General features: G+C 71.9%; 45 protein-coding genes, 2 rRNA genes and 1 other RNA gene (1 of these 48 cut by a window edge). 19 read left to right on the top strand and 29 right to left on the bottom strand.

All coding sequences use genetic code 11. The annotated features are described in order from the left end of the window. The 3 genes from ACF1G2_RS05845 to ACF1G2_RS05835 all read right to left on the bottom strand — a co-directional run. Positions 1-564, bottom strand: the 5' portion of a protein-coding gene (locus ACF1G2_RS05845) for an anti-sigma factor family protein (protein ID WP_391797084.1). It extends 306 nt beyond the left edge of the window; 564 of the gene's 870 nt are visible here — the first part of the coding sequence; the start codon lies at positions 562-564; its stop codon lies beyond the left edge, outside the window. Next, positions 561-1,148 carry a sigma-70 family RNA polymerase sigma factor gene (locus ACF1G2_RS05840; RefSeq protein ID WP_352187529.1) on the bottom strand — a complete coding sequence of 196 codons (588 nt, stop codon included), beginning with the start codon at positions 1,146-1,148 and terminating at the stop codon, positions 561-563. Before ACF1G2_RS05840 ends, ACF1G2_RS05845 begins: the two co-directional genes overlap by 4 nt. A 95-nt stretch (positions 1,149-1,243) precedes the next feature. After that, positions 1,244-1,795 carry a CGNR zinc finger domain-containing protein gene (locus ACF1G2_RS05835; RefSeq protein ID WP_391797083.1) on the bottom strand — a complete coding sequence of 184 codons (552 nt, stop codon included), beginning with the start codon at positions 1,793-1,795 and terminating at the stop codon, positions 1,244-1,246. A 208-nt stretch (positions 1,796-2,003) separates the two neighbouring features. On the opposite strand from ACF1G2_RS05835, the gene ACF1G2_RS05830 reads away from it, so the two are divergent. After that, positions 2,004-2,486 carry a DUF1772 domain-containing protein gene (locus ACF1G2_RS05830; protein ID WP_391797082.1) on the top strand — a complete coding sequence of 161 codons (483 nt, stop codon included), beginning with the start codon at positions 2,004-2,006 and terminating at the stop codon, positions 2,484-2,486. 27 nt (positions 2,487-2,513) lie between these two features. Here ACF1G2_RS05830 and ACF1G2_RS05825 read toward each other — a convergent pair whose 3' ends face one another. From ACF1G2_RS05825 to ACF1G2_RS05815, 3 genes are all read right to left on the bottom strand, one after another. Then, a complete protein-coding gene (locus tag ACF1G2_RS05825; protein ID WP_391797081.1) occupies positions 2,514-3,650 on the bottom strand; it encodes a uroporphyrinogen-III synthase in 1,137 nt (378 codons plus the stop codon). 75 nt (positions 3,651-3,725) lie between these two features. After that, positions 3,726-5,090 (bottom strand): nitrate/nitrite transporter, encoded by a 1,365-nt coding sequence (locus tag ACF1G2_RS05820; protein ID WP_391797080.1) that lies wholly within the window; start codon positions 5,088-5,090, stop codon positions 3,726-3,728. 119 nt (positions 5,091-5,209) lie between these two features. Next, positions 5,210-6,214 carry a LysR family transcriptional regulator gene (locus ACF1G2_RS05815; protein ID WP_391797079.1) on the bottom strand — a complete coding sequence of 335 codons (1,005 nt, stop codon included), beginning with the start codon at positions 6,212-6,214 and terminating at the stop codon, positions 5,210-5,212. Positions 6,215-6,296: 82 nt separating this feature from the next. Here ACF1G2_RS05815 and ACF1G2_RS05810 point away from each other — a divergent pair, with 82 nt between their 5' ends. Then, a complete protein-coding gene (locus tag ACF1G2_RS05810; RefSeq protein ID WP_391797078.1) occupies positions 6,297-7,643 on the top strand; it encodes an MFS transporter in 1,347 nt (448 codons plus the stop codon). A gap of 29 nt (positions 7,644-7,672) precedes the next feature. Here ACF1G2_RS05810 and ssrA read toward each other — a convergent pair. The 5 genes from ssrA to ftsE form a co-directional block, all read right to left on the bottom strand. Continuing rightward, positions 7,673-8,065: a transfer-messenger RNA gene (ssrA, locus tag ACF1G2_RS05805) on the bottom strand. Positions 8,066-8,190: 125 nt separating this feature from the next. Continuing rightward, positions 8,191-8,730 (bottom strand): SsrA-binding protein SmpB, encoded by a 540-nt coding sequence (gene smpB, locus ACF1G2_RS05800; protein WP_361862755.1) that lies wholly within the window; start codon positions 8,728-8,730, stop codon positions 8,191-8,193. A gap of 18 nt (positions 8,731-8,748) precedes the next feature. Next, on the bottom strand, positions 8,749-9,945 hold the full coding sequence (locus tag ACF1G2_RS05795) for a S41 family peptidase (protein WP_391797077.1): 1,197 nt from the start codon (positions 9,943-9,945) through the stop codon (positions 8,749-8,751). Positions 9,946-10,023: 78 nt separating this feature from the next. After that, entirely contained in the window at positions 10,024-10,941 is a 918-nt protein-coding gene (ftsX, locus tag ACF1G2_RS05790) for a permease-like cell division protein FtsX (RefSeq protein ID WP_385851749.1), read from the bottom strand. A gap of 21 nt (positions 10,942-10,962) precedes the next feature. Continuing rightward, positions 10,963-11,652, bottom strand: coding sequence for a cell division ATP-binding protein FtsE (gene ftsE, locus ACF1G2_RS05785; RefSeq protein WP_215071052.1), 690 nt, complete (start codon positions 11,650-11,652; stop codon positions 10,963-10,965). A 247-nt stretch (positions 11,653-11,899) separates the two neighbouring features. Here ftsE and ACF1G2_RS05780 point away from each other — a divergent pair, with 247 nt between their 5' ends. Further along, positions 11,900-12,085 carry a hypothetical protein gene (locus tag ACF1G2_RS05780; protein ID WP_391797076.1) on the top strand — a complete coding sequence of 62 codons (186 nt, stop codon included), beginning with the start codon at positions 11,900-11,902 and terminating at the stop codon, positions 12,083-12,085. Positions 12,086-12,188: 103 nt separating this feature from the next. Here the strand turns inward: ACF1G2_RS05780 and ACF1G2_RS05775 are convergent, their stop codons facing one another. The 4 genes from ACF1G2_RS05775 to ACF1G2_RS05760 form a co-directional block, all read right to left on the bottom strand. Continuing rightward, positions 12,189-12,875 (bottom strand): LPXTG cell wall anchor domain-containing protein, encoded by a 687-nt coding sequence (locus tag ACF1G2_RS05775; RefSeq protein ID WP_391797075.1) that lies wholly within the window; start codon positions 12,873-12,875, stop codon positions 12,189-12,191. Positions 12,876-13,366: 491 nt separating this feature from the next. Continuing rightward, positions 13,367-14,473, bottom strand: coding sequence for a peptide chain release factor 2 (prfB, locus tag ACF1G2_RS05770; protein ID WP_391797074.1), 1,107 nt, complete (start codon positions 14,471-14,473; stop codon positions 13,367-13,369). Positions 14,474-14,577: 104 nt separating this feature from the next. Next, positions 14,578-15,816: a serine/threonine-protein kinase gene (locus tag ACF1G2_RS05765; RefSeq protein WP_391797073.1), complete on the bottom strand. Its 1,239-nt coding sequence runs from the start codon at positions 15,814-15,816 to the stop codon at positions 14,578-14,580. Between the two features lie 107 nt (positions 15,817-15,923). Then, on the bottom strand, positions 15,924-17,618 hold the full coding sequence (locus tag ACF1G2_RS05760) for a serine/threonine-protein kinase (protein ID WP_391797072.1): 1,695 nt from the start codon (positions 17,616-17,618) through the stop codon (positions 15,924-15,926). A 432-nt stretch (positions 17,619-18,050) separates the two neighbouring features. On the opposite strand from ACF1G2_RS05760, the gene ACF1G2_RS05755 reads away from it, so the two are divergent. The 4 genes from ACF1G2_RS05755 to ACF1G2_RS05740 all read left to right on the top strand — a co-directional run bounded on the left by ACF1G2_RS05755 (position 18,051) and on the right by ACF1G2_RS05740 (position 25,545). Further along, positions 18,051-21,599 carry an FHA domain-containing protein gene (locus ACF1G2_RS05755; protein ID WP_391797071.1) on the top strand — a complete coding sequence of 1,183 codons (3,549 nt, stop codon included), beginning with the start codon at positions 18,051-18,053 and terminating at the stop codon, positions 21,597-21,599. Between the two features lie 124 nt (positions 21,600-21,723). Continuing rightward, positions 21,724-23,097 carry an ABC transporter substrate-binding protein gene (locus ACF1G2_RS05750; RefSeq protein ID WP_391797070.1) on the top strand — a complete coding sequence of 458 codons (1,374 nt, stop codon included), beginning with the start codon at positions 21,724-21,726 and terminating at the stop codon, positions 23,095-23,097. Between the two features lie 4 nt (positions 23,098-23,101). Beyond that, the gene (locus ACF1G2_RS05745) at positions 23,102-24,442 is read left to right on the top strand and encodes a carbohydrate ABC transporter permease (protein WP_391797069.1); all 1,341 of its coding nucleotides are present in this window, start codon (positions 23,102-23,104) and stop codon (positions 24,440-24,442) included. Positions 24,443-24,741: 299 nt separating this feature from the next. Then, positions 24,742-25,545, top strand: a complete 804-nt coding sequence (locus ACF1G2_RS05740; protein WP_391797565.1) for a carbohydrate ABC transporter permease — start codon at positions 24,742-24,744, stop codon at positions 25,543-25,545. 126 nt (positions 25,546-25,671) lie between these two features. Here the strand turns inward: ACF1G2_RS05740 and ACF1G2_RS05735 are convergent, their stop codons facing one another. Then, entirely contained in the window at positions 25,672-26,277 is a 606-nt protein-coding gene (locus ACF1G2_RS05735) for a TetR/AcrR family transcriptional regulator (protein ID WP_385851742.1), read from the bottom strand. A gap of 143 nt (positions 26,278-26,420) precedes the next feature. Here ACF1G2_RS05735 and ACF1G2_RS05730 point away from each other — a divergent pair, with 143 nt between their 5' ends. The 3 genes from ACF1G2_RS05730 to ACF1G2_RS05720 all read left to right on the top strand — a co-directional run bounded on the left by ACF1G2_RS05730 (position 26,421) and on the right by ACF1G2_RS05720 (position 29,666). Further along, a complete protein-coding gene (locus ACF1G2_RS05730; RefSeq protein WP_391797068.1) occupies positions 26,421-27,329 on the top strand; it encodes an ABC transporter permease in 909 nt (302 codons plus the stop codon). Positions 27,330-27,471: 142 nt separating this feature from the next. Then, positions 27,472-28,194 carry an ABC transporter ATP-binding protein gene (locus tag ACF1G2_RS05725; RefSeq protein ID WP_391797564.1) on the top strand — a complete coding sequence of 241 codons (723 nt, stop codon included), beginning with the start codon at positions 27,472-27,474 and terminating at the stop codon, positions 28,192-28,194. Positions 28,195-28,238: 44 nt separating this feature from the next. Then, positions 28,239-29,666: a glycosyltransferase family 87 protein gene (locus tag ACF1G2_RS05720; protein WP_391797067.1), complete on the top strand. Its 1,428-nt coding sequence runs from the start codon at positions 28,239-28,241 to the stop codon at positions 29,664-29,666. A gap of 58 nt (positions 29,667-29,724) precedes the next feature. Here the strand turns inward: ACF1G2_RS05720 and ACF1G2_RS05715 are convergent, their stop codons facing one another. Further along, positions 29,725-34,680 carry an NAD-glutamate dehydrogenase gene (locus ACF1G2_RS05715; RefSeq protein ID WP_391797066.1) on the bottom strand — a complete coding sequence of 1,652 codons (4,956 nt, stop codon included), beginning with the start codon at positions 34,678-34,680 and terminating at the stop codon, positions 29,725-29,727. Between the two features lie 384 nt (positions 34,681-35,064). Here ACF1G2_RS05715 and ACF1G2_RS05710 point away from each other — a divergent pair, with 384 nt between their 5' ends. Beyond that, positions 35,065-35,619: a DJ-1/PfpI family protein gene (locus ACF1G2_RS05710; RefSeq protein ID WP_361768246.1), complete on the top strand. Its 555-nt coding sequence runs from the start codon at positions 35,065-35,067 to the stop codon at positions 35,617-35,619. Between the two features lie 338 nt (positions 35,620-35,957). Here ACF1G2_RS05710 and ACF1G2_RS05705 read toward each other — a convergent pair whose 3' ends face one another. Both ACF1G2_RS05705 and ACF1G2_RS05700 read right to left on the bottom strand, forming a co-directional pair. Further along, on the bottom strand, positions 35,958-36,617 hold the full coding sequence (locus tag ACF1G2_RS05705; RefSeq protein WP_391797065.1) for an HAD family hydrolase: 660 nt from the start codon (positions 36,615-36,617) through the stop codon (positions 35,958-35,960). Positions 36,618-36,718: 101 nt separating this feature from the next. Continuing rightward, entirely contained in the window at positions 36,719-37,225 is a 507-nt protein-coding gene (locus tag ACF1G2_RS05700) for a DUF6912 family protein (RefSeq protein WP_391797064.1), read from the bottom strand. Positions 37,226-37,543: 318 nt separating this feature from the next. Between ACF1G2_RS05700 and ACF1G2_RS05695 the strand changes: the two genes are divergently transcribed. Beyond that, entirely contained in the window at positions 37,544-38,026 is a 483-nt protein-coding gene (locus ACF1G2_RS05695; protein WP_391797563.1) for an Rv3235 family protein, read from the top strand. Between the two features lie 69 nt (positions 38,027-38,095). Here ACF1G2_RS05695 and secA read toward each other — a convergent pair whose 3' ends face one another. Further along, positions 38,096-40,903 (bottom strand): preprotein translocase subunit SecA, encoded by a 2,808-nt coding sequence (gene secA, locus ACF1G2_RS05690; protein ID WP_391797063.1) that lies wholly within the window; start codon positions 40,901-40,903, stop codon positions 38,096-38,098. 315 nt (positions 40,904-41,218) lie between these two features. Here secA and ACF1G2_RS05685 point away from each other — a divergent pair, with 315 nt between their 5' ends. Together ACF1G2_RS05685 and ACF1G2_RS05680 are read left to right on the top strand one after the other, a co-directional pair. Next, the gene (locus ACF1G2_RS05685) at positions 41,219-41,800 is read left to right on the top strand and encodes a GNAT family N-acetyltransferase (RefSeq protein ID WP_391797062.1); all 582 of its coding nucleotides are present in this window, start codon (positions 41,219-41,221) and stop codon (positions 41,798-41,800) included. A 94-nt stretch (positions 41,801-41,894) separates the two neighbouring features. After that, entirely contained in the window at positions 41,895-43,058 is a 1,164-nt protein-coding gene (locus ACF1G2_RS05680) for a winged helix-turn-helix domain-containing protein (RefSeq protein ID WP_391797061.1), read from the top strand. Here the strand turns inward: ACF1G2_RS05680 and ACF1G2_RS05675 are convergent. The 6 genes from ACF1G2_RS05675 to mtrA all read right to left on the bottom strand — a co-directional run bounded on the left by ACF1G2_RS05675 (position 43,051) and on the right by mtrA (position 50,506). Next, positions 43,051-43,806 (bottom strand): response regulator transcription factor, encoded by a 756-nt coding sequence (locus ACF1G2_RS05675; protein WP_352187387.1) that lies wholly within the window; start codon positions 43,804-43,806, stop codon positions 43,051-43,053. The genes ACF1G2_RS05680 and ACF1G2_RS05675 overlap by 8 nt on opposite strands. A gap of 208 nt (positions 43,807-44,014) precedes the next feature. Further along, positions 44,015-44,695, bottom strand: a complete 681-nt coding sequence (gene hpf / locus ACF1G2_RS05670; RefSeq protein ID WP_352187385.1) for a ribosome hibernation-promoting factor, HPF/YfiA family — start codon at positions 44,693-44,695, stop codon at positions 44,015-44,017. 294 nt (positions 44,696-44,989) lie between these two features. Beyond that, complete coding sequence (locus tag ACF1G2_RS05665) at positions 44,990-45,781, bottom strand: ComF family protein (protein ID WP_391797060.1); 792 nt, start codon at positions 45,779-45,781, stop codon at positions 44,990-44,992. 124 nt (positions 45,782-45,905) lie between these two features. Further along, positions 45,906-47,678: an LpqB family beta-propeller domain-containing protein gene (locus ACF1G2_RS05660; protein WP_391797562.1), complete on the bottom strand. Its 1,773-nt coding sequence runs from the start codon at positions 47,676-47,678 to the stop codon at positions 45,906-45,908. Between the two features lie 127 nt (positions 47,679-47,805). After that, positions 47,806-49,827 carry an MtrAB system histidine kinase MtrB gene (gene mtrB, locus ACF1G2_RS05655; RefSeq protein ID WP_391797059.1) on the bottom strand — a complete coding sequence of 674 codons (2,022 nt, stop codon included), beginning with the start codon at positions 49,825-49,827 and terminating at the stop codon, positions 47,806-47,808. Between the two features lies 1 nt (position 49,828). After that, positions 49,829-50,506, bottom strand: a complete 678-nt coding sequence (gene mtrA / locus ACF1G2_RS05650; protein WP_009333493.1) for a two-component system response regulator MtrA — start codon at positions 50,504-50,506, stop codon at positions 49,829-49,831. Between the two features lie 443 nt (positions 50,507-50,949). Here mtrA and ACF1G2_RS05645 point away from each other — a divergent pair, with 443 nt between their 5' ends. The 5 genes from ACF1G2_RS05645 to ACF1G2_RS05625 are packed head-to-tail and all read left to right on the top strand — an operon-like array spanning position 50,950 to position 56,378. Continuing rightward, the gene (locus ACF1G2_RS05645) at positions 50,950-52,182 is read left to right on the top strand and encodes a hypothetical protein (RefSeq protein WP_391797058.1); all 1,233 of its coding nucleotides are present in this window, start codon (positions 50,950-50,952) and stop codon (positions 52,180-52,182) included. Positions 52,183-52,186: 4 nt separating this feature from the next. Beyond that, on the top strand, positions 52,187-52,879 hold the full coding sequence (locus ACF1G2_RS05640; protein ID WP_391797057.1) for a DUF4129 domain-containing protein: 693 nt from the start codon (positions 52,187-52,189) through the stop codon (positions 52,877-52,879). Then, entirely contained in the window at positions 52,876-54,075 is a 1,200-nt protein-coding gene (locus tag ACF1G2_RS05635) for a DUF4350 domain-containing protein (RefSeq protein WP_391797056.1), read from the top strand. Before ACF1G2_RS05640 ends, ACF1G2_RS05635 begins: the two co-directional genes overlap by 4 nt. Continuing rightward, complete coding sequence (locus ACF1G2_RS05630; protein ID WP_391797055.1) at positions 54,072-55,055, top strand: AAA family ATPase; 984 nt, start codon at positions 54,072-54,074, stop codon at positions 55,053-55,055. The genes ACF1G2_RS05635 and ACF1G2_RS05630 overlap by 4 nt, the downstream gene beginning before the upstream one ends. Positions 55,056-55,067: 12 nt before the next feature. Next, on the top strand, positions 55,068-56,378 hold the full coding sequence (locus ACF1G2_RS05625) for a DUF58 domain-containing protein (RefSeq protein ID WP_391797054.1): 1,311 nt from the start codon (positions 55,068-55,070) through the stop codon (positions 56,376-56,378). Positions 56,379-56,411: 33 nt separating this feature from the next. Here ACF1G2_RS05625 and ACF1G2_RS05620 read toward each other — a convergent pair whose 3' ends face one another. From ACF1G2_RS05620 to ACF1G2_RS05610, 3 genes are all read right to left on the bottom strand, one after another. Continuing rightward, on the bottom strand, positions 56,412-56,912 hold the full coding sequence (locus ACF1G2_RS05620; protein ID WP_391797053.1) for a hypothetical protein: 501 nt from the start codon (positions 56,910-56,912) through the stop codon (positions 56,412-56,414). A gap of 197 nt (positions 56,913-57,109) precedes the next feature. Further along, a 5S ribosomal RNA gene (rrf, locus tag ACF1G2_RS05615) occupies positions 57,110-57,226 on the bottom strand. 86 nt (positions 57,227-57,312) lie between these two features. Further along, a 23S ribosomal RNA gene (locus ACF1G2_RS05610) occupies positions 57,313-57,406 on the bottom strand; the annotation flags it as partial.

The raw sequence follows: 57,406 nt of genomic DNA, 5'->3' as shown, positions 1-57,406 counted from the left end.
CGGGTCGGTGGCCTGGATCTTCTCGTCCATGTGGTGGAAGAAGGCGTCCTCGGCCGGGCTGGTCGGGTGCGGTTCGACGGCTCTGTTCTCCCGCTCGCCGCCGGAGGTGGCGACGACAGCGACGGCGGGGCCGCCGATGACGAGCACGGCGGCGGCCGCGACGAGGTAGAAGGAGCGGCGGCGCCGGTTCGCGCGCTTGGCACCGACCTCGTCGATGAGCCGGTCGAGCAGTTCGGGTCCGGGCTGGGCGCCGACGGCGTGGAGTGCGACGGGGGCGCCCTGGGCGCGGCGGGGGCCGGGCGGGGCGGGCGGCCGGGGCGCGAAGTCGTCGAAGGCCTTGTCGGCGTACGGATCGACCGACGTCGGGCCGAAGGCGGCCGGTGCGCTGCCCGCGTCCGCCAGCATGGCGAGCATCGGCTCCATGCCGGCGAACTCCTCCACGTGCGCGGCGCAGAGCTCGCAACCCGCCAGGTGCGCCTCGAAGGCGGCGGCGTCGGCATCGTCCAGGATGCCGAGTACGTACGCACCCGCGGCGTCGTGCGGCGGTGTCATGCCGCTGCTCATGCCGAAACCCCCCTCTCCTCCAGCGCGATTTTCATGGAACGAAGTGCGTAGAACACTCGGGAACGCACGGTCCCGGCAGGTATGCCGAGTGTCTCGGCCGCCTCATTGACCGTACGCCCCTTGAAGTAGGTCTCGACCAACACTTCCCGGTGGGCGGGCGTCAAATCGTCGAGAGCGTCAGAGAGCGTCATCAGCCACAGCGCCTTGTCGATCTCGTCCTCCGCGGGCAGGACCTCGAGCGGTGACGGATCGACCTCCTGAGGCCGGGCCTGCCGGCTTCGGTGGCCGTCGATGACGATGCGCCGGGCAACCGTCACCAGCCAAGGTCTGACGGAGCCGGTAGCCCGGTTGAGCTGGCCGGCGTTCTTCCAGGCACGGATGAGCGTCTCCTGCACGACGTCCTCGGCACGCTGGCGGTCGCCGGCGACGAGGCGAAGTACGTAGGCGAGCAGGGGCCCGGCATGTTCGCGGTAGAGAGCACGCATCAACTCCTCGTCAGGGACGTCGGGTCGGTGGCGTGACACCTCGCTGCGATGCCGGGCCCGATGCGGACGTTCATCGGCCACGGCCGCATCCTTGCGCACCACGAACCTCCCGGTCGAGACCCTGTCTGTCGTGGAGAGGTACGGAGCGCGGGCGGGTTCGACTCAACGCCGCGCGAACTTTTTCACGGGTTTCTTCAGACGGTGGCCTTCGCCCGCCGGGCTGCCCGATGCCGGGCAACGCGCTCCCGGTTTCCGCACGCCTCGCTGGAGCACCAGCGGCGGCGGCGTCCGCGCGAGGTGTCGAGGTAGCAGCGACGGCAGTCGTCGCTCTCGCAACGGCGCAGCAGCGCGCGGGCGTTCGGGTCCGTGAGCAGGTCGACGGCGTCGCGGGCGACGGCGGCGAGCAGCGCGCGGCAGTCGGGTTCGACGCTCAAGGCCCGTACGAGCCCGCCGGTCTCGGTGCGCACGGCACGCGGCGCGGGGGGCGCGGAGGCGGCGGCGAGGGCGTTGAGCCGCTCCAGGGCGGGCCCGGCGCGCCGCCCGTCGAGCTGGGCGTGGACCAGCTCGACGACGCAGTCGCGCAGTTCGCGGAAGCGTACGACCCAGGCGGCGTCGAGGGCGCGCAGCGGCACGGCGGCGGGGACGAGCCCGGTGGTGCGCAGGAAGCGGTCGAGCGCCTGGCAATGGGCGAGCGGCTGATCGGCCAGATCAAGGCAGATGCGGCCGGAGTCGAACCGTACGGTCATGCCCCTGTCACCACCTCGCGATCGGATGCGGGCGCCCGACCAGAGTGCTCCCGAACCTCCGGTCCGGCTAGAGGGCGTGACGGGCGGACGGGGTCGGGCAAATGGCGGCCGGGTGGACGGGATGTCGGGTGGCGCCGTGGACGCTCGCGTATGGAAGCTGGACGCACGTCCATGGTTCCGTCCGGCCGTGGCCGCTTGACTGGGTGTCATGACGGACAACAGGGGTGGGACGGCGGCCGGCGCGGTACTCGGCGCGGCGACGGTGGCGACGGGACTGATCGCGGGGGTGTGGTTCGCGTACGTGTGCTCGGTGATGCCGGCGCTCGCGCGCAGCGACGACCGGGTCTTCGTGGAGGTGATGCGGAACATCAACGACGTGATCCAGAACCCGGTCTTCTTCACGCCGTTCTTCGGCGCGCTGCTCCTGACGGCTGTCGCCGCCTGGCAGCTGCGCGCCACACCGGCGCGGGTCTGGGGGATCGCGGCGCTCGTCCTGTACGTCGCGGTCTTCGCGGTCACCTCGGCGGTGAACGTCCCGCTCAACGACGCCCTCGCCGCGGCGACGGATCCGGTGCGGGCCCGCGCGGACTTCGAGGCTCCGTGGGTGGCCTGGAACCTCGTCCGCGCGGTCCTGACCACGGCAGGCTTCGTCTGCCTGCTGCGCGCGCTCGCCGTCCGCCGGGCGGGGTGACCGCGCCCGGCGGACCGGCCGGGCGTCCTACTCGTCGTACTTCGTGTCCGCCACGGGGTCGAGGGCCAGCCGGTACCCGCGCTTGACCACGGTCTGGATCAGTTTCGGCGTGCCGAGCGCCGTCCGCAGCCGGGCCATCGCCGTCTCCACCGCGTGCTCGTCGCGTCCCGCGCCCGGCAGGGCGCGCAGCAGGTCGGCGCGGGAGACGACCCAGCCGGGGCGCCGTGCCAGCGTGGTGAGGAGCGCCATCCCGGCCGGCGGGACCGGCCGCAGGGAGCCGTCGACTAGGACCGCGTGCCCCCGGATCTCGATCCGGCGGCCCGCCACCGGGAGCGCACGGGCCCGGGACGGCAGCTCCTGGCAGAGCAGTTGCACCAGCGGCCCGAGCCGGAAGCGCTCGGGCTGCGCCGTGCCGATGCCGTGCGCCTGGAGCGGCAGCGCCGTCACCGGCCCGACGCAGACCGCGAGCACGTCGTGGCGCAGCGCTTCGAGGAGCTCGTCCAGCGCTCCCCGGTCCTCCGCCCGCGTCAGCAGCGAGGCCGCGGCCGGCGCGCTGGTGAAGGTCACCGCGTCCAGGGTGCCGGCCAGGATCCCGTCCAGGAGCCGGTCGAGGGGGCCGATGTCCTCCGGCGGCATCCACCGGTAGACCGGTACGCCGACGACCTCCGCGCCGCCCGCCGTCAGCGCCTCCACGAATCCCGGCAGCGGCTCCCCGTGCAACTGGATCGCGATCCGGCGCCCCGTCACCCCCTCGGCGAGGAGCCGGTCGAGCACCTCGGCCATGGACTCGGAGGACGGCGACCACGACTCCGTGAGCCCCGCCGCCCGTACCGCGCCCTTGACCTTGGGGCCCCGGGCGAGCAGCTCCACGCCCCGCAGACGGTCGAGGAGCGCCTCGCCGTGGCCCCAGCCGTCCGCCGCCTCGATCCAGCCGCGGAAGCCGATCGCCGTCGTGGCGACGACGACGTCCGGGGCGTGGTCGAGGATGCCCTTCGTCGCGGCGAGCAGTTCCGTGTCGTCCGCCAGCGGCACGATCCGCAGCGCCGGGCCGTGGACCACGGCCGCGCCCCGGCGACGGAGAAGCGTGCTCAGCTCGTCGGCGCGCCGGGCCGCGGTGACCCCGACGGTGAATCCCGCGAGGGGCCCCTGCTCTTGCTCGTTCATGACGACCGAGCCTGACGTGGATCCGTGACAGGCTCGGTTCGCCGGTATTTCCTGGCCGTTACGGACCATTTCCGCTCACACCTCGGCGTATCCGAGCCGCGACGCCGTCTCGCCGTCGGTGTCCGCGCCCTCTGCCGTGTCCGGGACGGCCGCCGGCCGGCGAAGGTATACCGCCCAGGTGACGACCATGCAGGCCGCGTAGAAGAGCAGGAAGGCGACGAAGGCAGCGGTTCCGGTCCCCGCGGTCTGGAACGACTGCCGGAAGGCGAGGTTGATGCCGAGCCCCCCGAGCGCGCCGACGGCTCCGATCAGCCCCATGGCGGCCCCGGAGAGCCTGCGCCCGTACGCCTCCGCCGCCTCGCCCGACAGCCCCTTGCGGTGCCCCTGCGCGAGGAAGATCGCCGGGATCATCTTGTACGTGGAGCCGTTGCCGAGACCGCTGAGGACGAAGAGGGCGATGAAGCCGACGAGGAAGACGGTCAGCGACTCGATGACGGAGGCGTAGACGACCACGCCGGTCGCCACGGCCATCCCGCCGAAGTTCCCGAGCGTGATGCGGGCGCCGCCGTGCCGGTCGGCGAGCGAGCCGCCGAACGGCCGGATCAGGGAGCCGAGGAGCGGGCCGATGAAGGTGAGCGAAGCGGCCTGGAGCGGGGTGCGCCCGAACTGGGTCTGCAGGACGAGCCCGAAGGCGAAGCTGTAGCCGATGAAGGAACCGAAGGTGCCGATGTAGAGGAAGGCCATGATCCAGGTGTGGCCGGACCTGACGGCCTCCTTCGCGGCGCCGGTGTCGTTCTTCACCGGGGCGAGGTTGTCCATGAAGAGCGCGGCGCAGAGGGCCGCGACGACGACGAGCGGGATGTAGACGCCGAGGACGATCCTCGGGTGGACGGCTCCGGCGGTGCCGATGACCAGCAGACCGACGAGCTGGACGACGGGGACGCCGATGTTGCCGCCGCCCGCGTTGAGACCGAGCGCCCAGCCCTTCTTCCGCAGCGGGAAGAAGGCGTTGATGTTGGTCATGGAGGATGCGAAGTTGCCGCCGCCCACCCCGGTGAGCGCGGCGACCAGCAGGAAGGTCTGGTACGAGGTGCCCGGCTCCATCACCGCGTAGGCGACGCCCGTCGGCAGGAGGAGCAGCAGCGCGCTGAGGACCGTCCAGTTCCGGCCGCCGAAGCGGGCGACGGCGAAGGTGTACGGGACGCGGATCAGCGCGCCGACGAAGGTGGCGGTCGCGATCAGGAAGAACTTCCCCGCCGGGTCGATGCCGTACTCCGGCCCCATGAACAGGACCATGACCGACCACAGGCTCCAGACGGAGAACCCGATGTGCTCGGAGAGGACGGAGAAGACGAGATTGCGCCGGGCGATCCGCTCTCCCTGGTCACGCCAGAAGGTCTCGTCCTCCGGCTCCCACCGTTCGATCCATCGGCCGCCCATCACGTACCTCCACGGTTCGGGTTCCGAGCGTCCAGATGCTCTGGACCTCTTGCTCCACGACCCTAGGCAGGCCGCGTTTCGGGCCGGTGGCCGAAGGTGACGGGTACGGAACCTTGCTCTCACCCGCCGTGCGGCTCCGGTGTGAGTACGGGACTCCGCTCCCCCGGCACGCCCGGTTCGTCCGCCGGGAGCCAGGAGTCCGCGGGCCGGTCCAGCCACCCTTCCCGCGCGCCGATCTCGGCCGCGGCGGTGCGCAGCGCGTCCAGGCCGGGATGCCGCAGCCCCTTGCGCCACACCATGCTCACCGGGGAGAGCGGCACGGGCTCGACGAGGGGCCGCAGCACGGAGCCCTCCATCGGCGGAAAGCCGACCACCGCGAGGACGGGGGTACGGAGTTTGGCCATGATCCGCCGGAACTCCTCCCTTCCCACCGCCATCGGCGCGGGCGGCGCGACGGAGATGCCGCGCCCCGCGAAGAGCCGGGCGGCGAGGTCGGTCCACTCCGGGGTGCGGTCGTTGCCCGCGCCCGCGTAGACGCTCTCGCCCTCCAGCGCGGCCAGCGGCACCTCCGTCAGCTCCGCGAGCCGGTGGTCGTCGGGGAGCAGGACCGCCATCGCCTCGTACCGGACGAACTGCGAGGCGAGCCGGCTCCGCGTGGACGCGTCGAGCCCGCCGTACCGTCCGAAGGACACGTCGAGGCGCCCGGCAAGGATCTCGGCGGCGGCCCACGTCAGCCCGTTCTCGTAGCGGGCCATCAGCTCCTGCTCGGGGGCGAGTTCCCGGGCCCGCTCCATGACGTCGCCCTGGGCGGGGAGACCGGTGCTGTTGAGGTCGACGAGCAGCGGCCTCGCGACCGCCCGGAAGGCGTCGGCGAGTTCGTCGCAGGCGGCCAGCACCTTGCGGGCGTACGGCAGGAGCCGCGTGCCGTCCGGGGTGAGCGTGACCTGACGGGTCGTCCGTACGAACAGGTCCGTGCCCAGGTCCCGTTCCAGCCGCCGGATGTCGCGGGAGAGTGCCTGCTGGGCGACGTACAGGCGGGCGGCGGCGCGCGTGAAGTGCAACTCGTCGGCGACGGCGGTGAAGGCCCGCAGCAGCCGGGGCTCGATGTCGTACGAAGTGACCACCCGGCATTTAACAACACGGGCGCGTGAATGGCCACGGATCAGGTGTTGGACCGGGGCCGGGGGCTCCCCGGAGGCTGAACGCATGCCACATCACGACCTCATGCTCACCCCGGCGGGCCCGGCGCTCGCCCCGCGCTACCGCGAGCCGAAGAGCCCCGCCGCCACGCCCCTCAGCTCCGCCCCCGCCCCCGCCGCCACGCCCCTCAGCTCCGCCCCCGCCCCGGCCGCCACCCCTGCCTCCGGCTCGTACCGGCGGCTCTTCGCCGTTCCCGGCGCCCGCGCGTTCACCCTCGGGAACCTCGTCGCGCGGCTCCCGATGGGGATGCTCGCCGTGAGCGCGGTGATCATGATCGCGGGGGCGTACGGCTCGTACGCGCTCGCCGGAGCCGTCACCGCGACCGGCATGGCCGCCACCGCGGTCGTCGCCCCCTGGACCGCGCGGCTCGTCGACCGGCACGGGCAGAGGCGGGTCGCCGTCCCGGCCGCGGCGCTGGCCGCGCTCGGCTCGCTGGCCCTGCTGCTGTGCGTGCACCACCGGGCTCCGGAATGGACGCTGTTCGTCGCGTACGCGGCAACCGCGACCAGCCCCAACACGGGCGGGATGTCCCGGGCCCGCTGGGCCCATCTCCTGCGCCACGAGCCCTCCGCCCTGCACACGGCCAACGCCTTCGAGCAGGCCGTCGACGAGCTGTGCTTCATGCTGGGCCCGGTCCTGGCCGCCTTCCTGTGCACGGCGCTCTTCCCGGAGGCGGGCACGCTGACCGGCGCCGTCCTGCTGCTCACCGGAGTGCTGGTCTTCACCGCGCAGCGCTCCACCGAGCCCCCGGCCACGCCCCGCTCCGCCACCGCGCCCGGCTCCCTCCTGCGCGGGTCCGGCACGCGGCCGCTGCTCGGCGTCTTCCTCACCATGGGCGCGGTCTTCGGTGCGATGGAGGTCGTGACGCTCGCGCACGTGGACGGGCCCGCAGCCGGACCGATCCTGGCCCTGCAGGCCGCCGGCTCCTGTGCGGCGGGGCTGGTCTACGGCCGTACCGGACGCTCGGGCCGGCTGCGCACCTGCCTCGTGGCGATGACCTGTCTGATGGCGATGCCGTTCCTGGGCGCCGCGACCGGCTCCCTGCTCGCCCTGGCGGCCGGGCTGCTGGTGGCGGGCATGGCGACCGCGCCGACGATGGTCACGGGCATGGCCCTGGTCCAGCGTCTGACCCCGTCGGGCCGACTCAACGAGGGCATGACGCTCGCGGTGACCGCCCTGCTCGCCGGTGTCGCGGTCGGCTCGGCGACCGGCGGCTGGGCGGCGGAGCACGCCCCGTCGACGGTGTACGCGTTCCTGATCCCGGCGGGCGCCGCGGCGCTGGCCCTCGCGGGCGAGACTGCCCGCGGAATGAGGGAGGCCCGGGGAATGACGGAGGCCCGGCGGTCGTCGTGACGACTGCCGGGCCTCTGCCCACATGGGATGAGTGGAGATGGCGGGAATCGAACCCGCGTCCAACGGTGCAGAATCAGGGCTTCTCCGTGTGCAGTCCGCTAGGAGTTTCTCAGCCCCGGAGATCACGCGGACAAGTCTCCGACGGGCTCAGTCACTGTTTGATTTCCCTCAGGCCCCCGTGACCGGGGCTAGAGGTTTAGATCCCTTGATGACGTCAGGATCCGGGTCGGGACCATCCCCGGGCTGACGCTCCTCACAGAGGCTTCTGCTCGTTACCTAAAATTAGGCAGCGAGGGCGAAGCGGGAGTTATCGCTCTTGGAGTTGGCGATTATTGGTTGCGACATATGGTTTACGAGATCATTGCCGCTTCCTCGACACGCTTCCCCTGCTTCGACATCCGCTGTCGAAACCGATCATCCCCATGTTGATTTTTCAAACGTGCACCCGCTGTGAGGTGCGGGTCCCATGGTACGTGACGACCGCGTACGGTTGCCAGCGCATTAAGGGGCCCTGGCCGGACGGGGTCCGCGCGGCCGCCGGCGTCGGCTAGACGGCCGCCGCCCGCTGGCGGCGCTTCGCCGCCGCGATCGCCCGGTTCGTCTCGCGGGTGTCCTGCTTCTCCCGCAACGTCTGCCGCTTGTCGTACTCCTTCTTGCCCTTGGCGAGCGCGATCTCGACCTTGACGCGTCCCTTCAGGAAGTACAGGGCGAGGGGCACGATCGTGTGACCCGTCTCCTGGGACTTCGCCTCCAGCTTGTCGATCTCGGCGCGGTGCAGGAGCAGCTTGCGCTTCCGCTTCGCCGAGTGGTTGGTCCAGCTGCCCTGCATGTACTCGGGCACATGGATGTTGTGCAGCCACGCCTCGTGCCCGTCGATCTGCACGAAGCCGTCCACCAGCGACGCCCGGCCCATCCGGAGCGACTTCACCTCGGTGCCCATGAGCACCACACCGCACTCGTAGGTGTCGATGATGTGGTAGTCGTGGCGCGCCTTCTTGTTCTGCGCGATGATCTTGCGCTCAGGACCCTTGTCGGGGTCCTTCTTCTTCGCAGGCTTGCCCTGCACGTTCACGAGTCCCTTTGCCATAGTGCGGCCATTTTCGCACTACGAGCCCCCTCCGAGGCCACTCAATACCGTCCTCGCCCGCTTCTCGGCCCGCTCGCCCGTGGTGTCGGCGACCACCAGGTCGGGTGTGATGCCCAGGCCGTCCACGCCGTGGCCCGAGGGAGTGCGGTAGTGGCCGACGGTCAGCTCGGCGACGGAGCCGTCCGGCAGCGTGCTCGGCATCTGCACCGAGCCCTTGCCGAAGGTGCGCGAGCCGACGGTGACGGCCCGGCCGCGGTCCTTCAGCGCGCCGGTGAGCAGCTCGGCGGCGCTCATCGTGCCCCCGTCGACCAGCGCCACCACCGGCCGCCGGGTGTCGCCGCCGCTCTGCGCGTACAGAGCGCGCTGCTCGCCGTCGACGTCGTACGTGGCGACGAGTCCGCCGTCGAGGAACGCGGAGGCGGCGACGGTGGCCTCGGCGACCAGTCCGCCGGCGTTGCCCCGCAGGTCGAGGAGGACTCCGGCGCCGGCCGGGGCGCGCCGCACCGCGTTCCGTACCCGCTCGCCCGCACCCTTGGTGAAGGCCGTCACCTTGATCAGTACCGTCCCGTCGTCGAGGCGGCGCACGGTGACGTCGTCGGTGGCGAGCCGGGCCCGGGTGAGGGTCTGTGTCCAGGCGGAGCGGCCGCGCTCGACGCCGAGGGCGACGGTGGAGCCGGCCGGGGCGCCGTCGCCGCGCAGCAGGGAGACGACCTCGGAGACGGACAGGGCCGTGGTGTCGCGGCCGTCGACGGCGACGAGCCGGTCGCCGGTGCGCAGCCCGGCCAGGGCGGCCGGTCCTCCGGCCTGGACACGGCTGATCTCGATGCGGCCGCTGTCCGCCTTCCGCGCCGAGAGTCCGACGCCGGTGTACGAGCCGTCGAGGGCCTGCTCGAACTCCTCGAACTCGGCGGGGCCGTAGACCGCGCCCCAGCGGTCGCCGCTGCGGCTGACGAACTCCTCGGCGGCCTGCTGGCCGGACTTGCCGTCGGCCATCGCCTCGGCCGCGGCGCGGGAGAGGTCGGCGGGGTCGACGGTGTCGTGCGCGGCGGCCTGTGGGGCGCGCTTCACGGAGGCGGCCTCCTGCCGTGGCAGGGAGCCGGTGGCCGCGGCCGTGGCGAGCACTCCGGCGAAGACCAGCGTCAGGGCAGCCCCGCGGAGAACTCCGCGGGGCCGGAGACAGAGGTCGGGGCGGGACCCCGGGTCGACGGCCGACATGGCGCCCACTCTAGGACAAGCGAAAGGCGCCGTACGGTGGTTGGCCGTACGGCGCCCGGGGCACTCAGGGGTCTCTTCTCACACCTTGAGGTACTTGCGCAGCGCGACGAAGGCCGCAAGGGACGGCATCAGCAGACCGATGACGAGGACGAGCGGCAGCACCGAGAGGACGGCGTCCCAGCCGATGAAGTTGACGAGCTGCATCTTCTCGGCGAGCGCGATGCCGTGGTCGATGAGGAAGTACCGGCCGACCAGGAGCATGATGCAGGCGACGGCGCCGCCGAGGAGGCCGGCGAAGGCCGCCTCCATGATGAACGGCATCTGGATGTAGAAGCTGGAGGCGCCGACCAGCCGCATGATGCCGGTCTCCCGCCGTCGGCTGAAGGCCGAGACGCGCACCGTGTTGACGATCAGCATCAGCGCGATGACCAGCATCAGCGCCATGACGCCGAGCGCGGCGACGTTCATGCCGTTCATCAGGTCGAAGAGGTTCTGCAGGATGCCGCGCTGGTCCTGGACGGACTCGACGCCGTCCCGCCCGGCGAAGGCCGTGGCGACGACCTTGTACTTCTCCGGGTCGTCCAGCTTGACCCGGAACGACTCCTGCATCTGGTCGGGCGTGATGACCGACGCGATGGCGGTGTCGCTGTACTGCTCCTTGTAGTGCTTGTAGGCCTCGTCGGTGGACTCGTGGTGCACGGTCTCGACGATGTCCATCTTCTTCAGATCGGCCTCGATCTGCTCCTTCTGCTGCGCGGTCACCGCGCCCTTGGCGCACTTGGTGGAGGTGGCCGCGTCGTTCTTGTTGCAGAGGAAGATGGAGACGTTGACCTTGTCGTACCAGTAGTCCTTCATCGTGCTGACCTGCTCGCGCATGAGCAGCGCACCGCCGAACAGGGCGAGCGAGAGGGCCACGGAGACGATGACGGCGAAGGTCATCGTGAGATTGCGCCGGAGACCGACGCCGATCTCGGAGAGCACGAACTGAGCGCGCATGGTGTTCTATCCCCTACCTGCTCAGTGCTGGTATCCGTAGACGCCGCGCGCCTGGTCGCGGACGAGGCGGCCCTTTTCGAGCTCGATGACGCGCTTGCGCATCTGGTCGACGATGTTCTGGTCGTGGGTCGCCATGACGACGGTGGTCCCTGTCCTGTTGATGCGGTCGAGCAGCTTCATGATGCCGACGGAGGTCTGCGGGTCGAGGTTGCCGGTGGGCTCGTCGGCGATCAGCAGCATCGGGCGGTTGACGAAGGCGCGGGCGATGGCGACGCGCTGCTGCTCACCGCCGGAGAGCTCGCCGGGCATCCGGTCCTCCTTGCCGCCGAGGCCGACGAGGTCGAGGACCTGGGGCACGGCCTTGCGGATCTCGCCGCGCGGCTTGCCGATGACCTCCTGGGCGAAGGCGACGTTCTCGGCCACGGTCTTGTTGGGCAGCAGCCGGAAGTCCTGGAAGACGGTTCCGAGCTGGCGCCGCATGTGGGGCACCTTCCAGTTGGACAGCCGGGCGAGGTCCTTGCCGAGGACGTGCACCTGGCCATGGCTGCAGCGCTCCTCGCGCAGGATCAGCCGGAGAAAAGTCGACTTTCCGGAGCCGGAGGAACCGACGAGGAAGACGAACTCCCCCTTCTCGATCTCCAGGGATACATCCCGGAGCGCGGGGCGGTTCTGCTTCGGATAGGACTTGGAGACGTTGTCGAATCGGATCACGGATGCACCACGGTCGGCCGGGAGTAGGTGTGCGCGACCTTACGCGACCGGAGATGGGGTGCGCAGTCGCGGTCCCGGCTTGCGTGCTTTATCCTTTTCGCCCTTCGGGGCGGAAGCGATGCGATCCGGGTGTAATCCGACGGGGCGCGCCGAAACGCCTCGGAACTGGCAGAGTGGTAGGGGGAACGCGCGGGTACCACCGGGCGTTGTCCTTGGTGTGGACCCGAGTGCGGGAGGAGGAGAGCGCATGACGTATGACCGACTGGTGTGCGCCAATTGCGCGGCCCCCGTCGCGGAGGGCCGCTGCCCCGTCTGCCGCGCGAACCGGGAACGCCTCGACCCGTCGTCGGGCCTGACCCCGGCGATGCTGCTGGCGCTCGTGGTCGCCCTGGTGGCGATGGTGGCGCTGCTCGCCGCACTGCAGAGCGCGTAGGGCTCCCGCGGCTCCGCATACGAGCCGGAGACGAATGAGGGCCGGGGGTACGCCCCCCGGCCCTCTTCTTCATGCTTCTACGACCTGACGGTCACCGAACCGCTCAGACGGCGGCGCGGCCACCGCCGACCAGACGCGGGAGCATCCGGAAGCCGATGCCGCCGGCGATCATGGTCGCGGCACCGATGATCAGGAACGAGGTCTCGGCGGCGCCGGTCTCGGCCAGCTCCTCCTTGGCCTTGCCCTGCTCGACGGGCTGCGAGCCGGCGTTGTCGGTGTCCGGGTTGTTGACGCACTCGGCGCCGTCGAGGTCGACGGTGCAGGTGCCGGCGTCGTCCGAACCGTCGTCACCCGGCGTGGTCGGCGCGGGCGTCTCACCCGGGGTGGTCGGCGTCGGCTCGGTCGGCTTCGGCGGCTTGGTGGGCTGCGTCGTCGGGTCCGTCGTCGGGTCCGTGGTGGGGTCCGTCGTCGGGTCGGTGGTCGGGTCCGTCGTCGGGTCCGTGGTGGGATCCGTCGTCGGGTCCGTGGTCGGGTCCGTCGTGGGGTCCGTCGTCGGGTCCGTGGTGGGATCCGTCGTCGGGTCCGTGGTCGGGTCCGTCGTGGGGTCGACCTCACAGCCCGGCGTACCCGGGATGCAGGTCGGGTCGGCCTCCGGCAGTTCGGCCTGGACGCCGATGTTCAGCTCCACACCCACAGCCTGAGCGGCGCCCGCGGCGGTCAGGGACGCACCGGCGGCGATTACCGCACCGGCGGCTATCCGCGCGAAACGGACCCGCGTCTTCTTCGTCATGTGCCTGCTACCCCCAGTAGCTCAATCTCGTCATGGAGCAGCGCTCGGGGCCACGGGCACGGGGGCGGCGTGATCACTCAACCAGCCCCCGGTCACACACGCCCCATAGATACGCATGCCGCGTGCCACCCTTCCGAGTTTCCGAGTACGCGTCAAGGTCGTTGCGCGTGCGATGCCCGAAAGATCACGGGTTGCCCGCCATGCGGGGATGCAACTGTGACGTAAACGTGGAACTACCTTCTCCCCAAGGCCAGTTCCCTTGTCGACAAAGCGCCCCGCAAACCCCGTTTCCGCTTGCGCCCGCGAATGTCCGGAGGGCCCTGTGAGGGAGTTCAGGCCCCAACTCCCGTCACCTCTCGCCGTACGCGCCCGCCGCGCGGTCCAACGCAGCCGCGTCACGGCCCGGATGGCGCCGCGTCAGAGGCGGCGCGTACGGCGAGGGGCCCCGTACGCGTGCGTACGGGGCCCCTCGCCGTGAAGCGGCGTGCGGGTTACTTCTCCTGCTGCTTGCGCCAGCGGATGCCGGCCTCGAGGAAACCGTCGATCTCGCCGTCCAGGACCGACTGCGGGTTGCCGACCTCGAACTCCGTACGGAGGTCCTTGACCATCTGGTACGGGTGCAGGACGTACGAACGCATCTGGTTGCCCCAGGAGCTGCCGCCGTCGCCCTTCAGGGCGTCCATCCTGGCGCGCTCCTCCTGGCGCTGGCGCTCGAGGAGCTTGGCCTGGAGGACGTTCATGGCGCTCGCCTTGTTCTGGATCTGGGAGCGCTCGTTCTGGCAGGAGACGACGATGCCCGTCGGGAGGTGCGTGATGCGCACCGCCGAGTCGGTCGTGTTGACGCCCTGGCCACCGGGGCCCGAGGCGCGGTAGACGTCCACGCGCAGCTCGGACTCGTCGATCTCGACGTGGTCGGACTGCTCGACGACCGGCAGGATCTCGACGCCCGCGAACGACGTCTGGCGACGGCCCTGGTTGTCGAACGGGGAGATGCGGACCAGGCGGTGCGTGCCCTGCTCGACCGAGAGCGTGCCGTACGCGTACGGCGCCTTGACCACGAACGTGGTCGACTTGATGCCGGCCTCTTCCGCGTACGAGGTCTCGTAGACCTCCGTGCCGTAACCGTGCCGCTCGGCCCAGCGCAGGTACATGCGCTGGAGCTGCTCCGCGAAGTCGGCCGCGTCGACGCCGCCCGCCTCGGCGCGGATGTTGACCAGCGCCTCGCGCTCGTCGTACTCGCCGGAGAGGAGCGTACGGACCTCCATCTCGTCCAGCGCCTTGCGGACGGCGACCAGCTCCGTCTCCGCCTCGGCGCGCGTGTCCGGGTCGTCCATCTCCTCGGCGAGCTCGAAGAGCACCCCGAGGTCGTCGATCCGGCCGCGCAGGGCCTCGGCCTTGCGGACCTCGGCCTGGAGGTGCGAAAGCTTGCTGGTGATCTTCTGCGCCGCCTCCGGGTCGTCCCAGAGGGACGGGGCCGCGGCCTGCTCTTCGAGCACGGCGATGTCTGCCCTCATCTGTTCGAGGTCCAGTACGGCCTCGATCGACCCCATGGTCGAGGAGAGGGACTTCAGCTCTTCGGATACATCGACGACTGCCACGCGTCCCAGCGTAACGGCTCACCGCAAATGCCAGGGCCCGCCGGTCGCCCGTGACGAGCGGCGGGGAGCGGCGGCGGGGTGGCGGGGAGCGGCGGCGGGGGCCGCTACGGCTCCGTCGACGTCTTCGAGTCCTGCGGCGGTACGTCGCCGTCCTCGGCGGCCGCCAGGTACCCGCCCACGCCCAGCGCGCCCGCGACGACGACCGCCGCGATCGAGAGGGTGATCCGGCGCTTGCGGACCGTCCCGGCCTTGTGGCGGGCCGAGCCGGGTCGCCGGGCGCTCGCCGAGCGCGGGGCCCGGGCGGTGCCCAGGGGGCCGCCCGCGAGCTCGTCGGGGGCGGGGACGCGCATGGAGGTGTGGGTGTCCCGGTTGGAATCGGGGGTGGCGCCGGGGACCAGAGGAACGGCGGCCCGGCGCGGGGCGGCACCCGCGGCCCCCGTGGGGTACGGGTCCTCCTCGCGCTGCTCCGGCGCCTGCTGCTCCGCGTCGTCGGGCTCGTCCACGTCCAGCGGGGGCAGTCCGGCCAGCAGCGGCAGGCACTCGCGCAGCCGGCTGGCCAGCTCGGAGGCGCGCAGCCGGGAAGCCGGGGCCTTGGCCAGGCACTGGACGATCAGCTGCCACAGCTCCTCGGGGATGCCCGGCAGCGGGACGACCGTCTCGGTGACGTGGCGGCGCAGCACGGCGCCCGGGTGACCGCCGCCGAAGGGCGTGAAGCCTGCCAGGAGCTCGTACAGGACGGTCGCGAGGGCGTAGATGTCGACCGCGGCGCGCGGCGGCAGGCCCTCGACGATCTCCGGAGCCAGGTAGTCCGGCGTACCGATGATCCGGGTCGCCTTGGTGCGGCCCGGGGTGTCGATGAGCTTGGCGACCCCGAAGTCGGTGAGGAGCGCCGGGTGGGCGCCGGCGGGGCCGAGCGGCCCCTCCATGTCGAGCAGGATGTTCTCCGGCTTGACGTCCCGGTGGACGACTCCGGCGGCGTGCGCGGCGGCGAGTCCGTCGGCGACGTCGGCGATGATCGCGACGGCCGCCTCGGGGGCGAGCCTGCGCTCGCGGTCGAGGCGGGTGCGCAGGTCCGTGCCGCGGACCAGGTCCATGACGAGGGCCAGGTCGTTGCCGTCGACGACGAGGTCGCGGACGGAGACCACCCGGGGGTGGTCGAGGCCGAGGAGGGCGGTGCGCTCCTGGACGAAGCGGCCGACGAGCTCCTGGTCCGAGGCCAGGTCCTCGCGCAGCAGCTTGATGGCGACGGGGCCCTCGGGGCCCTCGCCGAGCCACACCGTGCCGGCGCTGCCCCGACCGAGGATCTGGTGGGCCGTGTAGCGGCTGCCGATATTCCGTGCCAAGACTGCTCCCTCAGCGGCTGGCGGACGCGTCAAAGTTACGCGTCCGCAGCCGCCGGTCGACACTTCCGAAGGGAAATCACCCCTCGGAAGTCGATAAATCGGCAGTACTACTGCCCCGTACCGCCGGTAGTAGTACCACTCCCGGAGCCGGAGCCCGAGTCGGCGAGCTCCGAGACCCAGTCGGTGAAGGACGAGATCCCGTCGCCGAGCGCCTCCCAGTAGCCCTTCCCCTCGGCGATCCAGCTCTGGAGCGGGGTCAGCTCCCAGATGAGCCAGCCCGCGACCACGAAGAGCAGGACCGAGAAGAGACAGCCCTTCAGACAGCCGAGCCCGGGGATCCGCATGGGGTTGGCGCCGCGCTGGCGCGGCGGCCTCGGCTCACGGGGAGCCGGCGGCTGCGGGGCCTGCGGGCGCTGCTGCGGCGGGTTGTACGCCTGCTGCGGCGGCGCGTACTGCTGCTGGGGCTGCTGGGGCGCGTACTGCTGCTGCGGCGGCTGCTGCTGGTACCGGGGCTGCTGCTGGGGCTGCTGGTACTGCTGCGGAGCCCCCTGCGGTCGCTGCGGGTGCTGCGGCTGGCGCTGCGGACGGCGGCGCAGCGGGTCCTCGCTCGGGTCCAGGTACTGGACCTGCGTCTGCTCGTTGCGGTCGCGGGCCGCGCGCAGCTGGTTCTGCCAGGGGTGCGGCTGCTCCTCGCCCGGCGCGCCCTGCGGCGGCTGCGGCGGTACGGGAGGCATCACGGCGGTCGGGTCGGCGCCGCCGTTCATGCCACCGGGCGGACCGCTCGTCGGCATGACGCTGGTCGGCGCGGCGGGGTCGAAGTGGGAGCCCGCGCCGCTGGGCAGCACCTGGGTCGGATCCGCGGCGCCGGGCGCCTCCGGGACCGGCGCGGGCGCCGGGTCGGGGGCGAGCAGCGCGCCGACGCCGTCGGCGGCCTCGATCTGCGCGGGTGTGGCGTGCACGCCGATGCCCGCCGCGACCGCGCGCAGTCCGCGGGCCAGGTTCTGGGCGCTGGGGCGCCGCTCGGGGTCCTTGCTCAGGCAGCGCTCTATGACCGTCCAGAGCGGGCCCGGGACGGTCGAGGGGCGCCGCGGCTCCTCGCTGAGGTGGCGGTGCAGCACTTCGAGGGCCGTGCCACCGGCGAACGGGGGACGGCCGGTGACCAGCTCGTACAGCAGGATGCCCGCGCCGTAGATGTCCACGGCGGAGGTCTGCGGACGGCCCTCGGCGGACTCCGGCGCGACGTACGCGGGGGTGCCGACGAACTCGTGCGTACGGGTCAGGCCCGGGGAGTCGGCGAGGCGTGCGATCCCGAAGTCGGTCAGCATCGGGTGCATCTGGCCGCCCTGCTCGGCGAGCAGCACGTTGGCGGGCTTGAGGTCGCGGTGGACGACGCCGTCCGCATGGCTGGCGGCGAGCGCGTCGGCGATCTGGGCCGTGAGGAGCGCGGCGGCGACCGGGGTGAGCGGACCGTTCTCGCGGATGTAGCGGTGCAGGTCCGGGCCCTCGACGAGGTCCATGACCAGCGCCAGGACATCGCCCTCGACGACCAGGTCGCGGGTGCGCACGATGTTGGGGTGGGTGAGCCGGAGCAGCACGGACCGCTCGCGCAGGAAGCGCATCACGATGTCCGCGTCGTTGGCCAGCTCCTCCTTGAGGACCTTGATCGCCACGGTCTCGCCGGGCTGGCCCTGCACGGCCGCCTCGGCGCCCGCGGCCTCCCTCTGGCGGGCTCGCCAGACGGTGCCCGTGGCGCCGCGTCCGAGCGGCTCCTCGAGCAGGTACTTGCTGCCGATTGGCCGCACGTCACGCGCTCCCTGCTGATCGTGGTCCTGGGGGTCCCGGGGTCCCTGTCGTCTGTTGTGACCCGTCCGGGTGTCCGACCCACTTTAGTGCCGCCGAACGGGTCGGGGGTCGATCACCAGACGGCTGATTCCCGCGCCGGACTTGTCCGAAAACAAGACGCTCATGGCGCACGGGTGGTTGCCGCGGAGATCGGAAGGCGTACTCAACCAGGCACTTTTAGGTCCACAGCCGACCATTCAAGATCACTTCGAGGCGACCCGCGGGCGGGTTGTCAGCGGCAGGTGCGAGGATGCACACAGCACGCGCGTCGAGGGGTCGGGAGCCCCCGCGCCGTGCCGACCTGTACCGGACGACGTGTCCGTGCCGGGTGGGGGGAGGCACCGGGCGGTCCCCCTGCCGGGCACCACGCGCAGAAGGGACCGCTGACGGCGATGCAGATCCGGCTGACCGTCCTCGTGCCGCACGCCGGCCACGGCGCCGGGCGCGCCTGCGACGTGCTCGTCACCGCTCCGGCGGGGACGGCGCTGGCCGCCGTGGCCTCCAATCTGGCCGCGGCCGTCTCCGGGCCCGACACCTCCCTCTCCGGTTCGACCGTGCTCTACGCGGGCCGGGAGCGGCTCGACGCACGGCGCTGCTCGCTCGGCGAGCCCCCGCTGGTCGACGGGGCCGTGCTGACGCTCCACGTCCCCGGCGAGGACGACCGGCCGGACGAGGCCGCCTCGGCCCGGCTCCACGTGGTCTCGGGGCCCGACGCGGGCGGTGTGCACCTGCTGCACCGCGGCCCGGTCGGAATCGGCCGCTCCCTGGACGCCGACGTACCGCTCGACGACCCGGACGTCTCCCGGGTGCACTGCACGGTCACGGTCGGGGACGACGGCCGGGTCACGGTTGCGGACCTCGGCTCCACGAACGGGACGACGCTGGACGGCGTGGCGGTCGGCGACCGCCCCGTCCGGCTTGCGCCCGGCGCGCTGCTGCGCCTCGGCGAGTCGGCCCTCCGCCTGACGGGCCCGGGCGACCCCGGTACGGACTCCCTGCCGACGACCCCGGACGGCGAGGGCCACCTGCGGGTGAACCTCGGGACGGGGAGCCCGGACGGGCGGGAGACCGCCTCCGGCTCCGCCGCCGGATCAGGATCCGGACCCGCGCTCCACGGGACGCGTACGGACCCGGGTGCCGGCGGAAGGGGGCCGGGCGCCGGTTCCGGCCCCGGCACGGCTCTCGGCGGCGCCTTCTCCCTCTCCGCCGACGCGACGCACGGCGGCCTGCCCGCACACGCGCGTGCCGAGGAGTCGCCTGACGGCGAGGGCTCGGAGGTCGAGGCGCACAGCAGGACCCGGCAGACCCCGCGCCAGGCCGCCCCCTCGCGGGGCAAGCGGGGCATAGGAGCATGGGCGCGCCGGTTCGCCGGTGCCAGGGAGGACCAGCCGGTCCCGGGCGCCGGCCTCGGCCCGGAGGTCGACACCGCGTCCGGATCGGGAGCCGCGTTCGGTGCCGCGTTCGGTGCCGAGCACGCCGCCGGTCCCGCGCCGAGCCCCGAGACCTGGCCCGACCCGGCCGCCGTGCTGCTCACCGCCCTCGGCCCCGGCCCGCGGCTCTGGGAGCGCGGCCAGGACCATCCCGAAGCCCTCGTCGTCCGCCTCGGCACGACCGACCGCGCCGAGCTGTCCGGGGTGCCGGTCACCGTAGGGCTGCGCGAGGCCGGTTCCCTGGGGCTCGCGGGCCCCGGCGACCGGCTGGCCGGCCTCGCGCGCTCCGTGGTCGCCCAGCTCGCCGCCCTGCACTCCCCCGCCGATCTGGAGATCGTGCTGATCAGCGCGGACCGGAGCCGCTCCCTGGAGGAGCGGCGCCGGGCCTGGGGCTGGCTCGGCTGGCTCCCGCATCTGCGCCCGGCGCACGGCCAGGACTGCCGCCTGCTCCTCGCGTACGACCGCGACCAGGCCCACGCCCGTACGGCGGAGCTCACGCGGCGGCTCGACGACGGCCCGCTCGGACCCGGCTGGCCGAGCGCGGACCGCGCGGCGGTCACGGAGGCCGCCGCGCGGTACGAAGGACCGGTCACGGTCGTGGTCGTGGACGGCGACCCCGGGTCGGCGGCGCTGCGCGAGACGACCGCGCGGCTCGCCGGGGCGGGGGCGGCCGCCGGCATCCATCTGATCTGTCTGGCCGAGGCGCCGGCCGCGTCGCCGGTCTCTCCGGTGGCGGCGACGTACGAGAGCGCGTGCGCGGCCTCCCTCGCCTTCCGCGAGTGCGGGGCGGTCGCCCTGCTGAGCGGTGACGTGGCGACGGCACTGCGGCTGCTGCGTACGGCGGGGGGCCGGGCCGCGGGTCACGGGACCGTCGGCGTGGTGGACGCGGTGTCGGTCGCCTGGGCCGAGCGGTTCGGGCGGGCGGTCGCACCCCTGCGTACGGACGCCCCCGCCACCCACGGACGGACGGCGGCGACGGCGCTGCCCCGCTCCGCCCGGCTCCTCGACGAGCTGGGCCTCGCCCGGGCCACGCCCGCCTCGCTGCTGGCGCGGTGGGCGGCGGCGGGCGACGGGACGGCCGTCCTGGGGGCCGGGCCGCGCGGACCGGTCTCGGTCGACCTCACGGAGGAAGGCCCTCATCTGCTCATCGAGGGGCCCGCGGGCAGCGGGCGCACGGAGCTGCTGCGCTCGATCGCGGCGTCGCTCGCCGCCGGCGGCCGCCCGGACCGGCTGGGGCTGCTCCTCGTCGACGGCGCGGGCGGTGAGCGCGGCGAGGGTCTCTCGGCGTGCACGGAGCTGCCGCACGTCACGGAGCACCTGGTCGCCTCCGACCCGGTACGGATGCGGGAGTTCGCCCAGGCGCTGGGCGCGGAGCTGAAGCGCCGGGCGGAGATCCTGGGCGACGGGCACTTCGCCGACCGTCAGGCGGCGGCGCGCATGATCGGCCAGCGTGGCCCGAGCGCGGCGGAGACGATGCCCCATGGCGCCCGCGCGGCGGCCCGCATCCCCGACGCCCGGACCCCCGACGCCCGCGCCGCCGACCTCGCCGACCGTCCCAGCGGCCGCACCCTGCGCACGGGCGAGGGCCTGGTCGGCGACCGCCCGGGCTCGGACACCCCGGACAGGACCACCCCGGACCGGACCGCCCCCGACCGAAACGCCGTGGAGCGGACCACCGGCTCGGGCGCCGAGGACCTCGCCCACCGCCCCAGCGGCCGGACCTCACGCACCGGCGACGGCACCCCCGGCGACCGGCCCGGCGGGCGAACGCCCCGCACGGGCGCCGACGACCTCACGTACCTGCCGAGCGGGCGGACGTCCCGCACCGGCGCGGGCGCCGAGGACCTCACGTACCGCCCCAGCGGGCGTGTCGTCCGGTCCGCCGCCGCCGAGGAAGCCGGGCGCCCGGTCGCCGGTCTCGTCCCGCGCCCCGGGCGGGAGCACGATCCGCGGGCGGGTGACGAGGCCGCCGCGCTGCCCCGGCTCGTCGTGCTCGTCGACGACTTCGACGCGCTCGTCGCGCCCGCGCTCGGCTCGCCCGGGCGGCCCGCCGCCGGGTCCGTCGTACGGGCGCTCGAAGCCGTGGCGCGCGGGGGCGCGCGCCTCGGGGTGCACCTGGTCGCGACCTCCGCGCGCCCCGACCGGACGGCGGACACCGAGCTGGCCCACGGCCCCGGTGGTCGCCTGCGGATCGTGCTCGACGCACCGCCCGTCGCGCCGGGTCCGGACGATCCCGCGCCCGGCCGGGGACGGCTCGGCCACCCGGACGGCCGCGTCACCCCGTTCCAGTCCGGCCGGGTCACCGGCCGCATCCCGCGTACGGCGACCCTCCGCCCGACCGTCGTGCCGCTGGAGTGGGAGCGGATGGGCGACCCGCCCACCCGCAGACCCGTCCGCGAACTCGGCAACGGACCGACCGATCTGGCCCTCCTCGCCAGCGCTCTCGACCGTGCCGCACGCTCCCTGGAGGCCGGTCCGATCTCCCCACTCACGCCCGCGACCCGCTCCTGACGGGACGTCACGAGCCGATCACGATCGCCCACTTGCCGCGGAAGGCGGTATTGCGGGGCGAGTGCCCCCGGCGTAGACCTGAGCGCACGGGACACGCACCGCGCACAGGAGAGACGGGGCAGAAATGCGTACAACTCTTCGTACACGCAGGGCCGCACCGGCCGTCGTCACGGTCACCGCGCTCACCCTCGCACTCGCGCTCGCCGGCTGTGGCGGCGGCGAGGACACGGGGGAGGGAACCAAGGAACCCGGCCCGCCGGCCACGTCGAGCGGCTCGTTGGGACTGCCCTCCCTCAAGGGCGAGAAGATCGAGGTCGCCGCCGTCTGGACGGGCCCGGAGCAGGAGAACTTCACCAAGGTCCTGAAGGAGTTCGAGAAGCGCACCGGCGCCACCGTCACCTTCGTGCCCGCACAGGACCCGATCGTGAACTTCCTCGGCACGAAGATCGCCGGCGGCTCCCCGCCCGACGTCGCGATGCTCCCCCAGGTCGGCGCGATCCAGCAGGCCGCCGCCCAGAAGTGGCTGAAGCCGGTCGGCCCCGACGCCCAGGCGCAGCTCGCCGCGAACTACTCCAAGGGCTGGCGGGACCTCGGCGCCGTCGACGGCACGCAGTACGGCGTGTACTTCAAGGCCGCCAACAAGTCCCTGGTCTGGTACAACAACGCCGCCTTCGAGAACGCGGGCGCCACCGAGCCCAAGACCTGGAAGGAGTTCCTGACCACCGCGGAGACGATCTCGGCCTCCGGCGTCACTCCGGTCTCCGTCGGCGGCGCGGACGGCTGGACGCTCACCGACTGGTTCGAGAACGTCTACCTCTCCCAGGCGGGCCCCGCCAAGTACGACCAGCTCGCCAAGCACGAGATCAAGTGGACCGACGCGTCCGTCACCCAGGCGCTCAGCACCCTCGCCGAGCTGTTCGGCAAGCCCGAGCTGATCGCGGGCGGCGCGTCCGGCGCGCTGCAGACGGAGTTCCCTGCCTCCGTCACCCAGACCTTCACCGGCGGCGACCAGCCCAAGGGTGCGATGGTCTTCGAGGGCGACTTCTCGGCCGTCAACATCGCGCAGACCAGTGCGAAGATCGGTACGGACGCGAAGGTCTTCCCCTTCCCGGCGGTCGGCCCGTCGTCGCCGGTCGTCACCGGCGGCGACGCGGCGGTGGCCCTGAAGGACACCAAGGGCGCGCAGGCGTTGCTGACCTTCCTCGCCTCCCCCGACGCGGCCACGATCTGGGCGGGCGCGGGCGGCTTCCTCTCGCCGAACAAGAACATGGACCCGGGCGCGTACCCGAACGACGTCCAGCGCGAGATCGCCAAGGCGCTCCTGGAGTCGGGGGACGACTTCCGCTTCGACATGTCGGACCAGATGCCGCAGTCCTTCGGCGGCACGCCCGGCAAGGGCGAGTGGAAGGCGCTGCAGGACTTCCTGAAGAACCCGAAGGACATCGCGGGGACCCAGGCGCGCCTGGAGGTCGACGCGGCCAAGGCGTACAAGAACTGACGCCGTGACGTCCGCGTCCAGGGCTGCCAAGGCGCCCGGGGCCTCCACGGCCCCCACGGTCACGGGCACGCGCAGGACCGTCGCGGCGGGGTTCCTCCTCCCCGCGCTGGTCCTGCTCGGCGCGCTCGTCGTCTACCCCATCGGGTACTCCGTCCAGCGTTCGTTCTTCGACACGTCCGGGGACTCCTTCGCCGGACTCGACAACTACATCGCCCTCTTCACCGACGACACCATCCTCACGGCCGTCCGGAACAACGCGATCTGGGCGGTCGTCGCCCCGGCCGTGGCGACCGCCCTCGGGCTGATCTTCGCGGTGCTCACCGAACGGGTCCGCTGGGGCACGGCGTTCAAGCTGATCGTCTTCATGCCCATGGCGATCTCGATGCTGGCCGCCGGGATCATCTTCCGGCTGGTGTACGAGCAGGATCCCGACCGCGGTGTCGCCAACGCCGTCTGGGTCGGCGTCCACGACACCTTCGCCGAGTCCTCCGGCTTCCCGCGGGCGCGCCCGCTGCCGGTCCACCCGCTGGAGGCGGCGGGCGACGGGGCGTACGTCACCGAGAGCCCGGTCCACGCGGGAGAGCCCGCGCGGCTCCCGCTGATCGGGGTCGCGCCGGCGCAGATGCCGAAGGACGCCCGCCCGGCGCACGAGCCGCCGCCGTCGCGGGACGGCGGGATCACCGGGACCGCGTGGCTGGACTTCACCAAGGGCGGAGGCGGGAAGCCGAACATCGTGGACCCCAAGGAGGTCGGCCTCAGGGGACTGCGGATCGAGGCGGTGAAGGACGGGACGGTGGTGGCCACGACACGGGCGGCGGCCGACGGCTCGTTCACGCTCCCCGCCTTCGCGGACGGCGCGCTGCTGCGGCTGCCCGCGAGCAACTTCCGCGAGCAGTACAACGGCGTGGAGTGGCTGGGACCTTCGCTCGTCACCCCGGCGGTCATCGGCAGTTACGTGTGGATGTGGGCCGGGTTCGCGATGGTCCTGATCGCGGCCGGTCTGGCGAGCGTGCCACGGGAGCTGATGGAGGCGGCGCGCGTCGACGGGGCGAACGAGTGGCAGGTCTTCCGCCGCATCACCGTCCCGCTGCTCGCTCCGGTCCTCGCCGTCGTCCTCGTCACCCTGATGATCAACGTGCTGAAGATCTTCGACCTGGTCTTCATCATCGCGCCGGGCTCGGCGCAGGACGACGCGAACGTGCTGGCGCTCCAGCTGTACCGCTCGTCCTTCGGCACGGACGCGGATCTCGGGATCGGCTCCGCGATCGCCGTCCTGCTGCTCCTGCTGGTGATCCCGGTGATGGCGTTCAACATCCGCCGGATGCGAAGGGAGGCGCGCAGGTGACGGCGACGAACGAGAACGGCAAGCCCCCGGACGCCGCCGGGGACGAGGTCCGGGGCGAGGCCCGGGGCGGGGTCCAGGGCGAGGCGCGGGGTGCGGCCCGGGGCGGGGCCCAGGGCGAGGCCCGGGGCGGGGTCCAGGGCGAGGCCCAGGGCGGGGTCCGGGGCAAGGCCCAGGGTGCGGCCCGGGGCGGGGCTCGGTCGGCCGCCGCCCGGGGCGGGGTCCGGCCGGGCACCCCGCCCGCGGCGCGCCCGGCGCCCCCGCTCGGCGCCCGGCTGGCCGCGCGGGCGGCGGGCGGCACGATGCGGATCTTCCTCGTCCTCGTCGGCCTCTTCTGGCTGATGCCGACCGTCGGACTGCTGCTCTCCTCGCTCCGCAGCCCCACCGACATCAGCGAGAGCGGCTGGTGGCAGGTCTTCGCCTCCCCTGCCCAGCTGACCGTCGAGAACTATTCGGCCCTTCTCTCCAACGAGACCATCACCCGGTCCCTCGTCTCCACGATCCAGATCACCGTTCCGGCCACGCTCCTGGTCCTCGTCATCGGCTCGCTCGCCGGATACGCCTTCGCCTGGCTGGACTTCCCCGGCCGCGACTGGTGGTTCCTGGTGGTCGTCGGGCTGCTCGTGGTGCCGGTACAGGTCGCGCTCGTACCCGTGTCGAAGCTCTTCGGCGCCATCGGCGTCTTCGAGACGACGCTCGGGGTCGTCCTCTTCCACACGGCGTTCGGACTGCCCTTCGCGATCTTCCTGCTGCGGAACTTCTTCGCGGAGATCCCGAAGGAGCTGCTCGAAGCGGCCCGGCTGGACGGGGCGGGCGAGATCCGGCTCTTCACCCGGGTGGTCCTGCCGCTCGGCGGGCCGGCAATCGCCTCCCTCGGCATCTTCCAGTTCCTGTGGGTCTGGAACGACATGCTGATCGCGCTGATCTTCGCGGACTCCGAGTCGCCGCCGATCACGGTGGCGCTGCAGCAGCAGGTACGGCAGTTCGGCAACAACATCGACGTGCTCGCACCGGGCGCGTTCCTGTCGATGGTGATCCCGCTGGCGGTCTTCTTCGCCTTCCAGCGGCAGTTCGTCTCGGGGGTGATGGCGGGGGCGGTCAAGTAGCCCGGCGGCCGAGCGGCCGGCACTGCGCGGTGAGCCGCGTGGCGGCGGCTACGCGGACGAGCCGGGCAGCGGGCGCCACGCCGCGAGCCCAGAAGCGGCCCCTGCGCCGTGAGCCCAGGAGCCGCCCTACGCCGTGAGCGCCGCCACCGCCGAGCGCGCGAGGTCGTCGACGTACCCCTTCGGCAGCTCACCGCGCACCACCACGAGCCGCCAGTAGAGCGGCCCGACGATCAGGTCGAGGGCGCGCTCCGGGTCCGTGCCGTCCGGCAGTTCGCCGCGTGACACGGCCTCGCGGACGATCTGCGCGACGACGCCCTGCTGGCCGTCGAGCAGGGCGGCCTTGATCGCGTCGGCGATCTCCGGCTGCCTGGCGGCCTCCACCAGCAGGTCCGGGATGACCTGGGAGGCCACGGGGTGACGCAGGGCGTGCGAGCCGACCTCCAGGAGCGCGCGCACGTCCCCGTACAGCGAACCGGTCGACGGCGCCGGCAGCCCCTGCGTGGCGAACGCGCCGAGGAGGTCCAGGACGAGCGAGAGCTTCGACTTCCAGCGGCGGTAGACGGCGGTCTTGCCGACGCCCGCGCGCCGCGCGATGCCCTCGATGGACATACGGGCGAAGCCGACGGCGGCCAGCTCCTCGAAGACGGCGGCGCGGATGGCCTCGGTCACGTCCTCCCGGAGCACGGCGGCTCCCGCGGGGGCGCGGCGGGGGGATCCGGGGCGTGTCGTCATGGGCGGATCCTAACCAACCGTCCGCCTGCACGTCACGACGAAACGGTTGCGTTGCGACGTGCGAACGTCCTACTCTCGCCGTAGCGACGATACGGACCCGTTCCGTCGTCAGCCTGCCCCGCCCCCTCGTCGAAAGCGACCTCGTGACCACCGAGACGCTCACGAAACCCGACTCCCGGGTCCCGGAGGACCTGCGCGCGCTCGCCCTGCGTCACGGTCTGTCGGTCAGCGGCGCCCGCCCGACACTCCACGCGTACGCCGGACAGCTCTGGTCGCGCCGCGCCTTCATCTCCGCGTTCGCGACCGCCCGGCTGACGGCCCAGTACAGCCACGCGAAGCTCGGCCAGCTCTGGCAGGTGATGACCCCGCTGCTGAACGCGGCGGTCTACTACCTGATCTTCGGCATCCTGATGAACGTCCAGGAGGGCATCCCCGACTACGTGCCGTTCCTGATCACCGGCGTCTTCGTCTGGACCTTCACCTCCCAGTCGATCATGACCGGCACCCGGGCGATCAGCGGGAACCTGGGACTCGTCCGGGCTCTGCACTTCCCCCGCGCGAGCCTCCCGCTGGCCCTGGCGCTGCAACAGCTCCAGCAGCTCGTGCTCTCACTCGGCGCGCTCGTCGGGATCCTGTTCTGCTTCGGCGAGTTCCCCCGGGCGAGCTGGCTGCTCGCCGTGCCCGCGCTCTTCCTCCAGGCGCTCTTCAACGCCGGGGTCGCGCTCGTCATGGCACGGCTCGCCGCCCGCACGCCGGACCTCGCGCAGCTGATGCCGTTCCTGCTCCGCACCTGGATGTACGCCTCCGGGGTCATGTGGTCCCTCGACCATCTGGCGCGGAGCGGCCGGATCCCCGACCTGGCGATCACCGTCCTGCAGTGCAACCCGGCGAGCGTCTACATCGACCTGATGCGGTTCGCGCTGATCGAGAGCTTCACCGCCGACCGTCTGCCGCCGCACATCTGGGCGCTCGGCGCCGGCTGGGCGCTGGTGGCCTTCGTGGGCGGGTTCATCTACTTCTGGAAGGCAGAGGAGACGTACGGCCGTGGCTGAACAGACCCTGACGACGACCCCGCCCCCGAGCCAGGCCCCGACACCGGCGGCGGCTCCCACCCCGGCCCCCACCTCGGCCCCGGCACCGGCCCCGGCGCCGTCCGAGCGCATCCCCACCGTCGTCGCCGACGACGTCCACATCATGTACACCGTCAACGGCGCCCGTACCGGCAAGGGCAGCGCCACCTCCGCGCTCAACCGGATCTTCACCCGCCGCACCGCCCCCGGCGCCCGCACGGTCCACGCGGTGAAGGGCGTCAGCTTCGCCGCGTACCGAGGCGAGGCGATCGGCCTGATCGGTTCGAACGGATCGGGGAAGTCCACCCTCCTCAAGGCCGTCGCGGGTCTGCTGCCGGTCAACCGGGGCAGGATCTACACCCGCGGCCAGCCCTCCCTCCTCGGGGTGAACGCGGCCCTGATGAACGACCTGACCGGTGAGCGGAACGTGATCCTGGGCGGGCTCGCGATGGGCATGACGCGTGCGGAGGTCGACGAACGCTACGACGACATCGTCGACTTCTCCGGGATCAACGACAAGGGCGACTTCATCTCGCTGCCGATGCGGACGTACTCCTCCGGCATGGGCGCCCGGCTCCGCTTCTCCATCGCGGCGGCCAAGAGCCACGACGTCCTGCTGATCGACGAGGCGCTGTCCACGGGCGACGCCCGGTTCCGCCGCCGCAGCCAGGAGCGGATCGACGAGCTGCGGGCCGAGGCGGGCACCGTCTTCCTGGTCTCCCACTCCAACTCCACCATCACCCAGACCTGCGACCGGGCGCTGTGGCTGGAGGCGGGCACGCTGCGGATGGACGGTCCGGCCAAGGAGGTGGTGGCGGCGTACGAGGCGTTCACCAAGAAGGGCTGACAAAAGATCTGAAATCCACCCAGACAGCAATAGAGTGCGGTTCGATGACGACGCATCGCGACCGCACCCCGCCGCCCCCGCCCGACCCGGACGCCGCCCCGGCCTCCGGGCTGAACTCCGACCCGGAGGCCGGACGGAGCTCCGGCACGGGCGTCAAGGCCACCTGCGCCCCGCCACCCCCCTCCCTCACCGGCTCCCCCTTCGACTCGGACACCTTCACCTCGGCCAGCTTCGTCAACGTGGGCCGCGGTCCCGCCCTCGCCCTCACCGTCGTCTGGACCCTCACCCGCGCCGGCATGCTGCTGCTCCTGGCGCGCGACGCCCTGGGCGTCGGCGGGGTCGGCCGCGAGGTGTACGTCCTCTACCACCACTGGTTCCGGCAGTTCGGCCACGGAACCTTCCCCCTGAACGACGTGACCTGGCAGTACCCGCCCGGCGCCGGCCTGGTGATCATGTCCCCGGGCCTGCTGCCCTGGCTCACCTACTTCCAGGCCTTCGTCGCCCTCACCCTCCTCGCCGACGCCGCCGTCACACTCGCCCTCGCCCGCGCCGACAGCCGCCGCGTCACCCACGGCGTCTGGATCTGGGTCTGCGGACTCCCGCTGCTCCTGCACATCCCGCTGGCCCGGTACGACGTCCAGGTCACCGCCCTCGCCGTCCTCGGCCTGCTCGCGCTGACCTCCCGCACGCCGGCCGTCCCCCGCCTCGGCGGGGTGCTCGGCGGCGTCCTCGCCGGGCTGGGCGCGCTCGTCAAGGTGTGGCCGGCGCTCACCCTGATCGGCACGCCCCGGGGCCGTACCACCCGCGACGCCTGGACCTCCGCCGCCGCCACGGCCGCCGTGCTCCTCGTGACCCTCGCGCTCTTCTTCTCGGACTCGCTCGGCTTCCTGCGCCAGCAGGGCAGCCGAGGCGTCCAGATCGAGTCGGTGGGCGGTACCGCGCTCGCGCTCGCGCAGTCGGCCGGCGTCTGGCCGGGCCGGGCCCAGTACCGGTACGGCGCCTTCGAGTACGTGGGCCCGTACGTCTCCACCGTGGGCCGGGTCGCGCTGCTCCTGACCGTCCTCGCCTTCGTCTGGCTGCTGGTCTGGCGGCTGCGGGCACGCACCTGGACGGAGGCGACCCCGCTGGACGCGGCGCTCGCCGCCGTCCTGCTCTTCACCGTCACGAGCCGGGTGATCAGCCCGCAGTACCTGATCTGGCTGCTCGGCCTCGCCGCCGTCTGCCTGACCTCGCGCCGGACCGTGATGCGGCCCGTCGCGCTGCTGCTCCTGCCTGCGGCCGGGCTGAGCTCGCTCGCCTACCCGGTCCTCTACGACGACGTGGTCGCCGGATCCTTCCCGGGCGTCGCCGTCATGGTGGTGCGCAACGGGCTGCTGCTCGCCTGCGCCCTGCTGGCCGCGCGCCGGCTGTGGGCCTCGACGACGCGGGCTGCACCGCCGCCGACCTCGCAGTCGCGCTCCCAGGATTCATGAGCGAAGGGCCCCGCCGGACGACCGGCGGGGCCCTTCACCTGTGTTCGGCAGACGACGGCTAGCTGTGCGCGCGCAGCAGCTGACGCATCGTCCTCATCGCCACCGACAGGTTCGCCAGGTCGAAGGTCTCCGAGCCCTGGATCTCCTCCAGCGTGGTGCGCGCCCGGCCCAGGATGGCCGCGTTCTTCTCCTCCCAGGCCTTGAACCGCTCCTCCGGCGTCGAGGTCCCGTTGCCCGCCGCGAGCACGTCGGCCGTGAGGGCGGCGTGCGCGGCGAACAGGTCCTCGCGGATGGAGGCGCGGGCCATCGACTGCCACCGGTCGGCGCGCGGCAGCTCGATGATGCGGTCCATGAGCTGGGTGATCCGCAGCCGGTCGGCCAGGTCGTAGTAGACCTCGGCGACCGCCATCGGCTCCTTGGCCGTGCGGTCCGCGATCGCGACGATGTCGAGCGTCGGGAAGGCGGAGGAGAAGCCGGCGACCCGCAGGGCGAGCTCCTCCGGCACGCCCATGGAGGTCAGCTCCTCCAGGATCGACTGGTACCACTCCAGGTCCGCGCCGCGCAGCAGCTGCGGCAGCTCGCCCCAGACCTCCTCCACACGCTCGGCGAAGAACTCGATCGTCTCGGCGAGCTGGAGCGGCTGCGGCCGGTTGCCGAGCAGCCAGCGCGTTCCGCGCTCGACCAGTCGGCGGGAGTGCAGCCGCATCTGGGTCTGGATCTCGGCCGGCACCCGGTTGTCGAGGGCCTCGACGGCGTCCCAGACCTCGCCCAGCCGGAAGATGGCGCGGGCGGCGGTCTGCGCGCGGACGATCTCCTCGATCGACGCGCCGGTCTCCTCGCGGAGACGGTGCAGGAAGGTCGAGCCACCGGTGTTGACGGTGTCGTTGACCAGGACCGTGGTGATGATCTCGCGGCGCAGCGGGTGGCTGTCCACCGCTTCCGTGAACTTCTCGCGCAGCTGCGTCGGGAAGTACGCGTGGAGCAGTCCGCACAGGTACGGGTCGTCCGGCAGCTCGGTGCCGATCAGCTCGTCGGCCACCGTGATCTTGGTGTACGCGAGGAGGACCGCGATCTCCGGCTGGCTCAGCCCCTTGCCGTTGTTGAGCAGCTCGCGGATCTGCCGGTCGTTGGGCAGGAACTCGAGCGAGCGGTCCAGGGCGCCGTCACGGCCCAGGCGGCGCATGAAGCGCTGGTGGGCGTGGAGCAGGGACGGCGACTGGGCGACCGCGTTGGCCAGGGCGACGTTCTGCGCGTAGTTGTTGCGCAGGACGAGCCCACCGACCTCGTCGGTCATCTCGGCGAGGATCTTGTTGCGCTGCTTCACGGTCATGTCGCCGTCGGTGACGAGCCCGTTGAGCAGGATCTTGATGTTGACCTCGTGGTCGGAGGTGTCCACACCGGCGCTGTTGTCGATCGCGTCGGTGTTGACCTTGCCGCCCTCGCCCTCCGGGCCGCCCTTGCGGGCGAACTCGATACGGCCGAGCTGGGTCAGACCCAGGTTGCCGCCCTCGCCGACGACCTTGACCCGCAGGGCCTCGCCGTTGACGCGGATGGCGTCGTTCGCCTTGTCGCCGACGTCCGCGTTCGACTCGGTGGACGCCTTGACGTACGTACCGATGCCGCCGTTCCACAGCAGGTCGACGGGCGAGTGGAGGATCGCCTGCATCAGCTCGGCCGGGGTCAGCTTGGTGACGCCGGCCTCGATGCCGAGGGCCGCGCGCATCTGCGCGTTGACCGGGATCGACTTCGCGGTACGGGGGTGGATGCCGCCGCCCGCGGAGAGGAGCTCGGTGTTGTAGTCGGCCCAGGAGCTGCGGGGCAGCTCGAAGAGACGGCGCCGCTCGGCGTACGAGACGGCCGCGTCCGGGGTCGGGTCGATGAAGATGTGGCGGTGGTCGAAGGCCGCGACGAGACGGATGTGCTCGGAGAGCAGCATGCCGTTGCCGAAGACGTCGCCGGACATGTCGCCGACACCGACGACGGTGAAGTCCTCGGTCTGGGTGTCGTGGCCCAGCTCGCGGAAGTGGCGCTTGACGGACTCCCAGGCGCCGCGGGCGGTGATGCCCATGCCCTTGTGGTCGTAGCCCGCCGAGCCGCCGGAGGCGAAGGCGTCGCCGAGCCAGAAGCCGTAGGAGACGGCGACCTCGTTGGCGATGTCGGAGAAGGTCGCGGTGCCCTTGTCGGCGGCGACGACGAGGTAGGTGTCGTCCTCGTCGTGGCGGACGACGTCGGTCGGCGGGACGACCTCGCCCGCGACCAGGTTGTCGGTGATGTCGAGCAGCGCCGAGATGAAGGTCCGGTAGCTGGCGATGCCCTCGGCCAGCCAGGCGTCGCGGTCCACGGACGGGTCCGGGAGCTGCTTGGCGACGAAGCCGCCCTTGGCGCCGACGGGCACGATGACGGTGTTCTTCACCATCTGCGCCTTGACCAGGCCGAGGATCTCGGTACGGAAGTCCTCACGCCGGTCGGACCAGCGCAGGCCGCCTCGGGCGACCTTGCCGAACCGCAGGTGGACGCCCTCGACACGCGGGGAGTACACCCAGATCTCGTACGCCGGACGGGGCGCGGGGAGGTCGGGGATGGCCTGCGGGTCGAACTTCATCGAGACGTACGAGTGCGGCCCGCCGTCCTCGTTGTTCTGGAAGAAATTGGTCCGCAGGGTCGCCTTGATGACGGTGAGGAAGGAGCGCAGGATGCGGTCCTCGTCCAGGCTCGCGACCTGGTCGAGGGCGGCGTCCAGCTCCTCCAGGAGCGCGTCGATCAGCTCGACGCCGGCGCGCTGGCGCTCCGGCGCCATCCGGGCCTCGAAGAGCGAGACGAGCAGCCGGGTGGTGTGGACGTTGTTACGGAGGGTGTCCTCCATGTAGTCCTGGCTGAACGTCGCGCCCGCCTGGCGCAGGTACTTCGCGTAGGCGCGCAGCACCATGGCCTGGCGCCAGGTCAGCCCGGCGCTCAGGACCAGCGAGTTGAAGCCGTCGTTCTCGGCGTCTCCGGTCCAGGTCGCGGCGAACGCCTCCTGGAACCGCTCACGGGCGTCGTCGCTGAACGAGGCGCCGTTGGCGGTCGGGGCGGGCATGCGCATACCGAAGTCGTAGACCCAGGCGTGCGTGCGGTCGGAGCAGCGCAGCTCGTACGGACGCTCGTCGATGACCTCGACGCCGAGCCGGTTGAGCACCGGCAGCACGGCGGAGAGGGAGATCTGGTCGCCGGACTTGTAGATCTTGAAGCGCCGCTCGCCGGGACGGGCGCCGACGGGCTCGTACAGCGAGAGCGCGAACTCCTTGCCGGAGTGGCGCAGCTGCTCCAGGTGGACCAGGTCGGCCACGGCGGCGCGCGGCGAGTGGTCGGCCTTGTAGCCCTCGGGGAAGGCGTTGCCGTACTTGCGCAGCAGCTCGGCGGCGCGCTCCTCGCCGGTCTCGGCGTTGAGCGCCTCGGCGAAGCCGTCGGCCCAGGAGCGGGCGGCCTCGACGAGCCGCGCCTCGACGCGCTCCCGGTCGGCGTCGGTGAGCTGCGTCAGCTCCGTGCCGGGGGCGACACGGACGACGAAGTGCAGCCGGGTGAGCACCGACTCGGTGCTCATCAGCGTGAAGTCGACGCTGGTGCCCTGGAGCTCTTCCTTGAGGATGTCGGTCAGCCGCTCGCGGACCGTCGTGTTGAAGCGGTCGCGCGGCAGGTAGACGAGGGCCGAGTAGAACCGGCCGTACTCCTCCTGGCGCAGGTAGAGCCGCAGCCGGCGCCGTTCCTGCAGGTACAGGACGCTGGTGACGATCTCGCGCAGCTCGTCGGGCGGCGTCTGGAAGAGCTCGTCGCGGGGGTACGTCTCCAGGATCTGGAGCAGGTCGCGGCCGTCGTGGCTGTTCGGCGAGAAGCCGGCGCCGTCCAGGACCTCCTGGACCTTGCGGCTGATGACCGGAACCCGACGGACGGACTCGGTGTACGCGGCCGAGGAGAACAGGCCGAGGAAGCGCCGCTCGCCCACCACGTTGCCGTCGGCGTCGAACTTCTTCACGCCCACGTAGTCGAGGTACGAGGGGCGGTGCACGGTGGAGCGGCTGTTGGCCTTGGTGAGGATCAGCAGCTTGTGCTCGCGCGCCTTGGCGCGGGCGTCGGCGGGCAGCCGGCTGAAGGAGGACGAGACGGGGGCGTGGTGCACCTCGTCGCCGCCGTGCTGCGGGTCGGAGCGCAGGACGCCGAGGCCGGTGCCCGGGACGGCGGCCAGCGCGTCCCCGTTGACCAGCTCGTACTCGCGGTAGCCGAGGAAGGTGAAGTGGTCGGCGGCGAGCCAGCGCAGCAGCTCGCGGGCCTCTTCGACCTCGGTGGGACGCAGGTCGTCGGCGGTGGGCTCGCCGGGGAGCTCCTCGGCGATGCGCAGCGCCGCGTCGCGCATCTTCTCCCAGTCCTCGACGGTCTCGCGGACGTCGTTCAGGACGCGGAGCAGGTCGGTGGTGATCTGCTTGAGGTCGGCGCGGTCGGTCTCGCGGTCGATCTCGACGTGGATCCAGGACTCGACGAGCGCGTCGTGGGGCAGATCGCCCTTGGGCTCGGTGGTCAGGACCTCGATGAGCTTGCCGGTCAGGTCACGGCGGACGAGGACCTGCGGGTGGATCACGACGTGGATGCCGCGGCCCTGGCGGGACAGCTCGTTCGTCACGGAGTCGACGAGGAAGGGCATGTCGTCGGTGACGACCTCGACGACGGAGTGGCTGCAGGTCCAGCCGTTCTCCTCGACCGTCGGGGTGTGGACGCGGACGTTCGCGGTGCCCTGGGGGCGGGTCTCCGCGAGCCGGTAGTGCGAGAGAGCGGCGCCGAAGACGTCCACCGGGTCCCGGTCGGTGAGGTCCTCGGGCGCGGTGTGCAGGTAGTAGCGCTGGAGGTAGTCGAGCACGGTGTCCCCGTCCGGGCGCTTTCCGTCCTCGGGCCCCGTCGGAAGTTGCCCCCCGACCGGGCCGGTCTCAGCTACCCGGGCGGCCCGTGCGAGCAGCTCGGCCTTGGCTTCGTCCAGCTTGGTCTGCATGTCCTCTGGCTCCTGTCGCGCGCCGTTGCGTGACGTCGGTGGAAGAAAGGACACAACGCCACGACGCGGTGTTACCGGTCGGAGTCGACGTTATGCCGCGATGAGAGATGTCCGAGCCGTTATCGGCCATTTCTGGCGCCGTGCCCAGGACGGGAGAATCGGCGAACGCCATGTCCGCCCGGACGCCGTGGCGCTCCGGGCGATGGCCGGGGGCTTCGCTGCCCCCTCGGCGTATCGCGCTGATCACGGGAAAAGCCTATCGCTCCCGCCCCCCCGATCGTCATGGTCCGTATGTGTACAAAAGAGGGGGTGGAAGTTTGACGTTATGGACAGCGACACAGTGTCCTGTGGCAGGGAGCCGAGATCCGAGATCCGGGAGTCACCATGGCAAAGATCTTGATCGTGACCGGGGACGCGGCGGAGTCGCTGGAGGTCATGTACCCCTACCAGCGGCTCCTCGAGGAGGGGTACGAGGTCCATATCGCGGCCCCGGCGCGCAAGCAGCTGCGGTTCGTGGTGCACGACTTCGAGCCGGGTTACGACACGTACACCGAGAAGCCCGGGTACAGCTGGCCCGCGGACCTGGCGTTCTCGGAGGTGGACCCGGGCGACTACGTGGCCGTGGTGATCCCGGGCGGCCGGGCGCCGGAGTACCTCCGCAACGACCCGGAGCTCCGCAAGATCCTGAAGTCCTTCTTCGACGCGGACAAGCCGGTGGCCCAGATCTGCCACGGCCCGCTCCTGACGGCGGCGATCGGCGGCCTGGAGGGCCGCAGGGTCACGTCGTACCCCGCGCTCGAACTGGACATGCAGGCGGCGGGCGCCACGTTCCAGGACACGGAGGCGGTGGTGGACGGCACCCTGATCTCCTCCCGGGCCTGGCCGGACCACCCGGCCTGGATGCGGGAGTTCCTGAAGGTCCTCCGCGAGACGACCTGACCGCCGGCCCGACCGAAGGCCGATCCGACCTCCCAGCGGCCCGCGACCGCCCGACGGCGGAGGCCCGCAGACGAGCTCTCAGTGGTCGGGCCGACGGCCCCCACCGGCCCGGGGGCGCCGACGGCGGTCGACCACCCACAGGGAGGCCCGCAGACGACCGTCTCCCTGGTCGGGCAGACGCGGCCCCCACCGGCCCGCGGCCGCCGACGGCGGTCGACCACCCACGGGGAGGCCCGCAGACGACCGCTCAGTGGTACGGGTGGTGCGGGTGGGAGCAATCAGCCCGGCCGAAGGCCGGGCGCACCCCCACCGGCCCGCACCCGCCCCACACCCGCCCCCTACACAAGCTCCTCCGCCACCGCGACCGCCTCCGCCAGCGAGTCCACCACCGGCACCCCCGCCGCCTCCAGCGACGCCCGGCTGTGCGACCCCCCGGTGTACAGGACCGCCCGCGCCCCCACGTGCGCCGCCGCCCGCGCGTCATCGGCCGCGTCACCGATGACGACGACCCGCTCCGGGGGAACGCCCGTGAGCGCCGCCAGATGCCGCACCATGTGCGCCGACTTCCCCTCCGTGGACGACCCGATCCGCCCGTCCACCCGTACGAACCGCGGCTCGATCCCGTGCCTCCGCACCAGCGGGACCAGCTCCGCGTGCGGCGCCAGCGAGAGCAGCGACTGCGTGAACCCGGACTCCTGCCGCGCGGCCAGCAACTCCGCCGCCCCGGCCGTCAGCACGCACGCCTCGGCCCGCTGCCAGTAGTGCCGGTGGAAGGCGCCGTCCATCAGCACCCACTCGGCCTCCGTGGGCAGCCGCCCCATCAGCCGTTCGTAGAACTTCGGCACGGGAACGGTGTACAGGTCCCGGTACCGCGCCAGCGTGATCGGTTCGAGCCCCAGCTCGGCGAAGGCCGCGTTCGTCGCGCCGATGACCGCCTCGATGTCGTCGAGCAGCGTGCCGTTCCAGTCCCAGACCAGGTGCTTCCCGTGCTTCCCCATGCCAAGACGGTACCGGCCCGCACCGACAGAGCCCTCGGCTCGGGCCCCGGCCCGCAGCCCCGCCCCCCTGGCCCCCGGCCCCGGCCCCCCGGCCTCCGGTCTCAGCCCAGCAGCCCCGGGATCTCCTGGACCCCGAACCAGAGCAGCTCGTGGTCCTCGGCCCCGTCCACCGTGAACTGCGCGTCGTCGTCGCCCTGGTCCGCCGCGCCCAGCGCGTCCGCCGCCGCCGAGACGTCCGCCTCCGCGTCGTCCGCGTCGGCGTGCACGGCGGCCGCCTTGGCCAGCGGTACGGCTCCGGCGACGCGGACCTCGCCCAGCGAGCTCGCGTCCAGCCCGCGGTCCGGGTCCACGACCGCGTCCTTGTCCGGCACGTCGACGGCGACGACGATCCGGCGGCGCGCGGCCGACGGGTCCCCGGCGAGCTGCCGCAGCGACGCGGCCGCGGCCCGGCTCAGCGCCGCGTACTCGAGCTCCTCGATGTCGTCGGAGACGTACCACTCGCGCAGCGCGGGGGTCACGGCATAGGCGGTCAGCGGGCCGGGGCCCAGTTCGCCCGCCTTGTGCGCCTGTGCGAGACCGGGGAGGGTCAGGGGGACGTACACGCGCATGGCTGGCCGCTTTCGTAGTCGGAAACGCCCTCAGGATACGTGCGGAGTCCCCCTTCGGGGTCCCCAGGAGGCCGTCTCGTCGGTCCACCGGAGGCATCCCCGCACCCCGCGCCGGAAGACCCGGAGGGCCGCTCCCTCACTCTGATAGGTGAATCCGCCGGACGGCCGCGCGGACGCCCCCGCCGCCTTGCGAGGCCGCGAGCCGTCCCCGTACAAGATCCCCAACAGAAGTTACCGCCCGGTAGAGCACCGGACGCGAGGGATCGGGGACCACTCATGGACATCGCCACGACGACGCGTACGCCCGAAGCCACGACCATGGCCACGACCCGCCCCCGGACCCCCCGCCCCCGCTCCGCCCCCCGCGGCCCCGCCGGAACCCGCCCCCGCGGCGCCGCCGGCTCACGCCCCGGGACGGCGTCCCCACCCGCCCGTACGGCTCCGCGCGTGCTCCCGACCCACGCCCACTTCGCCGAGCGCCTGCTGCTCGTCCTGAGCGGTCAGCGGCCCGTGCACTGGATGCTGGGCCAGACCGTGGGAGAGGCGTACGAGCAGCTGGTCCAGCTCGCCCCCACGACCCCCTTCGGGGGTCCCGGCATCCGCCCCGTACTCCGCAGCTGCCGGGCCCAGCCCGCTCAGGACGCCCTGGAGGCGTTCGCCAGCATCGCCACCGACCGGGGCGTGCGCGCCATGGCCTTCCGCCTCGAACTCGGCGCCGACCGCCGCTGGCGCTGCGCCGCCGTCGAGCTGGACGGCCTCCACGCGCGCGTGCCCGCCCCGCTCCGGCCCGCCGGCCGATGAGCGCCCCCGGCCATGACGAAGGGGCCGGCCACCTCACCAGGTGTCCGGCCCCTCCTCCCCCACCGGGGGTTACTTCTTGCGGCGACGCCCGCCGCTGCTCTTCTGCGCCTTGCGACGCTCCGCGCGCGTCAGCCCGTCGCCGCCGCCCGCGGCGTCCTCGCTGACGAAGTCGCCCTCGACGACGCTGCCGTCACCGTCCACCTTGGGCGCGGTGAAGTGCAGACGGTCCGGCCGCTGCGGGGCCTCCAGGCCCTTGGCGCGGATCTCCGGACGTCCGGCCGGAGCCGGCACCGCGTCCTTGGTGAGGGAGGGAGCCGCGTCCTGCACCGGGACCTCCTCGACCTGCTGCTCGACCTGGACCTCCAGGTTGAACAGGTAGCCGACGGACTCCTCCTTGATGCCCTCCATCATCGCGGTGAACATGTCGAAGCCCTCGCGCTGGTACTCGACCAGGGGGTCCTTCTGCGCCATCGCGCGCAGACCGATGCCCTCCTGGAGGTAGTCCATCTCGTAGAGGTGCTCGCGCCACTTGCGGTCGAGCACGGAGAGGACCACGCGGCGCTCCAGCTCACGCATGATGTCCGAGCCGAGCGACTTCTCCCGTGCGTCGTACTGCTCGTGGATGTCGTCCTTGACGGACTCGGCGATGAACTCGGCCGTGATGCCCGCGCGGTCGCCGGCCGCGTCCTCCAGCTCGTCCACGGTCACCTTCACCGGGTAGAGCTGCTTGAACGCGTTCCAGAGCCGGTCGAGGTCCCACTCCTCCGCGAAGCCCTCGGCGGTCTCCTGGCGGATGTAGTCGTCGATCGTGTCGTCCATGAAGTGCTGGATCTGCTCGTGCAGGTCCTCGCCCTCCAGGACACGGCGGCGCTCGCCGTAGATGACCTCACGCTGGCGGTTGAGGACCTCGTCGTACTTCAGGACGTTCTTACGCGTCTCGAAGTTCTGGGTCTCGACCTGGGACTGCGCGGAGGCGATGGCGCGCGTGACCATCTTGTTCTCGATCGGCACGTCGTCCGGCACGTTGGCCATGGCCATGACGCGCTCGACCATCTGGGCCTTGAACAGGCGCATCAGGTCGTCGCCGAGGGAGAGGTAGAAGCGGGACTCGCCCGGGTCGCCCTGACGGCCGGAACGGCCGCGCAGCTGGTTGTCGATCCGGCGCGACTCGTGGCGCTCGGTGCCGAGCACGTACAGCCCGCCGAGCTCCTTGACCTCTTCGAACTCCGCCTTCACGGCCTTCTCGGCACGCTCCAGGGCGCCGGGGAGGGCCGCGGCCCACTCCTCGACGTGCTCGACCGGGTCCAGGCCGGCCTGGCGCAGCTCCGCCTCGGCGAGGTCGTCCGGGTTGCCGCCGAGCTTGATGTCGGTGCCTCGGCCGGCCATGTTCGTGGCGACGGTGACGGCACCCTTGCGGCCGGCCTGGGCGACGATCGTCGCCTCACGGTCGTGCTGCTTGGCGTTGAGCACCTCGTGCTGGATGCCGCGCTTGGAGAGCTGCTGCGAGAGGTACTCGGACTTCTCGACCGACGTCGTACCGACGAGGATCGGCTGGCCCTTCTCGTGCTTCTCCGCGATGTCGTCGACGACGGCGGCGAACTTGGCGACCTCGGTCCGGTAGATCAGGTCCGACTGGTCCTTGCGGATCATCGGCCTGTTCGTCGGGATCGGGACGACGCCCAGCTTGTAGATCTGGTGGAACTCGGCGGCCTCGGTCATGGCCGTACCGGTCATGCCGGAGAGCTTGTCGTAGAGGCGGAAGAAGTTCTGCAGGGTGATCGTGGCGAGCGTCTGGTTCTCGTCCTTGATGTCCACCCCTTCCTTCGCCTCGATCGCCTGGTGCATGCCCTCGTTGTAGCGGCGGCCGGCGAGGATACGGCCGGTGTGCTCGTCGACGATCATGACTTCGCCGTCCATGACGACGTAGTCCTTGTCCTTCTTGAACAGTTCCTTGGCCTTGATGGCGTTGTTCAGGTACCCGACGAGCGGGGTGTTCACCGACTCGTAGAGGTTGTCGATGCCCAGCCAGTCCTCGACCTTGGCGACGCCGGACTCGTGGATGCCGACGGTCCGCTTCTTCTCGTCGACCTCGTAGTCGCCGGTCTCCTCGATGCCCTTGAGCGGGTTGCCGGCCTCGCCGCGGGAGAGGCGGGTGACCAGCTTGGCGAAGTCGCCGTACCACTTGGTGGCCTGGTCGGCCGGGCCGGAGATGATCAGCGGCGTACGGGCCTCGTCGACCAGGATGGAGTCGACCTCGTCGACACAGGCGAAGTTGTGGCCGCGCTGGACGAGCTCGTCCTTGGACCACGCCATGTTGTCGCGCAGGTAGTCGAAGCCGAACTCGTTGTTCGTGCCGTACGTGATGTCGCAGGCGTACTGCTGGCGACGCTGGGCCGGCGTCATGTTGGCCAGGATGCAGCCGACCTGCAGGCCCAGGAACTTGTGGACGCGACCCATCATCTCGGAGTCGCGCTCGGCCAGGTAGTCGTTCACCGTGATGAGGTGCACGCCCTTGCCGGACAGCGCGTTCAGGTACGCGGGGAGCGTGCCGACGAGGGTCTTGCCCTCACCGGTCTTCATCTCGGCCACGTAGCCGAGGTGGAGGGCGGCGCCGCCCATCAGCTGCACGTCGTAGTGACGCTGGCCGAGGACGCGCTTGGCGGCCTCGCGGACGGTCGCGAAGGCCTCGGGGAGCAGGTCGTCGAGGCTCTCACCGTCGGCGTACCGCTGCTTGTACTCATCGGTGAGCGCCCGCAACTCGGCGTCGGAGAGGTTGACGAAGTCCTCTTCGATGGAGTTGACCTGGTCCGCGATGCGGTGCAGTTTGCGCAGGATCTTGCCTTCGCCTGCACGCATGAGCTTGTTGAAGACGGACACTGAGGCTGGTCTCCTTGCCGGTCGGGCCTGGCACTGGGTCGTGTGATGGACTCGGGCGCGGGCACGGCAGGTGGTCCCCACCGCAACGGCCATCGTAAGCGAGACCGCCGCCGCGCCGGGAGGCCCGAAGGGCCGGAGCGTCACCGCTGCCCGGAATGAGAACGCACGAGACGCTCCGAAGGTGCCGCCGGGCCCGAAAAGCGATCGTTTGCGGGTCTGGGTTTCCCGCATCCGGAAGTTTCCGCTCCGAAGCCTGGACTTCCGGGATGCGAAAAGTGTTCGACTCATCACGGTCCGGACGCCAGAATTCCGACCATGGAGCCGACGACACTGACCACGGAACGCCTCACCCTCGGCCTGTTCGGCCCGGAGGACGCCGCCGAGGTCCACGCCATCTGCCAGGACCCGGACATCCAGCGCTGGACGACGGTGCCGTCGCCGTACGGGATCCAGGACGCCGAGTTCTTCCTGAACCGCGTCGTCCCGGACGGCTGGCGCGACGACACCGAGTACTCGTTCGCCGTACGGCTCCGGGAGGGCGGCCCGATCGTGGCCGCCGTGGCGCTGCACCACCCGCGCGCCGGGTGCTGGGAGGTCGGCTTCTGGACGGCCAAGGAGCACCGGGGCCGCGGCTACATGACGGAGGCCGTCCTCGCCCTGGCCCGCTGGGCCTTCACCGACCTGGCCTGTACGCGCGTGGAGTGGCGGGCCGAGATCGGCAACACCGGCTCGCGGGCGACGGTCGAGAAGGCCGGGTTCCGGGTCGAGGGCGTCCTGCGGGCCGCGCTGCCGAACAAGGGCACCCTCCGGGACAGCTGGATCGGCGCCCTGCTCCCCTCGGACCTGGGCCTCCCCGGCCCCGTGCCCTACCTGCCGGCCGCCCGTCCCGAGGCCTGATCGCCGGCCTCTTCCGGCCCTGGCCCGCCCGGAACTGTCCGGAGCTGTGCGGTCCGAGCCCCGGCTGTCGGTGCCGCCCTCTAGGGTGCGGATCATGACCACTGTGCCGCCGCCCGTCGCCGAACTGTCCGCGGACGAAGCCCGCCGGATCGCCCTGCGCGCCCAGGGATTCCTGGGCGCCCCCGACCGCCGCGCGGGAGTGCGGGGCGTCCTGCGCCACCTGGGCCAGGTGCAGCTCGACACGATCTCCGTCCTGGCGCGCTCGCACGAGCTGATTCCGTACGCCCGGCTGGGCGCCGTGGGCCGTACGACGGTCGAGAAGGCGTACTGGACCGACGGCCACGCCTTCGAGTACTGGTCGCACGCGGCCTGCATCCTGCCCGTCGAGGAGTGGCCGCTCTTCGCCTTCCGGCGCCGCGCCTACCGCTCCCGCCCGCAGTGGTACCACCACCTCCCGGACGGTGCGTACGACGCGGTGATCAAGCAGCTGCGGACCGAGGGGCCGCAGACCGCGACGGAGCTCGGCGGCGCGAAGAACAAGGGCGAGTGGTGGGACTGGTCAGAGTCGAAGGTCGCCGTCGAGCGGGCGCTGATGTACGGCGAGGTGGTGTGCACCGAGCGGCGCGGCTGGAAGCGGGTCTACGACCTGGCCGAGCGGGCGATCCCGGGCGCCGTGCTCCACGACGACCTGGACGACACCGAGTGCCTCCGGCGCCTGGTGCGGCAGGCGGGTGAGGCGCTGGGCGTGGGCACGCGCGCGGACATCGCCGACTACCACCGGCTGAAGACCGAGCAGTTCGACAGGGTCGTGGAGGCGTCAGGCCTCGTCCCGGTCGCGGTGGCGGGCTGGTCCAAGCCGGCCTGGGCGGATCCGGCGGCGCTGGCGAGCGAGCCGCGGGGCAGGCACCGTACGACGCTTCTGTCGCCGTTCGACTCGCTGATCTGGGAGCGGGCGCGGACGGAGCGGATCTTCGGCTTCACGCACCGCCTGGAGGCGTACGTGCCGAAGCAGAAGCGCGTGCACGGCTACTTCGCGATGCCGCTGCTTGCGGGCGGCAAGCTGCTGGGCCGGGTCGACCCGGCGCGCGAGGGCAGCACGCTGGTGGCCCGCCAGGTGTCGCTGGACACCCCCAAGGCGGTCGGCCCGATGGCGCAGGCCCTGCGCGAGGCGGCCGAATGGGTGGGCTGCGACGCCGTACGGATCGAACGCACCAACCGCCCGGACCTGACCCCCGCCCTGGCCGAAGCCCTCACCTGATCTCGAGGATCTTCTCCCGCATCGCATAGACGACGGCCTCCATCCTGGAGTGCAACTGCAGCTTCTCCAGGATGTTCCGCACGTGGTTCTTGACCGTGTTCTCCGAGATGAACAGCTCCTTCGCGATGTCCCGGTTGTTCATCCCGGTCGCGACGAGCTTGAGGACCTCCAGCTCGCGGTCGGTCAGCCGCGGCGCCGGGACGAGCCGGCGCTCGTCCGTGCGCTGGATCATCGACTTGAATTCGGTGAGGAGCTTGGACGCCATCGAGGGGCTGATCTGCGACTGCCCGTCGGCCACCGCGCGAATCGCGGTCGCGACCTCGTCGGTGGAAATCTCCTTCAGGAGATATCCGGTCGCCCCCGCTTTGATCGCGTCGTAGAGATCGGCTTCCTCGTCGCTGATCGTCAGCATGATGATCTTCGCACTGGGAGCCACCTCCTTGATGGAGGTGCACGCCTCGATGCCACCCCGCTTCGGCATCCGGACATCCATCAGGACGATGTCGGGCAACAAATCCGCTGCCTTGTCGACGGCTTCGGCACCGTCGCCCGCCTCTCCGACGACCTGGATGTCCTCCTCCTGGGCGAGGACGATCTCCAGGCCCCGACGGAAGAGGGCATGGTCGTCCACCACGAGGACCCGGATCGGCTCTTTGCGGGACTCCCCGCTGTCCGATTCCGATCCCTCGGGGATGGCCGCGCCATCGGACTCCCGCCCGCTGTGCACCGGCCCGAAGCTGTCCGCCATCGTTCCTCCCCCTGAAGGCCGTGGCCTGAATTCGTGTTCGGTCCTTCAACCTCTGCTCTTGAACCAGAGGTTGGCGTGCACGCCATGATTTCATGCCCGGGCGACGACGCGGTGATCCCGTGGGAGCACGGGGGTGCCCCTGGGGGCGCATGGGGCGCTCCAGGGGCACCGTGACGGACAGATATGGGTGTGGTCCTGCGGCTGTGGGTCAGCCGCCGAGGGCACCACCGGCGCCGCCACCCTCGGCGAGCGGGTCGCTCTCCAGATGGATGACGCCGTAGTCGTACGCGTGCCGCCGGTAGACGACACTCGGCTGCTTCGTGTCGGAGTCGACGAACAGATAGAAGTCGTGACCGACGAGCTCCATCTCGTAGAGCGCCTGGTCGAGGGTCATCGGGGCGGCCCTGTGCGTCTTCTCCCGGACCACCAGGGGGCCTTCGCCCTGCACTTCGATCGAGCCCATCATCGTGGTGGGCACTTCACCGGTCTCGTCGGCGACCAGCTGGCCGTTCCCGTTGAGCTGGGCCACGCCCGGCACCACGTCGGCCACCTCGGCCGCGGACAGCCTGCCGTTGCCGCGGCGCGTGTACCGCTTGTCGTGCTGCTTGCGCAGTCGCGCCTCGAGCTTGCCGTGGGCGAGGTCGAGTGCTGCGTACGGGTCGCCTGCCGCCGCTTCCGCCCGGATGACCGGGCCTCGGGAATGGACGGTGATCTCCACACGGTCGGACCGGTCGGCCTGCCGCGGGTTGTGCTCCTTGGACACCTCGACGTCGAGGCTGATCACCTTGCCGTCGAGCTTCTGGATCTTCTCCAGCTTCAGCTTCTCGGCCACGTGCTTGCGGAACCGCTCGGGCACCTCGGTCTTGCGGCCCTTGACGACGATGTCCACGCAGAACTCCGTTCCCGGATCGCTCAGATCGGCTCCTAGGCCGCTGAGCTTCTCCCTTTGCACCAGACTCCGGTGAATGCCGGAGTCTCGGACTTGGCGACGTTCACCTCCTCCTCCCCAGCCGGGGAGATCCCCACCCCACCAATCTGAGGTTAATTCGCCCTGAACTCCTGTCCTGTAGGCGCACCCGTGCATTCGGTGAGGCGTAGCATTCGCCGTTCCTCACAACCGAACATAGCTCGTTCGGTCGGGTGTCGGCACCCGCTGCAGCCACATACCTCCGTACGGGTGTTTTCACCTCTCATCACCTGCAACGATGCAACTCACCAGTCGGTTCCGGTTTATATCGAACGACGACGTCGAACAGGCGACCACCGCGGCCGCGGGCCGTACGAATCGGCTCTCCGTTCCGCCGCCGCCCGAGCTCGAGATGAACGGCGGGTGTGCGGCGCCGAGTGCCCGCGCCGCCTCCGCCAGAGAGGCGCCCGTCGTCATCAGATCGTCCACCAGCACCACCTGCCCGCGCTCGACGAGCCGCACACCCCCCGCCACGATCTCCAGCGCCCCGGCCAGGTTGGCGCGCCGCGCGTGGGCGGAGAGCCCCGACTGGTCCGCGACTCCGCGGCGCTGACGCAGCACGGGAATCACCCGGGCGGCCCGCCCCCGACGGCGCAACCGGCCTGCGGCGGCCAGCGCGATGCGGCGGGTCGGATCGTGGCCACGTGCCCGCACCGAGCGACGGGACGAGGGCACCGGTACAAGGAGAAGGGGGAGCGCCCCCGGGCCGTCACAGTGCCCGACAGCGGCTTCCACGGCGCCCGCGAGCGCGGACCCGAGTGGCCCGGCCAGGGAGAGCGCGCCGCGTTCCTTGTGCGCGAGCAGCACGGAACGCACGGCGCCGGCGTACGGAGCGGCGGCATGCACCCTCGGCAGCCCGGCCGGCTCGGGGAGCGGACGGACCCGGCGCGGCCCCCGTCCGGTCAGCTCCGCCCGGCAGGACGGGCACAACTCCGTACGCGGCCTGCCGCAGCCTCCGCAGGCGACCGGCAGCACCAGTCCGGCGATCTCGCGCCACCACCCCCGCATGGCTCCACTGTCCTCCTGACCGACCGGCCCGGCCACCCCTGTGGACAGCGGCCCCGGCCTCCTGTGGACAACGGGCGGCCCGGACGGCACGCAGCGGCTTCCCCGGGATCACCCGGGTGGTCGGCTACCCCGGGTAGACCGGCGCGGAACCCGCGACCTTGACCAGTCGCTGCCAGTTCGCGCCCGGCACGAGCCGCACGATGCCGTCGTTGCCGGAGTCGGCCACCACCGGGGCCTTGTCGTCGTTCGGCGCGGCCACCGCCCTCACCCCGTTGACCCCCGGCAGCACCGAGGTCGCCGAGGTCGCCCCGTCCGTCTGGACGTACCGGACCTGCTGGACCCCGCCGGCCTCCTTGCCGACCACCACGAGCCTGCTCGGACCGGCCCAGGACACGGCCGTCACGGCCTCCATGCGCGGCGCCACCGGCTGCAGGTCCGCGACCGACACGGTCGCCCCCGCCCCGTCGGCCTCGCGCTCCACGCGCCCGATCTTCAGCGCGGTGCTGCCGTCCTTCTCCTTCAGGACCAGGGCCATCCGCACACCGTCGGCCGAGACCCGCAGCGACTGGACGCGCGCGCCGTCCGTCAGCCAGGGAGCCCGTACCTCCACGGGCGTGCCCTCGCCGTCCGGCACCATCCACAGCCGCGGCTTCACCGGGTTGCGGTCCGCGACCCACAGGTCGCCGCGCCCGTCCCAGCTCGGCGCGGACAGCCGGTCCTCAGGCCTGGCCGCGGTACTGGTCACCAGCGCCGGGCGCAGCTCGTGGTCGGTGAGGATCGATGCCACGCGCAGCTCACGCCCGTCCTTGCCGACCCCGGCCGCACGGCTCTCGTCCCGGTCGACCGCGACCGACCGCAGCGGCGTCGCGCCCTTGCCGAACGGCCCCGGCGTCACGTCCGCCTGCGCGTCCTCCTTGCCGCCGACCGGCAACGTCTTCAGCGAGCCGTGTTCGTCGACGAAGAACGGGTTCTCCGCCAGGCCCGAGTCGCGCACGGGCGCGAACTCCTCGGCCTGCGCCTTGGAGAGCACGCACAGCCGCCCGCCGTCGGAACCCCGCTGCAGCTCCACCTGCTCGACCCGTACGGACGTCAGATCACCGAGCGTGAAGAGCAGCTGTGCCGCCATCCGCCGGCACACCTCCCCGCCCACCCGGTCGGCCTTGGCGTTGAGCGGCACCTTCAGGGTGGACTGGTCGTCCGTCGCGAGCGTGGTGACGCCCTCCTTCAGCTCCGTACCGGACGGGAACCGTGAATCGACGGCCGGCTTCAACCAGTTCGTCGGCCCCTCCAGGAGCGCCTTCACGGTCTGGGTCACCGGATCCATCCGGGTCACCGGGTCCTGCCGCTGCCGGATGTACACCGGGTCGGCGACGACCCAGTCCTCCCCCGAGGCGAAGTAGTACGTGTTGACGGAGCGGTAGTTGCGCTGGAAGTCGGCCTCGCTGAGCACGAGCCCGGACGGCAGGTGGTCGATGCGCCACTCCCTGCCCTTGCCGTCCGCGGCGGGCTGCTGCACGACGTGGATGAAGTCCTTGTACTCGGCCGGGTTCCTCGGCTGGTAGGCGTGCCGGGCGTCCACGGTCGCGATCTGCCGGCCGCGGATCGGATAGGACCGGCCCTCGTTCTCCGCGTCGGCGAGCCGGTCCGCCTGCTCACGGTCCGGCGCGGTCGTCAGCACGGTGATGCTCTGCTCCGGCTTCCAGGCCCGCGCCGCCTGGTTCGTCAGATACTTCCTGGCCGTGGCGAAACCCGGATCGTCGCTGGTCATCGCCTCCAGGAAGCCGTCGACGATCTCGTCGGGCCGCGCGTTCTCCCGCGGCTGCACGGCGTAGACCCGGACCTGCGAGTCGCCCGGATTGGACGCCTTCACCTGCTGGACGTCCCCGCTGTCGGGCATCGTCGCGCAGCCGGCCACCAGCAGCCCTCCGCACGCCAGCAGCAGGCTCGTCCGCACCGGGCGGGCGGACGAGCGCGCGGCAGCGGCCGCCCCGCTGTCGACGGCCGCCTTCCGCTCTCCTCGGAAGTCAGCACCCACGTGTCCCGTCCTCCCCCTCGGCGTGCGTCGACGCCCTCGCCTCGCTACTGCTGTCCGCCTCGGTCGTCGCCCGCGCGACGACCCGGGCGCCACTGCCCGGCAGCGCCGTCGGATCCGCCGTGGCCCGCGGCGCCGGCGGCATCCGCGGCGGTACGGACAGGGCGGGGCGGTCCCCCGCGGGCTGCACCGGCAGCGCCACCTGACGCCGGTCGCCGTCCCCCGCGCGCCCTTCGGTCCGCCCCTGGGCGGGGGTCCGGACCTGAGCCTGCTCACGGTTGCGCCGCGAGTCCTCCGGCTCCAGGGGGATCGGGGATCCGCGCAGCGGCTCGTCCGCGGTGCGCGGCAGGGTGAGCCGGAACTGCGAGCCGCCACCGGGCTCGCCCCAGGCCTGGAGCCAGCCGCCGTGCAGCCGCGCGTCCTCCACCGCGATCGACAGGCCGAGGCCCGTCCCGCCGGTGGTACGCGCGCGTGCCGGGTCAGCCCGCCAGAACCGGTTGAACACCCGGGTCGCCTCGCCCGGCTTGAGTCCCACCCCGTAGTCCCGCACGGCCACCGCGACGGCCCCGCCGGCCGCGGCCAGCTTGACGATCACGTCCCGGCCCTCGCCGTGCTCGACCGCGTTGACCACCAGATTGCGCAGCACCCGCTCGACCCGCCGGGCGTCGGCCTCGGCCACGACCGGCTGCTCGTCGCCGACGACGACGATCCGGCCGCCCTTGCGCTCGGCGAGCGGCTCGGCACCGCCGATCACCCGCCGTACCACCTGGCGCAGGTCTATCGGCTCGGCCTCCAGGGCCGCCGCCCCCGCGTCGAAGCGGCTGATCTCCAGAAGATCGGCGAGCAGCGACTCGAAACGGTCCAGCTGGTCGCCGAGAAGCTCGGCGGAGCGCGCCGTGACGGGATCGAAGTCGACGCGGGCCTCATGGATGACGTCGGCCGCCATCCGGACCGTCGTCAGCGGCGTACGCAGCTCGTGCGACACGTCCGAGACGAACCGCCGCTGCATCCGCGACAGCTCCTCCAGCTGCTGGATCTTGAGCTGGAGGTTCTGCGCCATCTTGTTGAAGGCCTCACCGAGCCGGGCGATGTCGTCCTCGCCGGTGACCTTCATCCGCTCCTGGAGGCGGCCCGCGGAGAGCCGCTCGGCCACCCCGGCGGCCATCCGCACGGGGGTGACGACCTGGCGGACGACGAGCCAGGCGATGGCCCCGAGCAGGACGACCACGAAGAGCCCGGCGGTCGCCAGGGTGCCCTTGACCAGGGTCAGGGAGTCCTCCTCCTGCGCCAGCGGGAAGAGGTAGTACAGCTCGTACTGGGTGCCCTCGGCGTCGTTGAGCCGCTTGCCGATCACCAGCGCGGACTCGGCTTCCTTGCCGTTCGTGTAGTGGATCCGCGTGTACTTCTGGAACGTGCCCGCGCCCTGCGCGACGGAGTGCCGCAGGTCGCCGGGGATGCTGGTGTCCGGATTGACCTCGCCGGAGGCGCGAGCGCCACGGCTCGCGGGCCCGTCGGAGTCCTCCATGGAGAGCGCGACCACGTTGAACGCGCTCTGGCCACCACTGGCGAGCTGCTCGACCAGCGTGGAACGCCAGGTCAGCGAGGAACCCGCGCGCCCGCCGTCCTGCCCGCCCGGACCGGACGGCGTGGTCGCCGCCCTGTCCTGGGCGGCGGAGAACCCGCCGGCGGCCTGGCTCTGGGCGGCCCTCTCCTTGGCGTCGAGGAGGCCGTTACGCACCTGGCCGATGACGACCAGGCCGAGCAGCAGCACGACGCCGAGCGACATCAGCAGGGTGCCCGCGACGACGCGGAGCTGGATGTTCCGCCGCCACAGCCGTACGGCGGGGAGCAGCGGACGCCGCATCCATCGGGCGAGGAGCCGGAGGGCCGACCCACCCGGCGTACGGCTGTGAAGCAGACGGCCGAATCGCGAGCCCCCCCGTCCCGGTCCGGCAGCCCGCCCCGACCGGACTCCCGGGTCCCCGGGCTTCGGAGCAGTACTGCCAACGCTCATGTCAGCTCGGCCCCGCCTTGTACCCGACGCCGCGGACGGTCACCACGATCTCCGGCCGCTCCGGGTCCTTCTCGACCTTCGAGCGCAGCCGCTGGACGTGCACGTTCACCAGCCGGGTGTCGGCAGCGTGCCGGTAGCCCCAGACCTGCTCGAGCAGGACCTCACGGGTGAACACCTGCCACGGCTTACGGGCCAGGGCGACCAGCAGGTCGAACTCGAGCGGCGTGAGGGCGATGGACTGCCCGTCCCGCTTCACCGAGTGACCGGCCACGTCGATGACCAGGTCGCCGATGGCGAGCTGCTCGGGCGCGGGCTCCTCCGACCTCCGCAGCCGCGCCCGGATACGGGCGACGAGCTCCTTCGGCTTGAACGGCTTGACGATGTAGTCGTCGGCCCCGGACTCGAGACCCACCACCACGTCGACGGTGTCGCTCTTGGCGGTCAGCATGACAATGGGCACGCCGGACTCGGCCCTGATCAGCCGGCACACCTCGATGCCGTCCCTGCCGGGCAGCATCAGGTCCAGCAGCACCAGGTCCGGCTTGGCCTCGCGGAATGCCGCGAGCGCCTTGTCACCGTCCGCGACGAACGACGGCTCGAACCCTTCACCCCGCAGCACGATGCCGAGCATCTCGGCCAGTGCGGTGTCGTCGTCGACGACGAGAACGCGTCCCTTCATATCGACATCATCCCATTTCCGTATCAGTCTCAAGGCGGCTGGTGAGATACCTCACCGACCAGCGGCAACGTCGGTGATCGTCCACCGCACGTCGCCCCTGTGCGTGGGCGCTGATGTCGGACATGGACCCGTAGCCCCCGTCGGCCGTCCTGAACCGTACCCCGAGCACCCGTCCCTGGCCCATGACCGAACCCGGCCCCGCCCCCTCACCACCGGTGAAGCGCGGGTTCCGCGCACGGTTTGCGGTACTGAGCGGTCATCCGCCCCTTCTGCGCCCCGCCCCGCCGAGAACCAAAGGTCAGAAGGTGGTAGCGGCCCCGGCCCACCGGCGGGCCCCTCGTGGCACGATGACTCACGGCCCGCCACCCCGCACGGGGATCGGCCACTGAGACCGCGCCGGCTGTCCGAGCCGGCCCCGCGACCATTCCTCGAGGTGGACGACCGTGAACGACACTCCGGGCTGGACCTCGCCCGGATCTGCTCCCTCCGACGGCCAGGACGGTTCCGGGGTCCCCCGGCCCACCACGCCCGGTGACGCGAACGGCTCCGCCCCCCAGTGGTCCAAGGACCAGCCGCCCGCCGGCCAGTGGTCCCCGCCGACCGCCCCCGTCCCGGGACAGGGCGGACCGCCCGCCCCCGGACCGGCCCAGAACTGGGGCGGCCACCCGCCGCACGGGAACTGGGGCAAGCCGCCGGCCGCCAAGCCCGGAGTGATCCCCCTGCGCCCCCTGGGCCTGGGCGAGATCCTCGACGGCGCGGTGTCGACGATGCGCACCTACTGGCGCACGGTCCTGACGATCACGGTCACCGTCGCGGTGGTCTCCCAGGTCGCCGACATCCTCGCCCAGCGCTACCTCGTTCCGACGCCGCCCGAGATCAACCCGGACGCGAGCCCGAGCGAGGCCATGGCCCAGCTCGGCGACACGCTGCAGACGAGCCTCATCGCCTCCGTTCCGGCAATCCTCATCCTTCTGATGGCCACCCTCGTGAGCGCCGCCTTGCTCACGGTGGTCATCAGCCGCGCCGTCCTCGGGCGGCCGGTCTCCATCGGTGCCGCGTGGCGGGAAGCCCGCCCCCGGCTGCTCCAGCTGCTCGGGCTCACCCTGCTGCTGCCCCTGATCGGCGCGGCCGTCATGCTCGTCGCGCTGCTGCCCGGCACCCTGCTCGGTGACGAGGCCGGCGGCGCGCTCGTCGCCCTCGGCGCGCTCGGCGGCCTGGTGGCGGTCGTCTGGCTGATGGTCCGCTTCAGCCTTGCCTCCCCGGCCCTGATGCTGGAGCGACAGGGCATCGTGGCCTCCCTGAAGCGCTCGGCGAAGCTCGTCCAGGGCTCCTGGTGGCGCATCTTCGGCATCACGCTGCTCACACAGCTGCTGCTCTTCATCATGGCGATGATCATCGCGATCCCGTTCGCGATCATCGGGATCGCCGCCGACGGCCAGGGATTCAGCGGCCTGGTCTCGGGTTCCACCCCCGAATTCGGCTGGACGTTCCTGATCGTCACCGGCATCGGAGGCGTCATCACCAACGCGATCGCCTACCCGATCTCGGCCGGGGTGACCGTCCTCCTCTACATCGACCAGCGCATCCGTCGCGAGGCCCTGGACCTCGAACTCGCCCGCGCCGCCGGTGTCCCCGGCTACGGACCCGCCCCCGGCGACCCCGCCACCGGAGGCTGACGGGGTGATCCACACGGGGGGCACGACCACGGCGCGGCTGCCGCTACGCGGCGCCGACGACGTACCGGTGGACGTACCCCGCGTCCCCGCCCGGGAGGCGGCGGAGCGGGAACTGTCCAAGCCGATGTACCACGAAAACGACCCGAGCCTGCTCGAACGGGGCGTCGACCGCTTCCTGAAGTGGGTCGGCGGGCTCTTCGACGCCGCCTCCGGGGCAACCCCGGGCGGCCTGCTCGGGCTTCTCGCCATCGTCGTGGTCGCGCTCGCCCTGGTCGGTGCGCTCTGGTGGCGGCTCGGTACCCCGCAGCCCGGCTCCTCCACCGGCGGCGACTCCCTCTTCGACGACGGCCCCCGCACCGCCGACGAACACCGGACGGCCGCCGCCCGGCACGCCGCCGCCGGCCACTGGAACCAGGCCCTCCAGGAGCGGATGCGGGCGATCGTCCGCTCCCTCGAGGAGCGCACCCTCCTCGACCCCCGCCCCGGACGCACGGCGGACGAGGCAGCCGCCGAAGCGGCACGCAGTCTGCCCGCGCACGCCGACGAACTCCGCGCCGCGGCCCGCTCCTTCGACGACGTCACATACGGCGGCCGCACCGCCGACGAGTCCGCGTACCGCCGCGTCGAGGCACTCGACAGCGCCCTGGAGCGGACCAGGCCGACCCTCGACGCCGCTGCCGCGGGAGCCCCCGAATGAGCCGGCCGCCGACGAGCGCCACCTCGACCTCGCTCCGCCCCCGCCAGATATGGGGGCGGGCCCGCGTCGTCCTCCTCATTCTCGGACTGGTCGTCATCGGCGGCGTCCTCCTCGCGGCCGTGCGCTCCACCGACCACCACGGCCACCTCGATCCCCGCTCCGCCGACCCCAACGGCAGCCGCGCAGTCGCCGAGATCCTCAAGGCACAGGGCGTCACCCTCCAGGTGGTCACGACCCTCGACGAGGTGACCGCCGCCACCGGAGGCGACAGCACCCTCCTGGTCACGACCCCGGACCTGCTGACCGGCCATCAGCAGTCCACGCTGCGCCAGGCAATGAGCGCCTCCGACGGCCGCACCGTCCTCGTCGGCGCCGGCCACCCCTCGCTCGACACCCTGGCCCCCGGCGTCACCGCCGCCCCCAGCACGTCGGTGACGAGCCGAGAACCCGCCTGCGCCCTCCCCGCCGCCGTCAGCGCCGGCCCCGTCGACCTCGGCGGCGAGCGATACACCACGGACGTCAGCGACGCGACCGCCTGCTACCCCGGAGGCGGCCTGCCCACCCTGGTCGTCCTCCCGACCCCGGGCGGCGGTGACACCGTCCTCCTCGGCTCCCCCGACATCCTCTTCAACGAGCGTCTCGACCAGCAGGGCAACGCCTCGCTCGCCCTGCACCTCCTCGGCTCCCGCCCTCATCTCGTCTGGTACCTCCCCTCTCTCTCCGATGCATCCGCCACCGAGGGCGAGACCCCCGAGAGCACCACCGACGGCTTCCTCTCGCTCGTCCCCTCGGGCTGGCTCTGGGGCACACTCCAACTCGCCCTTGCCGCCGTCCTCGCCGCCGTCTGGCGAGGCCGACGTCTTGGCCCGCTGGTCACCGAACCCCTCCCTGTGGCCGTCCGCGCCTCCGAAGCCACCGAGGGCCGCGCCCGCCTCTACCGCAAGGGCAACGCGCGCGACCGCGCCGCCACCGTCCTGCGCACCGCGACCCGCACCCGGATCGCCCCTCTCCTCGGCGTCGCTTCCCAGGACGCCCACGCGCCCGAGACCCTGCTCCCCGCGCTCTCGGCCCGGCTCTCCGGAACCACCGCGGACGCCAGGGACCTTCTCTTCGGCCCGGCTCCCACCGACGACGCCGCTCTCATCCGCCTGGCTGACCAACTCGACGCCCTCGAAAGAGAGGTACGCACCTCATGAGCGCCCCGACCCCCGAGACCGCCACGAACTCGGACAGCGCCCGCGCCTCCCTGGAGGCCCTGCGCACCGAGATCGCGAAGGCGGTGGTCGGCCAGGACCCCGCCGTCACCGGACTCGTCGTCGCCCTCCTCTGCCGGGGCCACGTCCTCCTCGAAGGCGTCCCCGGCGTCGCCAAGACGCTGCTGGTCCGCGCGCTCGCGGCCACGCTCGAACTCGACACCAAGCGAGTCCAGTTCACCCCCGATCTGATGCCGAGCGACGTCACCGGCTCACTCGTCTACGACGCCCGCACCGCGGAGTTCTCCTTCCAGCCGGGCCCGGTCTTCACCAACCTGCTGCTCGCCGACGAGATCAACCGCACACCCCCCAAGACCCAGTCCTCCCTCCTGGAAGCGATGGAGGAACGTCAGGTCACCGTCGACGGAACCCCCCGTCCCCTGCCCGACCCGTTCCTCGTCGCCGCCACCCAGAACCCCGTCGAATACGAGGGCACCTATCCACTCCCCGAGGCTCAACTCGACCGCTTCCTGCTCAAGCTGACGGTCCCGCTGCCCTCCCGCGCGGACGAGATCAACGTCCTGACCCGGCACGCGAACGGCTTCGACCCCCGCGATCTCAAAGCCGCCGGAGTCCGCCCGGTCGCCGGCCCCGCCGAACTCGAGGCCGCCCGCGATGCCGTCGCCAAGACCTCGGTCTCCCCCGAGATCGCCGGCTACGTCGTCGATATCTGTCGTGCCACCCGTGAATCCCCCTCACTCACCCTCGGCGTCTCTCCCCGAGGCGCCACCGCCCTGCTCTCGACCGCCCGCGCCTGGGCCTGGCTCACCGGCCGGGACTACGTCACCCCGGACGACGTGAAGGCCCTCGCGCTCCCCACTCTCCGCCACCGCGTCCAACTGCGCCCCGAGGCCGAGATGGAGGGCGTCACCGCCGACTCCGTCATCAACTCGATCCTCGCCCACGTCCCCGTACCCCGCTGAGAACGGCGCCCCATGGCCCTCACCGGACGAACCGCGCTGCTCGCCGCCCTGGGATCGCTCCCCGTAGGCATCCTCGCCCCCAGTTGGACGGGGATGCTCGCAGTGAACGCGCCGCTCTCACTCGCAATTCTGTGCGACTACGCGATGGCCGCGCCAGTGCGAAAGCTTCAGTTCACCCGAAGTGGTGACACAACAGTTCGACTGGGTGACGGCGCCGACGTACAACTCACCGTCACCAACCCGTCCCGTCGGCGCCTCCGCGCCCACCTCCGCGACGCCTGGCCCCCCAGCAGCTGGCTTCCCGGCACCGAACAGGCCGCCTCCCGAAGGAAGTTGACCGTCCCAGCGGGCGAACGCCGGGCCCTCACCACAGCGCTCCGCCCCACCCGCCGAGGCGACCGCCACGCCGCACGCGTCACCGTCCGCTCGTACGGCCCGCTCGGCCTGGCCGCCCGCCAGGGCAACCACACCGTGCCGTGGACGGTCCGCGTCCTGCCGCCGTTCACCAGCCGCAAGCACCTGCCGTCGCGGCTGGCCCGCCTCCGCGAGCTCGACGGCCGCACCAGCGTCCTCACCCGCGGCGAGGGAACGGAGTTCGACAGCCTCCGCGAGTACGTCCCGGGCGACGACACACGCTCCATCGACTGGCGGGCCACCGCACGCCAGACCACCGTCGCTGTCCGCACCTGGCGCCCCGAGCGCGACCGTCACATCCTGATCGTCCTCGACACCGGTCGCACGTCGGCCGGCCGCGTCGGAGACGTACCCCGTCTCGACGCCTCGATGGACGCGGCCCTTCTCCTCACGGCCCTCGCCTCACGCGCCGGCGACCGCGTCGACCTCCTGGCCTACGACCGCCGTCTCCGCACCCAGGTACAGGGCCGTTCCGCAGGCGACGTCCTGCCGGCCGTGGTGAACGCACTGGCCACCGTCGAGCCCGAACTCGTGGAGACGGACGCCCGCGGGCTCGCGGCGACGGCCCTGGCCCGGGCCCCGCGCCGCTCGCTCCTCGTCCTGCTGACCAGCCTCGACGCCGCCCCGATCGAGGAGGGCCTCCTCCCGGTCCTCCCGCAGCTCACCCAGCGCCACACCGTCCTCGTGGCCTCCGTCGCCGACCCGTACACCGACCACATGGCCGCCGGCCGCGGCACGATCGACGCCGTGTACGAGGCGGCAGCAGCCACCCAGGCTCAGACCCAGCGCCACCGCACCGCGGACCAGCTCCGCCGCCACGGCGTCACGGTCGTCGACGCCACCCCGGAGAACCTCGCGCCGGCCCTGGCGGACGCGTATCTGGCCCTCAAGGCGGCCGGCCGCCTGTAGCGCACAGCGACCGGCCACCGTTCGTTCACCGGATCAACGGAACACGACAGACGCCTCCCCGGCCGCCGCACTGAAGGAGCCCGGGCAGAGGAACGAGCCCGAGACCTTGCTCGCCGTGAACGGCCGGTTGAGATATTTCCTGGTATCCGCGTCACGATTCCAGACGATGTTCGTCGCCTTGTAGCGGCAGGAGACGAACGACTGCTTCCCGGTGATGTCGATGGCGTCGGTCGTCGCCGTTCCGGCGGCATCGTCGAAGGTGAAGGCCGGGTTGTTGTTGAGCGAGGCGGTGATGCCCCCGCCGCAGGCCAGGTTGCCGCCCGGCTTGTTGATCGTGGCCCGGTCGACGGTGAGCGCGCTCGGCGGGTTGGCGCTGCTGCTCGCATTGGTCCAGCTGCAGGTGTTGCCCGCGACGACGATGACGCCGTCGACCTTGAGGTCGGCGGTGGTGTCGGCGTACGCCGATGTGGACGCACCGATGCCGGCCGCGATCACCAGCGCGGCCAATCCACTCAGTGTGGGGGTGTACTTCATGTCGCTCCTCCTTGCCACTGCGTTGTGGGTGGGGGGAACCCGAGCCACCTGGCGGAGCCGCCCGGGTTCGGAGTGCGCCACGAAGGGTGACACAATGATCTAGAAATGTCATGACCCGGTCAACTCTTGGCCAAAAGCAATCGATCGCAAAAATGCCTCAACCCCCGGACCAGGTCCAGGGGTTGAGGCTAAAAATTGTTCGGCGGCGTCCTACTCTCCCACAGGGTCCCCCCTGCAGTACCATCGGCGCTGAAAGGCTTAGCTTCCGGGTTCGGAATGTAACCGGGCGTTTCCCTAACGCTATGACCACCGAAACACTATGAAGTTGAACCGCCGCGCCCCTGACCAATAGGGGGGCGTGTTCGTTACTTCAGAACTAACACAGTGGACGCGAGCAACTGAGGACAAGCCCTCGGCCTATTAGTACCGGTCAGCTCCACCCATTACTGGGCTTCCACATCCGGCCTATCAACCCAGTCGTCTACTGGGAGCCT

Origin of the sequence: Streptomyces sp. NPDC013457, assembly GCF_043089925.1 — a bacterium.
In the GTDB taxonomy this organism is placed as follows: Bacteria; Actinomycetota; Actinomycetes; order Streptomycetales; family Streptomycetaceae; genus Streptomyces.
This window is presented reverse-complemented; position numbering and strand designations above follow the sequence as displayed.

Coding starts and splice junctions, on each gene's coding strand:
- ACF1G2_RS05795 (WP_391797077.1), bottom strand. CDS start 9,945: ATGTCGGCCGTCGACCCGGGGTCCCGCCCCGACCTCTGTCTCCGGCCC.
- mtrA (WP_009333493.1), bottom strand. CDS start 50,506: ATGAAGGGACGCGTTCTCGTCGTCGACGACGACACCGCACTGGCCGAG.
- ACF1G2_RS05705 (WP_391797065.1), bottom strand. CDS start 36,617: ATGGGGAAGCACGGGAAGCACCTGGTCTGGGACTGGAACGGCACGCTG.
- ACF1G2_RS05780 (WP_391797076.1), top strand. CDS start 11,900: ATGACGTATGACCGACTGGTGTGCGCCAATTGCGCGGCCCCCGTCGCG.
- ACF1G2_RS05630 (WP_391797055.1), top strand. CDS start 54,072: ATGAGCGCCCCGACCCCCGAGACCGCCACGAACTCGGACAGCGCCCGC.
- ACF1G2_RS05725 (WP_391797564.1), top strand. CDS start 27,472: ATGTACACCGTCAACGGCGCCCGTACCGGCAAGGGCAGCGCCACCTCC.
- ACF1G2_RS05685 (WP_391797062.1), top strand. CDS start 41,219: ATGGAGCCGACGACACTGACCACGGAACGCCTCACCCTCGGCCTGTTC.
- ACF1G2_RS05620 (WP_391797053.1), bottom strand. CDS start 56,912: ATGAAGTACACCCCCACACTGAGTGGATTGGCCGCGCTGGTGATCGCG.
- ACF1G2_RS05710 (WP_361768246.1), top strand. CDS start 35,065: ATGGCAAAGATCTTGATCGTGACCGGGGACGCGGCGGAGTCGCTGGAG.
- ACF1G2_RS05835 (WP_391797083.1), bottom strand. CDS start 1,795: ATGACCGTACGGTTCGACTCCGGCCGCATCTGCCTTGATCTGGCCGAT.
- ACF1G2_RS05700 (WP_391797064.1), bottom strand. CDS start 37,225: ATGCGCGTGTACGTCCCCCTGACCCTCCCCGGTCTCGCACAGGCGCAC.
- ACF1G2_RS05825 (WP_391797081.1), bottom strand. CDS start 3,650: ATGAACGAGCAAGAGCAGGGGCCCCTCGCGGGATTCACCGTCGGGGTC.
- ftsX (WP_385851749.1), bottom strand. CDS start 10,941: ATGCGCGCTCAGTTCGTGCTCTCCGAGATCGGCGTCGGTCTCCGGCGC.
- ACF1G2_RS05775 (WP_391797075.1), bottom strand. CDS start 12,875: ATGACGAAGAAGACGCGGGTCCGTTTCGCGCGGATAGCCGCCGGTGCG.
- ACF1G2_RS05660 (WP_391797562.1), bottom strand. CDS start 47,678: ATGCCCGACAGCGGGGACGTCCAGCAGGTGAAGGCGTCCAATCCGGGC.
- ACF1G2_RS05625 (WP_391797054.1), top strand. CDS start 55,068: ATGGCCCTCACCGGACGAACCGCGCTGCTCGCCGCCCTGGGATCGCTC.
- smpB (WP_361862755.1), bottom strand. CDS start 8,730: ATGGCAAAGGGACTCGTGAACGTGCAGGGCAAGCCTGCGAAGAAGAAG.
- ACF1G2_RS05755 (WP_391797071.1), top strand. CDS start 18,051: ATGCAGATCCGGCTGACCGTCCTCGTGCCGCACGCCGGCCACGGCGCC.
- ACF1G2_RS05635 (WP_391797056.1), top strand. CDS start 52,876: ATGAGCCGGCCGCCGACGAGCGCCACCTCGACCTCGCTCCGCCCCCGC.
- ACF1G2_RS05810 (WP_391797078.1), top strand. CDS start 6,297: ATGCCACATCACGACCTCATGCTCACCCCGGCGGGCCCGGCGCTCGCC.
- ACF1G2_RS05680 (WP_391797061.1), top strand. CDS start 41,895: ATGACCACTGTGCCGCCGCCCGTCGCCGAACTGTCCGCGGACGAAGCC.
- ACF1G2_RS05740 (WP_391797565.1), top strand. CDS start 24,742: ATGCGGATCTTCCTCGTCCTCGTCGGCCTCTTCTGGCTGATGCCGACC.
- ACF1G2_RS05735 (WP_385851742.1), bottom strand. CDS start 26,277: ATGACGACACGCCCCGGATCCCCCCGCCGCGCCCCCGCGGGAGCCGCC.
- ACF1G2_RS05820 (WP_391797080.1), bottom strand. CDS start 5,090: ATGGGCGGCCGATGGATCGAACGGTGGGAGCCGGAGGACGAGACCTTC.
- ACF1G2_RS05675 (WP_352187387.1), bottom strand. CDS start 43,806: ATGGCGGACAGCTTCGGGCCGGTGCACAGCGGGCGGGAGTCCGATGGC.
- ACF1G2_RS05750 (WP_391797070.1), top strand. CDS start 21,724: ATGCGTACAACTCTTCGTACACGCAGGGCCGCACCGGCCGTCGTCACG.
- ACF1G2_RS05665 (WP_391797060.1), bottom strand. CDS start 45,781: ATGCGGGGGTGGTGGCGCGAGATCGCCGGACTGGTGCTGCCGGTCGCC.
- ACF1G2_RS05715 (WP_391797066.1), bottom strand. CDS start 34,680: ATGCAGACCAAGCTGGACGAAGCCAAGGCCGAGCTGCTCGCACGGGCC.
- mtrB (WP_391797059.1), bottom strand. CDS start 49,827: ATGAGCGTTGGCAGTACTGCTCCGAAGCCCGGGGACCCGGGAGTCCGG.
- ACF1G2_RS05695 (WP_391797563.1), top strand. CDS start 37,544: ATGGCCACGACCCGCCCCCGGACCCCCCGCCCCCGCTCCGCCCCCCGC.
- ACF1G2_RS05830 (WP_391797082.1), top strand. CDS start 2,004: ATGACGGACAACAGGGGTGGGACGGCGGCCGGCGCGGTACTCGGCGCG.
- ACF1G2_RS05720 (WP_391797067.1), top strand. CDS start 28,239: ATGACGACGCATCGCGACCGCACCCCGCCGCCCCCGCCCGACCCGGAC.